The following is a 49767-nucleotide window of genomic DNA, read 5'->3' as shown; positions in this document are numbered from 1 at the left end:
CGCAGAATTTAAAGGTGGTCGCCGGTACGTTGCCCGGCACGGTGGTTGTCAGCGCGAAAAGCCCGCGCGGGGCGCGCATGTTCGAGGTGCAATATTGTCTGGGCGATACGTCCGTGCCCGCCAATTGGAAGCTCGGCGCGCAGCACAGCTCCTGCAGCAAAATTAAGATGGATGGCCTGGAGCGCGGCAAGGACTACGCGTTCCGCATCTGCGCCTTTGGCCAAGACGGCCACGGCCCCTGGTCGGAGCTGACCGTGTTTATGCCGTCTTGATAGGGATTGTTGATTTAGGCTGCACCAACTCCAACGGAGTTTCCGGCATCCCTTCCGGACGTCGGGTCATCGGGCATTGGGATACGCGCCAATGAATTGAGCGCCGTGCAACGTACCGCAGGTTTCCTAACCTGCTGTGTCGCCGACTTCCCAGTCGGCAGACCGTTTGCCATTTCCCGACGCGCCCGAATTTCCAGCACCCCGCAGGTTGGGAAACCTGCGACACAGCAGACTTGGAAGTCTGCGGTACGAGGGTGCCTGCCCACCGGTAAACGTCGTCGCGCCGAAACATTCTGGAGGGATGCATCGGTTTTATTGGGCGACGTTCCGGAGGTCATGCCCCGTTCCCCTCACGACGGCTCCGGCTACCATCTTTCATCTCGTTCGGGATGAGGAGGTGCCTTGCCGGATAATCCTGCAATCATGGAAACAAAACCTGGCAACCATCCGGATCGCGGCACCCACACCGCCTGTCTAATGACTTGAAATTATTTTCGGCCCGCGTAGGTTGGGCGTATGATTCGCCTGCAAATGACTGATGCCGCGAGCGGTTGCACCGCCCGGAACCGCGTGTCCGTACTGGCTTTGGGTTGGGGGCTCACGCTGCTGCTGGCCGCCAGCGCCATTGGCCAAACCTCCGGCCCGCTCGCCGAGCGGTTGAAATCGTCGCCATTCAAGATCGTGCATGAATGTTACGTGAATGATAGCCCCACCTATTACCAGACGAGCCCGGACACTGACCCGCACGGGCCGCCGAATCCCGGCAAGGATGTCAAACGCGTCATCCGGGGTGGCAGTTACAAATCCAGCGCTGACCAATGCCGCGCCACCGCGCGCCAGGGGGAACGCACCGGGGATACGGATGCGTGTTTCTCCACGGATTTTTGCGGATTCAGGTGTGTGCGGGCGGCGTCCCGGAAAGACATATTGCCAATGGGAGTGAAGCGCGAATAACCGCATGCTTTTTCACACCTGGCCATTCTTAATCTTTCTGCTGGTGGTGCTGCCGGTGTTCTTTGCCCTGCGCAAGACGCGGCTGTGGCTGCCGTGGCTCACGCTGGCCTCCTATTTCTTTTATGGCTGGTGGAACCCGTACTACCTCATCCTGGTGGTTTATTCCACGCTGCTGGATTTTTTCCTGGTGGCCCTGATGGATCACTGCCCGCACGAAGGCCAAACGGTGGATGTGCGCGGGCGCTTGACCCGGCTGCGGTTTGATGACCCGGTGTTGAAGTGGGCGTTCATCGGATCGGTAGTGGCGGCGGTGGGCATCCTGGGCGTGGCGGCAGTCGGTCCGGGAACCTTGCGTCCCACGCTGGGGTTGCTGGGCGTGATCGTCCTGCTCATGGCGCTGGGGTCGCTCTTCAGCAGCCGGCGCACCTGGCTGGTGATCAGCCTGGTCAACAACCTGGCCCTGCTGCTCTTCTTCAAATACGCCCGGTTCGTGGTGGAAAACCTCAACGAGGTGCTGGCCTGGGCGCACCTCTCGTTTAAGCTGTCCGATCCCTCCGCACTGATGCCCTTGGGCTTTCAATACCTGCTGCCGGTGGGCATTTCGTTTTTCACCTTCCAATCGTTGAGCTACACGATTGATTTCTATCTGGGCAACGTGCAGCGCGAGCGGAATTTCCTGCGGTTCGCCACGTTCGTGTGTTTCTTCCCGCAACTGATGGCCGGCCCCATCGAGCGCGCGAAACATCTGCTGCCCCAGTTCCGGCAATTCCCGGAAATCCGGCTGCAAAACTTCACGGACGGCGCCTCGCTGTTCCTGGTAGGGCTGTTCAAGAAACTCGCGCTGGCCAATTATCTCTCCTATTACGTGGAGCGTGCCTATGACAATCCCGCCGCCCGCAGCGCGCCCGAGCTGATCCTGGGCACCATGGCGTTTGGCTGGCAAATCTTTTTTGATTTCAGCGGATACACGGACATGGCGCGCGGCATTGCCAAGCTCATGGGATTCAATTTGATTCTGAACTTCAATAATCCCTACCTGGCAACCGGGCTCGGGGAATTCTGGACCCGCTGGCACATCAGTCTTTCAAGCTGGTTCCGGGATTACGTCTATATTCCCCTGGGCGGCAACCGGGGCGGCACGCTCTTCACGTACCGAAACCTGTTCCTCACCTTTTTCATCTCCGGCATCTGGCATGGGGCGGCGTGGACGTTTGTCATCTGGGGCGCGTTGCACGGCCTGGGAGTGATCATCACACGCGAGCTGGAGCGGTCGGCCCTTTACCGCGAGCGCGTGCCCCGAATGCTCAAGCAAGCCGGGGTATTCCTGTTTGTGTCGTTCACGTGGATCTTTTTCCGCGCGGAAACGCTCAGCGATGCCCTGCTGATTACCCGCTGCATCTTTACCGCCGCGTGGCATGATCCCCAAATCCCGCTGCTGATGGTGGGGTTGACCGGCCTGGTCTGGCTGTACGAGCTGTTATACGAATCCAAATTCCGCGAGGTTTTGAAGACCGGATTGGTCCGGGTGAGCGTGGCGGTGTTCATCGTGCTGTACCTCTGCATCTGCTCCTCGGGCGGCGGCACGTTTATTTACTTCCAATTCTGATATGCCACCCGAAATCACATCTGAGAAAAATCAGTGCCTCACGCCGACCGCTACGACCGGGAAGGAAGTGCCGTTTGGGGTCAATGAGGTCCGCCTCAGCGCTAGACAATGGGTGGTTGCCGTGGTGATCATTATCCTGGTTCTGCTGATAACCCCCCGGCTGTGGACAAAGGTGGAACGCTTCGACACCGGCGCCGATTACCGCATTCCTTATCAGCTCAGCAAAGATTACTGGCTCTATGGCCGCCGGCTCAATCAGGCAGCCGACCCGGCGCAGATCCTCGTGCTGGGTGACTCGGTGGTCTGGGGGGAATATGTCTTGCCTGATGGCACCCTGTCCCATTTCCTGGATCAGGAAGCCAAAACCACCAACCGGTTTATCAACTGCGGGCTGAACGGCCTCTTCCCACTCGCGCAGGAGGGGTTGGTGACCTATTACAGCCCCGCGCTGCGGCACCGGAAAGTCATCGTGCAATGCAACGTGCTGTGGATGACCAGTCCCAAGGCCGACCTGAGCACAACCAAGGAGGAACAGTTCAATCATTCGCGTCTCGTGCCGCAATTTACCCCGCGCATCCCCTGTTACCGGGCCGATGCGAATGAGCGCCTGGCGGCCGCCATCGAACGTGAGGTCCCGTTTTTTGCGTGGGTGGGCCATTTGCAGAGCGCGTACTTTGGGCAGAAAAGCATTTTGAAATGGACCCTGGAGGGGGATGACCAAACCCCGCCGCATTATCCGAACGGGTACAAAAATCCCCTGTCGCAAATCACCCTGAGCGTCCCGGCAGCGCCGCTGGAGGACCCGCAGCGCGGCCCCAAGAGCGCGCGGCACAAGCCGTGGTCCAGCCAGGGGCAAAATACCACCAGCTTTGAATGGGTGGGTTTGGAATCCTCTCTGCAATGGCAGGCCTTTCAACGGGTGATCCATACCTTGCGGCAGCGCGATAACGATATCCTGGTGGTGCTGGGCCCCTTCAATGAACATCTGGTTTCGGAGCAGAGCCGCCCTGCCCTGCAGGCGATCCGCCAGGGAATCGCGGCCTGGCTCACGCAACAACAGTTACCCCACCTGGTCCCGGAAACGCTCCCCAGCGAACTCTACGCCGACGCCAGCCATCCACTGACTGAGGGCTACGCCCGACTGGCGAAACAACTCTACGCGACGGACACATTCCAAAAGTGGATGAAGCATGATTTGGCAGCGAAGTAAACCGTAAAGCATCAAAGGCTGGTGCGCGCGGCGGGAGTTGAACCCACAACCTGCGGCTTCGGAGGCCGTCACTCTATCCAATTGAGCTACGCGCGCATGTGCCTGCGATTTGGTGGCATTCGCCCAGAAAAGGACTTTTTCGCAAACCGCACGTCCGGCAATCTAACGTGAATACATGCCGACAGCAAGCAAAAGCGCAGGTAAAATTAAAGCTGCCAGGAATTACAATCATCGCATCAACGCTTTCGCATGACTAGACCGGAAACGGCGTTTGGAAGCGTGTTTCCCGGGAGCCTGAGTCGTTTCGCATTCTGCTGTGGCAACCGCATTCCAGTTCCCTATTTTTATGCCAGTAAATCTTGCTGCCACAGTCTTGGTCACTGATTACAGACCGCCTATCGCCGGACTGACCGCGAAGCGGTTAGCACCTTGGCACTTGCGGTAAATGCTGAAAATGGGCATCCGAAGTGCAGAGAATGAGGTTGTATTGGACAACGAGTGCAGCAATCCACAAATCATTGGTGGGTATGGCGACTGCCTTTTTACGCAAATTTTCCGCTAATCCAGCTTCCCGCAAAATCCTTCTTTTTCCCTAAACGCCGGGCTTGCATTTGGCGGCCAAACCCGGAAAACTGCCCCGCGAAAATCAGATTGCGACCGGGCAGGTTGAGGCTACCTTATGGCCAACGCCTGACATTGGTGAAAGCACGATGATAACGGCAAAACGAAGAGACTTTATAAAGTCGGTGGTGCGCACGGGCCTCTTGGGAGGCACCGGAGCGCTGGCCTATTGGTTGTCGCGCCGTCCGGACAACCGCGGGGCGGTTCGTTGCGAACGTCCGGTGGACTGCCAGGGATGCGGGGTGTTTGCGAACTGTTCCCTGCCGAAAGCCACCCAGGCCCGGCAAACCTTTAGCGGAGGCCCGTCATGAGTCATTCGCCCGATTCCGAATCCAATTTCTCCCGTCGCAATTTTCTGCAACGCGGCGCGCAGAGCGCTACCGCGTTGGCGCTTGGAACCGCCACCCCATCGGTCCTGGCGGCTAAAGCGACCGAGGAAAATCCGTACGAGTACAAGATTGATCAGTATCTCAAAACCGATCCCGCGCTGGTCCATTATGAAGCCGTGGCGCAATTCAACTGTCCCGGACAGGATGCCCGCCGGATTGCGTTGGGCGCGAATGATCAGGCCTTCATTTCCGCCGGTCGAACGGTTTATGCCGTGGATGCCGGCGGCCATGTGGCGCGGGAATACCAGGCCGCCGACGTGGTGCGCGCCCTGGCGGTGGATAAGGATGGCGGGCTGTTCCTGGGCTTGAAGGAACAAGTGGAGGTCTTTGGCAGCGCCGGCAAATCCATGGGGGTCTGGCAAAGTCCCGGCCCCAAAACCTGGCTGACAGGCATCGCCGTCGGCGAACAGGATGTGTACGCTGCGGATGCGGGCAACCGTGTAATTCATCGTTACGATAAATCCGGCAAACCATCCGGTCGTCTCGGTGAAAAGGACAAGGACCGCAATATTCCCGGGCTCATTCTTCCCAGCCCGTTTTGCGACGTGGAAATCGGACGGGACGGCTTGGTGCGTGTGACCAATTCCGGGCGGCACCAGGTGGAAACGTATAACGCGAAGGGGGATTTGGAATTTGCCTGGGGCGAACCGGGCGTTGGGATTAAACATTTTTGCGGCTGCTGCAACCCGATCAACATCGCCTTGCTGTCGGATGGCCGCGTGGTGACCTGCGAAAAAGGGTTGCTACGCGTCAAAATTTATTCGGATCGCGGAGAGTTTCAGAGCGTAGTGGCAGGCACCGAGTCATTCCCCAAAAACGCGACAGCCACAATGGGTCAGGGGAAATGGGACGGCTCCATGGCCGGCTTGGATGCCGCCGTGGACTCGCTGGGCCGGGTGTGGATACTGGATCAGGTGGGGAAAACGATCAAGATCATGGCGCGAAAGAAAGCTGCCGCCTAACCTTAAAACCGAACCAATCCCATGGCCCTCCCCAATTGCCCAATGAAGAAGCCCGCAGAACCCGAGCAATCGCGCCGGGAGTTTGTGCGTGAAGGAGCCCGACTGGCGGCCATTGCCGGACTAGGAGCGCTCGTGGGTGGTGTCGCCACCAAAGCCGCCGCCGCCAACACGGTCTGGCAGATTGACCCGTTCAAATGCACTTGGTGCGGCAAGTGCGCCACGGCCTGCGTGCTGCAACCCTCGGCGGTCAAATGCGTGCAGATGTATCCGATGTGCGGTTATTGCAAACTATGCACGGGATATTTCGAGCCGGAACCGAACAAACTGAATACGGCGGCGGAGAACCAGGTGTGTCCCACCGGCGCGATCAAGCGCAAGGCGATGGAAGATCCGTACTACGAGTACACCATTGACGAACCGCTTTGCATCGGCTGCGCCAAATGCGTCAAAGGCTGCACCTTGTTTGGCAATGGCTCATTCTATTTGCAAATCCGCCATGATCGTTGTGTGAACTGCAATCAATGTTCCATTGCCGAGGTGTGTCCGGCGCAAGCCATCAGCCGCATACCCTCGGATAAGCCGTATTTAATGAAAGACCGGGATCACCAGGGACCACAGGGAGGAACCCCTTGAAGAGCGCGGGAAAATATTTTCCATGGCTGTTGCTGATCGGTTTGTTTCTGGGAGCCGTCTGGAGCGCTTCCGCCGTGGAACGCTTTCCGCCACCGGACTTTGATGCCGGATACAAATTCCCCACGACGACCACGCCGGCGGCCCGCGAAGCATGGTTGCAAATCGTGGACGTGCTGGTACTGCTGGGCGCGCTGTCGATGTCCACCCTGTTCGTGCTGAAAAAACGCTCACGTGCCCATATTCTCGGGCTCACGGTATTTTCGGCGTTGTACTTCGGGTTTTACCGTAAAGGGTGTGTCTGCTCCGTGGGGTCAACCCAGGACGTCGCGCTTGCCTTCTTCAATCCCGGCTATGCGGTACCGTGGACCGTACTCGCTTTTTTCCTGTTGCCGCTGGTGTTCACTTTGATTTTTGGTCGGACCTTTTGCGCCGCCGTCTGCCCGCTGGGCGCGATGCAAGACCTGGTGGTGGTCAAACCCAAGGCCTTGCCCGTCTGGCTGGAGCAGGGTTTGGGCATCATCCCCTTCATCTACCTGGGCCTGGGTGTATTGTTGGCGGCCACCGGCAGCCTCTTTTTGTTCTGCGAATATGACCCGTTCATCGCCTTGTACCGTCGCAGCGGCAACTGGCCGATGCTGGCCATGGGAGCAGGGTTCATCCTGGTGGGCGCGTTCATTGGCCGGCCCTATTGCCGTTTCCTCTGCCCGTATGGCGCCATGCTCAGCGTGTTGGGACGCTTCTCCAAATGGAATGTCACCCTGACGCCGCAAGATTGCGTGCATTGCCAATTGTGCGATATCGCCTGCCCGTATGGTGCGATCAAAGAACCGGTCGGTGAATTACCAGCCCCATCCGCCGCCCAGCGCAAACGAAGACTATTCGTGGTAACGGCCCTGCTGCCAGTACTCGTGTTGGCAGGCGCTTTGATCGGCAGACAACTGGGCACGCCGCTTTCCATGTTGCATCCTAACGTGAGCTTGGCGGAACAGATTGCGTTGGAGGATTCCGGCAAAACCAAGCAAACTACCAAGGCCAGTGAAGCCTTCCGCGATACCGGCAAACCCAAGACCGAACTGTTCGCCACCGCCTTGAGGATTCGCGGCGAATTCCTATTTGGCGGCGCGCTGCTCGGCGCGTTCGCCGGATTGGTCATCGGCTTGAAATTGATCGGTCTCAGCGCGGTGGTGAAGCGCACCATCTTTGAGCCGGATACCGCCAATTGTGTCGCCTGCGGACGCTGCTACACGCATTGCCCGAACGACCTGATTCGCATCAAACGCGAGCAGAAAGCCAAAAGCATTCCGCTGACCCCGGCTTGACCAACCCCGCCATGGCCCAGGAACCCACCAATCCCGTTGTTATTGAAGAGCATCCTTGGAAAAAGGCGGCGCGCCAAATCGCCATCGCGACTGGCCTTTATTGCACCCTCGTGGTGGCGGTGTTGATCTTCAATTTGGCGCGCAGCCGGGCGGTGGACCCGATCAATAACCAGCAATTGGCCGATCTCAAAGCGGCGTTGGTCAAGGCACCCAATGACGAATCCCTGAAGCTGAAAATTCGCGCGTTGGATTTGAAGTTGCGCGAACAACATCTCGGCTACCTTGGCCTGGTATGGCGGAGCAGTTGGATGCTGTTTGGCGGGGCGCTGGTGCTGCTGCCCGCACTGCACTATCTCACCTGGCGCAAGAAACTGCCGCGGCCCGGCAAATACGTGGCCAACCCCGCAGGCGCCGAGGTGGACGATCTTCGCAGCAGTTATGCGGTCGGCACGGTGACGATCACCGGCATTGTCGCGGTGGCGTATTTTGTCACGACCAGTCCGTCACTCTTAAGCGGTGCGCTGACCGCCAAAGCGCATGGAACAGGAAAAAGCGGGGCCACCAATGCTGCCGGGGTGGCCGCAAAACCGATCGAACAAGTGGCGTGGCCAACCGCTGATGAATTCAAAAAGAATTGGCATCGGTTTCGCGGTTTCGGTGGCGCAGGGGTGGCCACCTTTACCAATGTTCCCCTGACTTGGAACGGGCAAAGCGGGGAGAACATCCAATGGAAGAGTCCCGTCCCGCTCGCCAGTCCCAGTTCGCCGCTGATTTGGGGTAACCGGGTCTTTATTGCCGGGGCCACCAGCAGCCGCCGGGAACTGTATTGTTATGACCTCGCCAGCGGCAAACTCACCTGGCAAAAAACGGTGGGCACACCTGGTGCCGCCGTCAAAAAAGAGGAAGAAAGCGAGTTGCGCAGTTTCGGATGCAGCACCCCGGCAACCGATGGCACACGGGTTTTCACCATCTACGATAATTGTGAGGTTACCGCCTTCGACTTTGAGGGGAACGTGGTTTGGAGCAAGCCGACAGGCAAACCGGATAACTCGTATGGGCACGCCACCTCCCTGGAGGTGCATCAAGGCAAGGTACTCGTTCAAATTGACCAGGGGGATGGTGAAACCGGGAATGGCAAATCCCGTATTTTTGCGTTCGATGTCGCCACCGGCAATCTGGTCTGGCAAACACCGGTGCGCCCGGTGGGCAGTTCCTGGGCGACACTGATCATCATCCCGACAGCCGCAGGCAAGGAACAAATCATCGCGTCCGGCAACCCGTGGCTGATGGCTTATGATCCCGCCAACGGCGGCGAACTCTGGCGCGCCAAAGTGCTGGGTGGCGAGGTTACTCCGTCCCCGGTGTTCGGTGCCGGGATGGTGCTCTCCGCCAATGAAAAACTCTCCGCCGTCAAGCCCGACGGGAGCGGTGATGTGACCAAGTCCCATGTGGCTTGGCACGGGGAAGATAATATCCCGGATATTTGCAGCCCCCTCACCGATGGCACGCGAGTTTATCTGGCTACCAGTTCGGGATTGATCACGTGTTACCAGGCCGCAACCGGCAAGAAACTCTGGGAAAAGGAACTGGAAGTGGAATGCAAAACCTCGCCCAGCCTCGTGGGGGACGCCTTGATGCTCCTCGGTGAAAAAGGCGCCATGGTTCTGCTGCAAGCGGGCGATACAACCCGGGAAATCAGCCGCCAAACACTCGATGATGAATTTGTCGCCTCCCCGGCGTTTACCGATGGCAGGATCATCCTGCGCGGCAAAAAATCCCTCTTCTGTATTGGCCGGAAGTAAGGGCTAATGTTTTGCCAGTAACAGTACAATCCGCACGCCCACCGCGCCGGCGAGAATCAGCAATAGTACCCCGGAAAGGTGCTCCATCAGCAGTAGTGTTTTGGGGGAAATTTTGCGACGCCCACGGGAAACAAGGAACGCCAGGGTCAGGAACCAAACCAGGGCGCCGGTCGCCACGCCCAGCACACAAGCGGATTTCTCCTCGATATTTTCGGCCACCCAGTCGTGCGAAATAAAGGTGGCGGTCAGCGCGATCCACATCAACAGCACCCCCAGGTTTCCCAACACTTGCACGAACCCGGTCATAAAAGCCGAGCTGGGATGTACCCGTTGCTCAATGCGGTCCGCGCGCAGATTGCGCTCTTCCACCGCTTGGGCGCGCAGATACTTGATCCCCAGCCATAGCATCAACAAAAAACTGACCAATTCCATGGCTGCCTTGACGGTGCGGTTCTCTAACATGGTCGAGAAACCGGCAAACGCCAGCGCGCAATAGATGGTTTCCATGACCGTGGACCCCAACCCAATCATGAGTCCCCATTTAAATCCCCGGCGGGCGCCTTCGTTAATGATCGCCACAATAATGGGCCCCGGCACAAACGAGGCAATGAAGCCGCTCACCACGCCGGTAAGCCAGGCGACCAGGATATGTGGTGGCTCAGGCATGGTGGGCTACAAATGCGGTGGCGCGTTGTCCGGCTCTTCCTCTTCCTCTTCGATCTCATCCCGCGTCCGGCGGGATATCCAGGGACGAAAGAAACCGTAGATCAGATACGCCGTGAAAATCACCGGCAGAATGATGAATAGAACTTTCTCCCGCAATACCACGATGCAACCGATAAACATGACGCTCACCACCAAACGGGTGAACGGACGCGTGGTCTTGAGGTTCAAGGTTTTAAAGCTGGGATATTTAACCTCGCTGACCATCATGAATGAAAGAACGAGAAGAATTACTGGCAACGCAAACCGCCAGTTGCTCTGCAAAAGGCGTTCATCCAGCATGTTGTGATTGTCCAGCCACAGCATCAGCAGCGTCAGCGATGCGACCATCGCCGCAGCCGCCGGGATGGGAAATCCCACGAACTCTTTGCCCCCACTGCTGGAAGGCATGGCCGAGAGACAATTGAACCGGGCCAACCGCAACGCGCCGCAAATCAGGTAAATGGAGGCAATGAACCAGCCCACCTCGGAATGCCCGGCAAACACCTCGCGCAATACGATCCGATGCACCAAAAACGCCGGCGCCGCGCCGAAGGAAATCAGGTCGGCCAGCGAATCAAACTCGCGTCCAAATGGGCTTTCTGCCCCGCCCCAGCGCGCCACGCGTCCATCCAGCAAATCAAAAATACAAGCGAGCAGGATGAAACCCAGCGCCACCTGTATGTTTTGGTTAAAATTGGCTGTATTGACATCCGCCTCCACGATCTTGGTCAAGGCGACAAAGCCGCAGAACAGATTCCCCGCCGTCATCAGGTTCGGCAGAAAAAATATCTTCAGCTTTTGCTCGGGTACCGTGTTCGCTGGCGGTGCTGGTTGGGGGTTGGAGTTCATAATCCCATCGGGTTTGGGTTTAGGCGCGCCGCGCCAGAATGGTTTCTCCGCCAATGACCTTATCGCCCAGTTTGACGCTGATTTTCACCGTGCGCGGCAGATAAACATCGCAGCGCGAGCCAAATTGAATCAGGCTGATGCGTTCGCCGCGCGCCACCAGCTCGCCAGTGGCGGACCAGGGAATGATCCGGCGGGCAAGGATGCCGGCAATCAACCGGATACTGATTTTTTCGCCCGGCACTTCCGTGGAATCAAAACCGATCAGCACATTTTCATTGCAGAGGCCGCAGGTGGGGCTGGTGGCCGGCTTGAACTCGCCCGGTTGGTGCCGCACAATCCCCACCCGTCCGCTGACAGGCGCGCGTTGCACATGGACGTCCAGCGGCGAAAGAAAGATCGAAATGCGCTGGCAGCGTCCGCCCATAAACTCCTTTTCCTCGGTTTCATCCACCACATCCACCGTGCCATGGGCCGGCGAGAGCACCACGCCCGGTTCCTGGGGGATGGACGGCTCCGGGTCGCGAAAAAAATACACCATCAACGCGACAAACGCGATCCACAGCGCGATGAAGCCGGAGGCAAACCACGTAACAAAGGCCGCAAGGTACGTGGCGATAATGCCGGCGGCAAAAATCCCCAACAACACCAGGATTGACCAGAATATCCACTTCCATGCCGCCGAGGCGGCCTTACCACAATGTTTCATATCGGGGTGAGTCTAAGACTTGTTTGAAAACTATAAAGCGTAAAATTTACTGTTCCTTTCCGGGCCGCCCAACTATAACCCTGTGCGTCATGAATCCGATGCAAAAACCTTTATCCTTGGTCGTGCTCGCCGCCGGAGTAGGCAGCCGTTACGGCGGTTTGAAACAAATGGAACCGCTGGGGCCGGGCGGCGAAGCAGTGCTGGACTACGCAGTATTCGACGCCAAACGCGCCGGCTTTAACCGTTTTGTTTTCGTGATCCGCAAAGACATCGAACGGGATTTCCGCGATCTGCTGGCCCGGCGGTTTGAAAGGCATGTGGAGGTGCAATATGCGTTCCAAGAGCGGGATGCCCTGCCACCTGGCTTCTCCGCACCTTCCAATCGGGTGAAACCATGGGGCACTGGCCATGCCACCTTGTGCGCGGCTCCGGTTACTCCCGGTCCATTTGCCGTAATCAACGCTGATGATTTTTACGGTGCCGCCTCGTATCAGGTGCTGGCGGATTATCTTCAGGCTGCGCCGTCGCAAGCAGCACCCGAGGCGTATGCCATGGTTGGGTTTCAGTTGGATCGCACCCTTTCGGAACATGGCGCGGTGGCGCGCGGGGTGTGTCACACGGACCACGCAGGGAATCTGAATTCCGTCGAAGAACTCACCGGGATCACGCGCACCCCGGACGGCATCGGCAACCGGGAGGCCAACGGCAGTTTGCGAATGCTTACTGGCCACGAGGCGGTATCCCTGAATTGCTGGGGATTTCAGCCGGGGTTGTTTGACCACTTGCGGATGCTCTTCGCCGATTTTCTAAAACAGCACGGCCAGGATCTCCGTGCCGAATTTTACCTGCCGTTCGCCATCAATGCGCTAATCCAACAAGGCAAAGCCCGCGTCAAGGTATTGCCCACCCCCTGTTCCTGGTTCGGGGTCACCTACCGGGAAGACCGCCCGCGCGTCGTCGAAGGCATCCGCGCCCTGATCCGCCAAGGGGCCTACCCCGAGCGGCTCTGGGTGGCGTAAAGAATGATCGTTACAACTTGCGCAACCGGGTTTGAACCCGAACGATCTTCACTCGGCGTTTTGCCTTTGCCGGTTTCCGGGATCACGGCGGTGGGCGGCCCGTGCGAGCACCTTGCGGAGTGCGGATTGCGGAATGACGGCGAAAACTGATTTTGCAGAAATAGTTTCGGGCAGAAAAATATACTGATGAAGATAGGAGCGTGGAGTCAGGAGTTTTGCGTCATGGTCCCCTTTTCCCTTTCTTTATTTAGGGCGTTGTTCCAGGCGAACGCCGTGCCCAGCCGCGCAAACAACGACGGTGGTGCTTGCTGTAGGTTCTCCATAATCAACTGCGCAAGGATGCTGCTTTTACGCCAAAGGTCAAATGCGAAAGAAAGACGGAAGAAGGCCAAAGACCGAACGGGGTGTGCAGGACCAACTGCCCATCGAGCAGGAACTCATCCTGTGATTGACCCGACGCGGCGGTTTCCCTTACTCTCGCCCCATGGTCAAGCAAGCGAAGTCAAAGAACTCCACCGAAGTTGCCCCGGAAACCCCGGCGGCGAATAAGCCTGCCGGTCGGCCCTCCGCGCTCGTGGATAATTAAAAACTTACATGAGCAAGGAATCTCGACAACGAAGAAGATTAGAGGCGACGGCTCAGGCACGAAAACGCCAACGCCGTAAATGGTTGCCTTGGATAGGGTGTTTTACCCTCATTTTTGGAATATTTATTGGTTTGAAGTTGATCCCCAAACGTTCGCCATCAGAAGTTGTCAATAGCCGATTCGGAACTTCAATACCCGACCAGCCATCCGGATTCAAAACGCCCACCAATTATCTTGAACTTTGCGAATTGTCTGACTCCGCGCTGTATCTATGTGACATTGCCCTGATGAATCTCCTTTGCGCTGAGGGTTTACGCGGCTCAGAAAATCTGAACGTGAAAGACTGTTTGGAAAAACTCGATGGAATCGCCAAATATGTGAAAGGAGATACCGAACGTAACTTCCACAAGTTTAAGGAAAAACCTGGTGATTACAACAATTCCGAAGGCTACTTTCGCATAATGATGATGGTCACGGTGCTGCAACAAGATTTGGGTGTACACTACAATCCAGACCGCAGGCAAATACCCGGCACACCCATCCAGCCCAATCAACAATTTTTTGCCAATTCTCAAGATGTATTCATCCATGGTTTGGCGTTGAAAAATGGCACTGGCACCTGCTCTTCCATGCCGGTCTTTTATGTGGCGGTGGGAAGACGGCTGGGGTATCCCCTTAAACTTGTCAAAGCAAAAGGCCATTTATTCGTCAGATGGGAAGAGGGCGAACGCAGCTTTAATGTCGAAAGCACCTCCATTGGTTTTATCAGCTTTCAAGATGATTATTATCGGACTTGGCCTGCGCCTTTCACGCCAGAAGAAGAACAATCGGAACGGTATCTTAAGGCGATGACCCCTGCACAAGAATTGGCAGTGTTTTTGTCAATTCGTGGCATGTGCCTGGCTGCCGCCGGTCAGCGGATGTGGTCGCTAGTGGCATTTGTGCATGCGATAAGAAAGGAACCCGAATCGGTCGGACACCAACTGATCTACCAACGTGCCGAAAAGGAGGCACTGCAAGCAGGCGCATTGACACCACAGCAGGCAAACGTCCTGGCCGTGCAACGCCTGCCCATTCCTGATGGACCAATGCGGCAATATTACTTCCAGCGCCGCGAAGTGCTCAAAGCGCAGATCATGTCAGGGGTTCCCGAGGATGATTTGGAGATGGAATTTCGTATTTTGCGGGCCGAATTGCTGAGCCACGCACGCCGGGAGAGCTTGAAAAAAGAAAGAAATTCCGCTGGCAAATCATCCCCTGCAATGATAAATTCTCCACCAAGATGAAAACAAAGCTGATTCTAAACGTCCGGTTGTTCGTATTGGCAGGTTTTATTGCTGCTTCCTATTCCGCTTGCGCTTTTTACGATACCCACATTGGCCGATGGATATCCAGAGACCCCATCGAGGAGGCGGGAGGGCTCAATATCTATGGCTTTACAAAAAACAGTCCAATTCAGTTTGTGGACAAGCTCGGGATGTTCGTAACCGCAAATCCAAACGACGCTTGGAATTTATTTTCCGCAGCTTGCCCTTTGTGTAACGGACAACGGTACAACAGCTTCAAGTCATGTTGTTGCAATGGGAAAATCGTCTCGCGCCAGCCGATCGATAGTGGAGTTATAGCCTTCCGATGGAGCGGCAACGTGCCCACCCCCAGCGGCAATCCCTATCACGCATGGCTGACATGGCCCGGTGGAAGCATCGACAACAATGCGATTATCGGAATGTACATAGTTAGCAGCCCAGCCGCAGGACCAACATTATACACCACGCCCGCTCCCCAGCAAAATTCAGTAAAACTCTCACCTTGCGATTACGATTTTGAGAAACTACACCGTTGCTTGAACAATAAGGCAGCACAACTAAATGGAACTTCCGATAATCGCTTGTGCGACAAATTTGCGGAAGCGATTCTTTCCGAGTGTCTGGAGGAAAGCAAAGGTTGTACGGCCAAATGAGTCGGCTAATAGCGAACTATTCAGCTTGGCGCTGCCACCCACGACTCCTCAAGGCTGCGTTCTGGATTCCCGTGCTCGCCGTGCTATGCGGCTGCGTAAAGCAAGAAAGCGGAAGGTTCTATTTGCAGGAAATCGGAAACTTTGCCGCGAATTCTGCGGGCAACAACCTGGATGCTTCGTTTTCTTTGCCCGAAGGATTCACCGGATCGTGCCTGGGACTCTCGGTGAAAGATTCCCGCCAGCAAATGAGGTTCCCAATCTCGCTGGCAAGCAACCTCGCCCAGTTAAAATTCACATTGCAAATTTTTGAGGACAATGCCTCCAACGCTTTCTATCAAGCGGAAGTCCCTCTTAAAAACAATTCCGCGTATTATCCGCTTTGGCGTCCCGCCTATGGCGTGTTGATTGGGGGATTGGAGCCGCTGCCATACGCGTGGCCTGAAACTCGGAGCAATACGGTGGCGGTCTTCCGATACGGAGAGGATTCCCATGCTTTGGAGAGCGGAATACTGCGTTCAAAAGTGGCATACAGACTTCGGCTAACAGTGCGTGACTCAATACTGTTGACGAACCGGCTTCACCTCTGGCTATACAGCCACAGAGCTGGCAGTGATATGCGACCCGAACAGTAAAATTGCCCAACAAAGTGGATTTTGCTTCAGAATCACCATGAAAACAAAGTTAAATTTAAACGTCCGTTTGTTCGTATTGGCAGGCTTTATCGCTGCTTCTTATTCCGCTTGCGCTTTTTACGACACCCACATTGGCCGATGGATTAATCGTGATCCAATTGAGGAGGCGGGAGGATATCATTTATATGCATTTGTCGATAATTCACCGGTTTCATATTGTGACCACTTGGGATTAATTCAAGCAACGTATCAAGGATATGTAATCTCTGAGCAACAACATGGAAACTTTCTCCAATTCCAAGGCCAATGCAAAAAATGTGAACAAGTCACTAATATTCGGATTGATTATTCGGCAGCAGAGAAGTGTATTATTTCATCATGGGTATTGAGGCAAATTCTAACCCGTACAGGACCGGTGCCAATTTTTAGTGATGTTCAATCGTTTCGTGATCGAATAGGCGATGGTGGCACATTAGGTGGGCTTCGTAGTCCAACTGATGAAACAAACTGTCGAGGCAATCCGGTTGAAATACAAGCGTTCATGCGCACCCGTTTAGTGTCGAATGGTTGGAAAGCAGGCGCTTGGCGAATTTGGAATTCAATGCCAGATCCCGAGGATTCGCTGCAATGTTACCAATCTGGCACACGCGTCGATTATGATTGCACGCCCTGCCAACATAACCATGGAACTCCCCCTTGATTCATTTGAAGTCCTTGAGTTTGTTGCCCAATCCTTGTTGGCAAAATGGTGCCTGCTGCTGGTTCTGTTAAGTTTTGCCTCATTCACATGGATGGTTGTAGGTTTCTTCAAAAGGCAGGCACCTCTTGGGAGCAGCATGGTCTTGGCGGGAAGCATACTAGCTATTTGTTTTATAGGGATATTTATATCATGGCATAACGTCCAAGAGCAATATGCTCAAATTCTTCTTGCTTCAGAAAACGATCAAGCTGCAGAAGCAGGTTGCCGGTACTTCATTGAAAAAGTGCCTGTGGAACGCATACAACGCCTGCTCACTGCGGACAGGAATACAGCTAATACTCGATTCTATCTGGCGGTAGCTATAGTGTTAAAGGATAGAGCCAATGCTGATGGCACTCTGTCAAATACCAGAGTCTTTGAAAGGCCGTACTTCTTTGGTAGTAATAGCTTTAATAACATAAAAAGAATTACCTGGCCAGCGAGTGGAAAAGACCTTCATGGGGCTTTAGCTGCGCATCTTTCTATCCCCAAAAAGGACTAATGAAATCGTTTGTTAATTGATGACATTCAGGGGGAGGGTATGAAATTTCCAGTTCTGATATTCGTCGCGGCATCTGTCCTCACAAGCTGTGAACAAAATAATACGGTTTATGGAAGTGGATTCAGGCCCCAAACATTTGGTGCGATCACCAATGGGATGACCGCAGCGCAATTAACCTCACTTTTGGGAGAACCTTTGAATTTATACACTCACGTCACATTCCCCAAGTTGCAAGCTGCAGATAACTATGCTGGTAAAATCCAGCCGGGCAAAATAAAGGACAGCGAGATCGCCCATTATGTTTGGGTGTATTCACTGCCGCGAAACAAGCATAGAGATTACGTTGTTTATGAAGTGTCGGTGGACACCAACAACTTCGTGGTTGGCAAACAAACCTATACCACCGATTGATCAAAAAATTCCCAAGCCTAGTGCAATTTTTTGGTGGTTATTTTCATCAGGATTGGACCGCTGATGATCCTACTGATGAGGCCGTGATTGTTCGATTCATCTCAAACAATCCACCAGAAACCCTGAATCGAGTGGTCAAGGAATTGGATCAATTCCTGTCGTTCAAGCTCACGGAATCGGAACTGCGTTCTTTCTTGTTCGACGAATTTCTCTGTTTTTATCTGCCTGCGGAAGGATCATTTCAGGATTGGTTAATCAAAGTTCGCCGTTTGCTGGCCAATGCCCAAAAACAGTGACTGCGCACCGCAAGTGGCAGCCCTTTTATTCCCTTCTAACCTTACTTTAACGCCTGCCATTAAAGCCGGGAATCCCCGGTTTTTGATGTTTTTGGCCGTTTCTTGCGTAAGTACCTGTAAATTAGCCGGATGGGCGCGTAATTTTGAAAAATTGCCGCCAAATTTAGCCGGATGGGCGGGTAATTTACCCGGATATTCGACCAATTAGCGTGATGATTTGGCTAATTTAACCGGATGGGCGGCAAATTTACTCGGATGAGCGCCAAATTTAGTCGATTGGGCGGCTGGTTTGGCCGGATGAGCGCCTAGCTTACCCGGATGGGCGGCCAGTTTAGGCGGATGAACGCCTGGTTTACCCGGATGGGCGGCTAATTTTGCCGGATGAACGGCTAGTTTAGGCAGATGGGCGGGTGGTTTTCGGGGCCGTAAAGCAAAACCGGGCGGTATGTCCCGCCCGGTTTGGTGTCAGCTATATGAATCAGGCAACGCGGCCGCTTAGGTGGTGGGTGGTGTGGGCGGCGTGGTCGGTGTGGCGGGAGCCTTGGCGTGGCGGGGCCGGGCGAAGAACGCCTTGATGAGGGCCAGTTCGGCATCATAGGCGCCATCACGGTTGGCGACCTTGGCGGCGGCGTAACCAAGCAGCAGCGAATGGTACAGATCGGCGTGCAGCGCCAGGTTGGTGTCGTTCATGTCCTCGTACAAGGCCAGCACTTGCGCGAAGATGCGCGCCCAAGGTTCTTGCAGGGCAATGTCCGCGTTGAATCCGGCCAGATCAAAATCGCCGCTCATGGATGTGGGGTGATTGGTGATGAACAGTGACATCTGTTCCAGGGTGCCTTGCGAGGCGGGCGTGACGTGCGGCAGGCGTTTCCGCTCCGTCGGCGTCAGCCGGATCAACATCGGCAGATTGGTGCGGATGGTTGCGAACGCGGCGTTAATCGCGGCTTCGGCCTGGGTGTTAATGGTTCCTTCGACGAGGTTATGTTCCATATTGGTTTTTATTTTTGGTGGTTCATTATAGAGCGCCCCGGAATTGAAAAGCGCTTCGTTATATCTGGCCATGAGTCATGTATGGTTAATGTTTTTTATTTTGTGACTTTCAGGCTTACGGGTGTCAACGTAGCGGAGCCCCTCACCCCATGCAAGCCTGATTTATAAATTATTTTTTAAACTCTCACTTGACGGGAAGTCCGATTTGGATTTTTATATCCGCGTAGAATGGCGTGGTAAAATTCAATTCAAAGTGACGCATACAAGGCCCGCAGGCGAGGCAAGGCGGTGGCCCAGGCAAGTCCGGATTGGAAGCAGGCCCGTAACCAGCGGATGAGTTTGACGGAGTATTGCACGGGCTGGCTGAGCGTCGCCCACGTGCTGGGCCACCGACGGCCCGCTTGGAGCGTGGCCGTCTTTTGCTTGGCTAACCGTTCGGCGTGGCGCTGGCCATCCGGTTTATTGATTACCCCTTCCTGGCTGGCCAACACATGTTCCAGGCGCCGGATCAAATTGTGCGTCAGACACAAAAACTCGGCTTGAGCCGCTTTGGCCGTGGGCGAAGTGGCCCAGGATTTCTTTTCGTTGAGTTTGTTCTTCAAGCAATCAAACACCTTTTCGATCTGCCAGCGCCGATGGTAAAGATGCGCGATGAGGCCCGGCGGCAGGGTCAGCTCCGTGGTGAGGAAGACGCGAATCTCCCCGGTATCAGGCGCTTGGCAGGTTACGCGGCGCAGCAGCACGCCCTCACTGCTGCTTACCCGCTCGTCTTGGAGGACGCCATAATTGATCGGATCGGCGTGGTCCCAGACTTTGTTTTCAATGCCCTCCAAGGCCGAATTTTCCTTTTCCAGGCTAATGAAATAAATCCCGGAAGTGCTTTTGATCTGGTCCCAAAAGCGAAAATCGATGACGGCTTTGTCCCAGACATAAAGCACTTGCCGCCCCACCGGCGCGCAGTGGCGCAGCATCGCCTTGGTCAGGCGTTTGAGGGCGTGCAAATCATGTTCTTTCTTGCCTTGCGCCGTGGCCAACCGAGCGAGGGTGCGCCGGCGCAAATCCAACGCGTAAAAATGTCCCGTGGCATAAATCTTCGCATCCAGGCGCGGCTCATGACTGGCGGCCTGATGCCAGTGGCCGTCCCCGGCATAGACGTCAAAGTTATCCAACTGCGGAAATCCCGCCAATTCATCGGGCAAACCCGCTTTGAGGTCGCCAGCAAAACGTTGATTGACTTCTTGGAGGAGGCGGAGGCGGCGTGCGCTTTTGAGGGTATGAAAGTAATGAGAGAGGTCGGGACAGGACTCCAAATCGGCACCATGGGTTTGGAGGAAAGCACGCCCCGTGGCGGATTCATGGATGGCCCGTTGGAGACCGAGGGAAACCCAGGCCGAATCGGAAAGTTCCGGGCAAACCCGGAAGGCGGGGCAGTCCGCCACGCACTGAAGAGCCGGTTTTGCGAAATTGTTGTAAACGGTTGATAAAGAGTCATTTAGCATGGTGTAAAAAAATTTCATAACCAGCTAATTGTCAAGCCTTACCAGAAAGTATTTTTTAAATATTTTAACCGTGGGAAAAGGATGTGGTGGTGGCCGCTAGGCGCGGTCGTGGAAACGAGGAACGCTCACTGACTTAATTGGGGCTGGGCTTCGTCAAGCGCCCGCCACGTTGCGGCAAAGGCTCCTGTCGTACGTGTTTTTATCCGATTCTTCTACACCCTTCATCCGCGTACCCGGTGAAACTAAGAATGAATAAACCTTAACCAATAACCAGCTATGGCTTTTGATCCTACCAAACCTGTCGAACATACTGAGATAGACGCCGCCGAGTTGCGCGCCCAATTCAACGCCCTCAAGGCCCTGGATGATGACAAGAGCGCCCGTATTGCTGCGCTGGAGGCGCAAGTCGCCGCCCTCCAGGCGAACGCCGTCACCACCGCGCAGTTGGCCGAGGCGCTAAGCAACCTCAGCGCCGCGCTCATTGCCAACAGCAGCGCGAACAGTAACGGCGTGGCCATGATGGATTTCGTGGTGAGCGATCCGCCGACGCAATGGGAGACCGGCACGATTTATAACACGCTGAACGCGCTGGTCCAGGCGCTGCGGCGTGTGTAAGGCAATTGCGTAGCCGCGGACGTGAGTCCGCGCTGATCTGCTCAGGGCGCTTTGGTGCGGGGGTGACCGCCGATTGGGCCGAAAACGAAATGTGCGCCGACTCACGTCGGCGGCTACGGGCGGTACGCGTTTGCTGGGGGGCCTCACTGTTTCCCATCAACCGTTGGGCTTCGATGCCGCAATCCTTTGAGATTGGCCGAAGCGCCTGGCTAGTCCGCATGATCCCGGCGATTTTGGGAAAAAGTAAGTTGCGAGTTGAGAGCCTCGGATTTCGGGAAATAACTTTCGGCTGGAAATATTCGGGCAAAGGGTTCAGGCTTTCCGGCCACATGAATTCAACCATGAATAAACGCGCAATGGATCGCCGGGAATTTGTCAAGACTGCCGCGCTGGCGGCCGGGATGTTCAGCACCGGCGCGCTGGCGTCTGCCGCGGAGAAGGTCAAAGCCCCCAGCTTCCTCACCAGCAAGCCCAAGATGAAGTTGGGCACCGTGACCTATAATCTGGCCAAGGATTGGGAGATTGAGATGATCATCAAGAATTGCGAGGCCGCCAAGTTCGACGGCGTGGAGTTGCGCACCGAGCACAAGCACGGGGTGGAACTCACGCTCTCCAAGGAGCAACGCGCAGAGGTGAAAAAGAAGTTTCAGAACTCCAAGGTGGAGCTGATGGGGTTGGGCGGCACGTATGATTACCATACGCCCGACCCGGCTAAGTTGCGCAAGGATATTGACGCCACCAAGGAATATATCGTGCTGGCGCAGGAGGTCGGAGCGTCCGGGGTGAAGGTGCGCCCGAACGGTTTCCCCAAGGAGGTGCCGAAGGAAAAGACGCTGGAGCAGATCGGCACCGCGCTAAAGGAGTTGGGCGAATTTGCCAAGGAGCACGGCCAGATGATCCGGCTGGAAGTGCATGGCAGCGGCACGTCGCTGGTGCCGAACATCAAAACCATCCTGGATGTCGCCAACCATCCCAATGTCGGCGCGTGCTGGAATTCCAATCCCACCGATTTGGAGGGCGACGGCTGGGACGCCAATTTCAACCTGATCAAGCACAAGATCGTCTCGGTACACATGCGCGATTTGTCGCTGGAGGATTATCCGTTCCGCAAATTGCTCACCGGCCTGAATGAAACGGGCTACACCGGTTATTGTCTGGCGGAAATCCCGGAAACCACCGATCCAGTGCGCGTGATGAAATATTACCGGGCCTTGTGGCTGGCGTATCAAGGGTTGCTCTAGGCGGTGGCGAATGCCGCCGTCCCCTACCCCGTTTTGCCGCTGCGATAACGAGGTCACATGCCCATTGTCACGAAATTCATCCTCACCGCCGCCGTCATTATTTTGACGACGCTGGCCGGCTACGCCTGCCGCCGAAAGCGCTGGATCGAGGAGCGGGTGGGCGAATGGTTGATGACGATCGTGGCGGTATTCGGTTATCCCCTGGTGGGATTTTTCACCGTGTGGGGCACTTCGCTGAAAGCCAGTGATGCGATGCTGCCAATCATGGCCTGCACGCACGTCGTGGTCATGACGTTCCTGGGATTGGCGCTGACCCCAATGGTCACGCGCGACCGCGCTGAACGCGGGTTGCTGGCGGTCTCGGGCGGACTGGGCAATAATGGTTTCACGATGGGGGCGTTCATCCTGTACCTGCTGTACGGGGAACAGGCGTTGGGGCTGGCCAATATTTACTTTGTGGTGTTTGTGCCGCTGGTGGTGGTGCTAATCTATCCGCTGGCGCGGCACTTTGCCAGCGCGCAACCGCAAGGCACGCTGGGAGAGTTGATGCGGCGCAGCCTGTTGGATTGGCGCTCCATCGGCCTGCCGATCAACGTCCTCGCGATCCTCATCTCCGCCGCCGGGGTGCGGCGTCCGCAATGCGTGGCCGACTGGCATTTGGTGGACATCATGGTTTATACCTTCACGCCGATGGCGTTTTTCGCGATTGGGCTGCGGTTGCACGGCTCGAAGGTGCTGCCGTTATGGCGGATGATTGCCTGGCTGGGCGTGGTGCGCTTTGGGTTGGGCGCGGTGACGGGCCTGGGCCTGGCGTGGTTGACGCAACTAACGCCCTGGGGCTTTGCGGACCTGCGCTGGAACGTCTATGTGGTGCAATCCTTCATGCCGACGGCGGTCACCAGCGTGGCGGTGGCGAACATGTTCGGCCTGAAACCGCAGGAGTCCTCGGTGCTGTTCGTGACCAACACCGCGCTGTATCTGGTGCTCATCTTGCCGCTGGTGTTTTGGTTGTTTGGATAAAACGCGGCTGGTAGAATCCTCATGGTGCCTTGAACATACTCGAAAATAAATGCACAGACTGTCGTGCCCCCGCCTTTACGGGGTTGGGTGCCATTGCGGTAGTCATTCTCGCGGCGCTAACGCTGATGCAGGGTTGGGCGTTATTCCATGGCCATGAGGAATACTTCAGTGGCGCCGGCAACCTGCGCAATGATTATGGGCATTATTTTTACTCCATCGCCGCGGTACAGCAGGCCGAGTGCCCTTACCGGGATTTCACTTGGCCATACGGACCTCTAGCCGTGTATTTCTTCGCCCTGGTTCTCCCAGTGAAGTTCCATCCGCTGGAGTATTATCAAGTGCAGTATGGCCTGGCATTTATAACCTGGCTCCTTTTGGTCCTGGGGACCTGGAAAAAAACCGGGGCGCCGCTTACGGCAGTCATGGTTGGACTGTTTGCCTGGCCCCTGCTGCCGACCAGCGCCGCCTTTCCGGTCTATTTTTATCTGGAAATACTCGGGGTCAGCGCGGTCTTCTTCCTGAGCCAATCCGCAGTGACCATATCAAAACGACGCGCGATATTCCTCGGTCTGTTACTTTTTCTCCTCCAGTTAATTAAATTCTTCAGTCCGGTCCTGGCCTTGGGTGCATTGTTTCTGACCGACCTTCCCGCCATGATACGATCACGGAACGCGGAGAGAAATCGCGGGCTGTGGGTGTATTTTTTCCTGGGCAGTTGCATCATCGCTGCCACCGTGCTTCAGTGTTTGTGGCTGGCCAGCCTCAGCAATCTTCACCTCGCCTGGCAAAGCGCGTTTCCGTTATACGTGAAACACGGGTATTCACAGGTCGCTGGCACTCGCGTTCCGCAAATCACCAATCTGCCCGAATTCCTGTCCCTACAGGCCCCCATCCTATTGGGATTCAGTTTGGGGCTGTTCGTGTTCGTCCGGCACATACTGCGCAAGCCCAACGCTGCTTCCCCCGTGGCGGCCATCTTCTTCACTTGGTTTTTGCTCGCCCATATTTCGGGGTATCTGGGCATGAACTGCCATTACTACTACTATGGTGCTTTGCTGTTTGCGATCTTACCGGCGACTTGTCAGGAGCTGACGCGCACCGAATTGAAATGGTTCTGTTTGTTATTCGCCGTCTTCCACCTGACGTACCAACAAGGGTATATGCAACAAGGCTTTCGCTTCATTACAGGCAAACCGCCAGCACCAGCCAATACCCTTGCCTTCCATCGGGTTGCATTTCATGAAAACCGGTGGTTGAGCCTGACTGATGAGCAGGCGGAGGAGCTTCGCTGGTTTCGTGCGACACTTTTCCAAAAGGCGTCATGCCCGACCCATTCGCCTATGGTCATCGCCCCGATGGGCTCCAAGTGGGCCTACTACTTCGGGCTAAAACAACCCAAGCCCATGTTTTGGTTTTTGGAGCCCGGCAGCAAACAGTTCCTGCCGGAGCAGTGCGAAGCGCTACGCCAGCAACTCCAACACAGTTGTTCCCTATTGATTCTCTCCGACCTCACCAACGACCTGGTCGGAACAAATGGGTTAGTGCAATACTGGAACAACTACGGCATGAATGACCCAGCCACCACGAAAGCCTTGCAACAATTGAACCATGTCCAGATTTTCGATTTAGGAAAAGTCATCCCCATGCGAGCTGAGTTATTTTCCAGAGACGCCCACTGATTCGCTAATAATACGAGCCGTCCTGCACCATCGCGGCCCAAGCTGGGCTTGCCGCCGTCAGCCCCGCCATCATCCTCCTTGGTTTTAAGCTTTTCTTAAGCCGCCTTTTCATGCATCCTGGTACCCATGACAGGTATTATTGCCATTGTGGGACGGCCAAACGTCGGCAAATCCGCGCTGTTTAACCGGATTGTCGGGCGGCGCATCGCCATTGTGCATGATCAACCCGGTGTGACTCGTGATCGCGTAATCGCGGAAGCCGAGTGGCACGGGAATCCGTTCACGTTGGTAGATACCGGCGGCATCGGCCTGCTGCGGGGCGAGAAAACGGAGGATGCGCTCACCCGGGCCGCGTTTGAACAGGTGCAAATCGCCATTGATTCGGCGAATGTGATCCTGTTCGTAGTGAACCTCAAGGAGGGTTTGGTGCCACTGGATATCGAAGTTGCCGCGCGACTGCGCAAATCCGGAAAAATCATCCTCGTAGCCGCCAACAAGGCGGATTCCAGTGAGGTGGACGAGAAAAGTGTCGATTTTGCACGGCTCGGCTTCGCCTCGGTGTTTCCGGTGTCGGCACTGCACAACCGCGGCCTCGAACCGATGCTAGACGCTGCCTTGGCGGGCCTGCCAAAAGCGGAAGTTACCGAAACCCCGGTCATCGAAGGCGCCGCCGTTTCCGGCGCGCCGGTGAAACTGGCCATCGTGGGGCGACCCAATGTCGGCAAGTCGTCCATCATCAACGCGCTCACCCAATCCAAGCGCGTCATTGTCAGCCCCATTCCCGGCACCACGCGCGACGCGATTGACGTGCCGTTCGAGGTGGACACCGAGGGGGTGCGGCAGAAATATATCTTAATTGACACCGCCGGCATGCGCAAACGGAACCGGGTGGACGACACCGTCGAGTTTTTCAGCGTCCAACGCGCCGAGGAATCCATCGCCCGCTGTGATATTGTTGTGCTGGTGCTGGACGCCGAAATGGGCGTCCTGGAACAGGACAAGAAAATCGGCGACATCATTATGGAGCAAAAAAAGGCGTGTGTCATCGTGGTTAACAAATGGGACTTAATGGAGGACGACGTGCGCGCGGCGCGGGAGAAGGAAGACCTCCGGCCCCAGCGCGGCACCCGGGAAGCATCGTCCACGCTCGCAAATTTCAGCGAATGGGTGCATAAAAATTTGTTTTTTCTTGATTTTGCACCAGTCATTTTCGCTTCGGCAAAATCCGGTTTCCACTTGGATCGCCTACTTGAGGCCATTCGCTTCGTCGCCGCCCAACTCCAGCAGAAAGTCCCCACGGCCATCCTCAACCGCGTCGTGCAAGACGCCATCGAACGCCGCCAACCGATCAGTGACCAAGGGCATTTTCTCAAGTTATTTTACGCCACCCAGACCCAAGTCGCGCCGCCAACGTTCCTGCTGTTTGTGAACCGCAAAGAGCTATTTTCGCCGCCCTACGAGAAGTATTTGCAGAATGCGTTGCGAAAAGCGTTTGGTTACGAGGGGTGTCCCGTTGTCCTGGCCCCGCGCGCGCGCCCCAAAACCATCGAACCCGTGCGCCGAAAAGCAGGTCCGGATAAACCTCGCCAACGCAGATGATTTTATTCACCGCTTGGTTTTGAGTTATTCACCAACGGATGATAACTGCCTTATTTCCGGGGACTTAGCCATCCCAAAATGGGGAATAAAGCGTGAAGAAATAATTTTCAAAAAAATTCTTGTCACCACAACCTATTGTAGTATGTTGCCCTTTGCCCCCCAACTAATGGGGTCTTTTGCGTCGACAGCGATGCTGAAGTATCCTTGGTAGTTGGGTGACGTTAGCCCTTTCCTTGGCCAGAGTTGGCCATGGGAACCGCTTCCAAAACATTAACGAGATTTTAGCTATGATTGATACACGTGAACAAGTGGTGTCGTCTTCACCAGTGCAGACGCGGCGTCGCACAACTGTAACTTCCGCCTCCCGCTCCGCCCGGTCCGCAGGTGGTAAAAAAGCCCTGAAACTCGAACGCGTATTCAGCACCTCCAAAGTCAGTCCGTTTGACCAGGTGGAATGGGAGAAACGCACGGCCGAAATTACCGATGACAATGGCAAGGCCATTTTTAAACAGGAGGGGGTCGAAGTTCCCAAGACTTGGTCCGGGCTTGCCACAAAAGTGGTCTGCTCGAAATATTTTTACGGTGATCCCCAAAAGACCGGGGAACGCGAATATTCCGTCCGCCAATTGATTCATCGAGTCACCCGCACCATCGCGGATTGGGGTATCAAGGACGGTTATTTCAGCAAGGCGGATGGCGAACTCTTCTATGAAGAGCTGACGTGGCTGTGCCTGAACCAGTATGGTGCGTTTAATTCGCCGGTCTGGTTTAACGTCGGCCTGTTTCATCAATACCACATCGGCAAGAATTCCGGACGCGGTAATTGGTTCTTCAATGAGAAAACAGGCGAAGCGGAACGCGCCACCACGCAGTATGAATACCCGCAGGGCAGCGCCTGCTTCATCCAATCCGTGGCCGACAACATGGAATCCATCATGCAACTGGCGCATTCGGAGGCCATGCTGTTCAAGTACGGTTCCGGCACCGGCAGCGATCTCAGCCCGATCCGTTCGAGCAAGGAAAAACTGTCCGGCGGCGGCAAACCCAGCGGCCCGCTTAGCTTTCTTAAGGTGTATGACCAGGTGGCCAACGTCGTCAAATCCGGCGGTAAAACCCGCCGTGCCGCGAAGATGAACACCCTGCGCGACTGGCATGGCGACATCGAGGAATTCATTGATGCCAAAGCCCGGGAAGAGCGCAAGGCTTGGGCACTGATCGAACAGGGTTACGACGGCTCGTTCAACGGCGAAGCCTATGGATCGGTGATGTATCAGAACGAAAATTTATCCGTGCGTGTCAGCGATGAGTTCATGCGCGCGGCGCTGGAAGGCAAGGAATGGTGGACCCGCACGGTCATTGGCGGCCAGCCGATTGCGAAGAAGGATGCCAGCCGCCTGTTGGAAAAAATCGCCGAAGGGACTTGGGTCTGCGGCGATCCCGGACTGCAATACGACGGCGCGATTCAGCGCTGGCACACCTGCAAGGGCACGGAGCCGATTCATTCCACCAACCCCTGCTCAGAATACGTGTTCATCAACAACACCGCCTGCAATCTGGCCTCGTTGAACCTGATGAAGTTTAAACGCGAAGACGGCGTTTTTGATGTCGAGCGGTTCAAGGCAGCCGTACGCATCTACATTACTGCGCAGGAAATCCTGATTGACAATGCCAGCTATCCCACCAAGGAAATTGCTGAGAATTCACATACCTTTCGCACGCTGGGTCTGGGGTACGCCAACCTCGGATCGTTGATTATGGATTACGGTCTCTCCTATGATTCCGATGAGGCGCGTGCCTTGGCTGGCGCCATCACCGCCATCATGACCGGCTACGCCTACGAACAATCCGCGGAAATCGCCGGTGTCATGGCCCCATTCCCCGGCTACCGCGATGCCCGCTGCACCCACGTACCCACCCCCATCAACCGGGACAACGTCGAATCCATGCTGGGCGTCATCAAACAGCATCGCGACGCCGTTGAAAAAATCCAGCCCAGCCGCGAGTTTGCTTACCTCAAAGAAGAGGCGCGCACCTGCTGGACCCGCGCCTTGGAACGCGGTCAGCAATCCGGCTATCGCAACGCGCAGGTCACCGTGCTGGCCCCTACCGGCACCATCGCCTTCCTCATGGATTGCGATACTACCGGCATCGAACCGGACATCGCGCTGATCAAATACAAAAATCTGGCCGGCGGCGGCTCGTTGAAAATTGTGAATCGCACCGTGCCGGACGCGCTACGGCGTTTGGGTTATACGGAAAACGAACTCCAAGCCATCATCGCCCACATTGCCAAACACGACACCATCGAGGATGTCACTGACAATGGAGCGGTAATTACCAGTGGCCTCAAGCCCGAGCATCTACCGATCTTTGATTGCGCGTTCAAACCCGCCAAAGGCAAGCGCAGTATTCATTACATGGCCCACCTGATGATGATGGCTGCCGCCCAGCCGTTTATCAGCGGGGCCATTTCCAAGACCGTCAACCTGCCCAACGAAGCCACGGTCAAGGACATTCGCGACGCCTACGTCAACGCTTGGGAAATGGGCCTCAAATGCGTGGCTATCTATCGCGATGGCTCCAAACGTTCCCAACCGCTTAATACCAAGAAAAATGCGGCTACGGCGGAGAAAACTCCGGAGGTGGAACCTCTGAAGGCGCGCAACGCCATGCTGGAGGCCGAAATTACCCGGCTCCATGACCAGATCAACCAGCCGTTGCGTCGGCGGTTGCCTGAAACCCGCACCGCCATCACTCATAAATTCGATGTCGCGGGGCACGAAGGCTATCTCACCGTCGGCCTGTTCGAGGACGGTCAACCCGGCGAGTTGTTCATCACCATGGCCAAGGAAGGGTCCACCATCGGCGGCCTAATGGACAGCATCGGCACCCTCACCAGCATGTCCCTGCAATACGGCGTGCCGCTCGAAGCGCTCGTCCGCAAATTCGCCCACCAGCGCTTTGAGCCCAGTGGCTTTACCAAACACCCGGAAATTCGCAGTGCCTCCTCCATTATAGATTATGTCTTCCGCTGGATGGCGCTGCAATTCATCCCTGGTTATCGTGAGGCCAATTCAACGAATACCAACCAGCAAGAACTGGCCATTCCCGGTCTGCTCGAGGAAGTCAAAAAAGCGGTAAACCGCCCGGTGCCTGGGCTCCTACCCATGGCAAACGACACTGATATTCTGGTAAAAGCGGAAGTGGTCACCCCGCCGAGGGGCAATGAACTTACGCGCATGATTGTCAACCAGGGGGATGCCCCCACCTGCCCGAACTGCGGCCATGTCGCCGTGCGCAATGGGGCTTGTTATAAATGTTTAAATTGTGGAGAAAGTCTCGGTTGCTCCTGATGTTCGCCAGGCAGAGTAATGCACCAAAACCGGCGGATCGCTTGATCCGCCGGTTTTGATTTTAACGGTGGGTGCCGCTGTCTGTTCCGCAATTTCCGATAGCGGATCGCCTGGTCCTTTTACGCTGCCCGCACCAAACCCGCCGGAGTTTAAAAAATATGGGGCGTGAAGAGAGAGGTATTGCTGGTGATCCAGTTGGTATCCTCCCGGATGCCCAATCCACAGGCTTCGTGATCCACCATCCACACGCCCATGATAGGAAAGTAGCCGTCAAAGGTCGGGACTGGTCCGTAGGCCTGGGCGATAAACCCTTCCTGGCCGTAATCTCCCGTGGTTTCCGCCATGGTCCGATTGCAGATGACCACTTTGACATTGGCTCCCTCGCGTCCCAGCTTCGGTTTCAACACATAACTGTCGAGTTCCGCCGGCTTCGCCTCAGCAGAATAGGCAGGCAATAGGTTCGGATGTTCAGGATACAGTTCCCAAAGGATGGGGAGCAACGCTTTGTTGCTAAGGAGCATTTTCCAGGCAGGCTCAATCATCCGGCAAGATTCCAGGGCCAAATGCTGGCCAAACTCCTCCGCCAACAGCCATTCCCACGGATACAGTTTGAACAAGGTCTCGATGGCTTCATTATCAAGGTCCACAAACACCTTCCGCCGGGCATCCCATCCAATGTCCTCAATGAAAAGCTGCTTTTCAAGCAGCTCAGCCTGGTGGCAAGTATCCTGGAGATACAACACTGTCTGGGCGTCCTCCAAATGTTCTTTGATCCCCGCCAAGTGTACCCGTTCCGCCCCAGTTCTTTTCAATTTCTGCCAGGCTGCAATCAATCGTTCGTGGACCGAATTAAACTGGTCGGAATCCTTGAATTGATCCTGGAGCCAATACCATTGCGCCACAGCGGCTTCCACCAACCCCGTTGGCGTATCCGCATTGTATTCCAACAATTTCGGCGGTCCCGAGGCCGGGTCATACGCAAAATCAAACCGTCCATAAAGACTGAAGTCATCCCGTTCCCAGGACTTCAAGATGACTGGTACCGCCGCCGACGGAATCGCCAATTCATCCCAGCGTTTCTGCTGAATGACCTGTTCCGCGGCTGCGATGCACAACGCATGCAGATCGTTGGCGGCCTGCTCCAACGCGTCCACCTCCTCGCTGGTCAACTCGTAATAGGCCGACTCATGCCAATACGGCGCTCCGTCCAAGGTATGATACGTGAGCCCTTGCTCTTCGACCGTGGCTTGCCAGTTGGGCCGCGGGGTAATGGGATGACGTTGCATCGGTTCAAGAGCTGGCGGAATGCCCCGAGGAGCCGAAGCCGCCACGGCTGATGCTGCCGCTGGAGTGGCTGCTGCTATGCGTGGAACCGCCGTATGAACTGCTACTGCGACTTTGCGGAGCCAGACTGGCAAGGCCTTTTGGGGTTGAGGCAATCATGGGCGGCGGCCCCATGCGCGGTTGGGCGCTCCATTGCCCGTCATAAAAATAGCCGTAACGCGAATCGTAGTGTCCCCAAGGGAATGGATACCAGATGCCCGAATGCGAATGATAATACCCGCGCCCGGCGACTTGCGTGTTGTTCGTGTACTGGTTGGTGTCCTTTTCCAGTTGCACATTCATCAAGGGCGGCTGTACCGACCGCGAGCATCCCGCCACGGTGACCAGCGTAAGCGCACCGGACAACACCAAGGTGACCTGCTGCGAAGCTTTGCGTGGTTTCATGACATCCTCGGGTAAAAACCAGGATGTTGTTCAACCAATCGCCGCCGCCAGAATAATTGCCATGCCGATCAGGATGCCAGCGGAGAAAATGGCGGCGGCGACGTTGCCCTTCAGAATTTCGCCTTCGAGATCAATTTTCGTGATGGCTTTGTCAATCGCTTTAAAGCTTAGGAATAACAACATGGCGCCCACCGTGGCATACATCAGCGCCAGCACCAAGCCGTGCCACAACTGGGTTTCAAACGGATGCCCGGCGTACGCCGGGTTGTTGGCATAATCCGCCGCCAAGGATGGCGTAGTTAAGGTTAGCAGAGCGGCCGGTGCCGCCAGCGATTTGAACATTGTTTTCATAATTAAAATTAAAATTTTCACTATTTGCCACGCCCCCACGATTCACTATCAGCTCAACTCAACTCACGCCGCTCAAACTTAGTCGGCAGCAATGTGTTTATAGAATAAGCTCCGCCTGGCGTCAATTTCAATTCAGAAGGTAAGTTGTTTAAAACGCACAATTGACGGAGCCACAATCACGGTCTTTTATTTCTTTTCAAGCGCCGTGAAACACGCTATAACCCCACCAACATGTCTGGGACCGGGACAACAAGTGAGCGTGTCTTGCGCGGCATTCCTGTTTCAAACGGGGTCTGCCGGGGCAAAGTATTGGTCTTGAGCAATCGCGAGCAGACGATTCCACACCTGCAATTGTCCGATGCGGAAGTGCCGGAGCAAATCCATCGTTTCCAGGAAGCTTTGATGCTCTCCCGCCGGCAAATCCAGGCCTTACAGCATCATCTGGCGCAGAGCATGGGAGCAACGGACGCGATGATTTTCGACGCGCACCTACTGCTGCTCGAAGACCCCATGATCACCGAGGAAGTCCTCGGGGCAATCCAGCGGAAACGCATGAACGCAGAGTTTGCCTTTCAACAGGTCACCGAAAAATACTCCGCCGCCATGGCCGCCATGGAGGACGAATACTTGCGGGAACGAGTGTCCGACCTGAAGGACGTGACCTCGCGCGTCCTGAATAATTTAATGGGGTGCCTGGATGAGGGTCAGTTGGGCAGCCTCTCCGAGCCTTGCATTATCGTCAGCCAGGACCTGACCCCCTCCACCACCGCCGCCTTGAATAAAAAGATGGTGCTGGGGTTTGCCACGGATATTGGCAGTCGCACCTCACACACGGCCATCATGGCCCGCGCTATGCAAATTCCGGCAGTGGTGGCCTTGGAGAAAGCCACGCTGGAAATTGTTTCCGGCCAATACGCCCTGCTGGACGGTTTTAACGGCATCGTCATCCTTAATCCGACGGATCAGACCCTGTTTGAATACGGGCAACTGGTGCGCAAGCAATTATCGTTACACGAAAACTTGCGGGATTTACGGGATCAACCCGCGTTGACCCTCGACGGCAACCGGCTCCTGCTCTCCGCCAATGTCGAAGGCGCTGACGACACCGAGGCAGTCAAAGTTTCCGGCGCGGAGGGGGTGGGACTATTCCGCACCGAGTATTTGTTTTTGAATCGCGACACCGCGCCGACGGAAGAAGAACAATATCAGGAATACCAGCGCATGGCTGAAGCGCTCAAGCCGCACCCGGTCGTCATTCGCACCTTGGATTTGGGCGGCGACAAGTTTCTCAGCCATGTGAACATCTCGCGTGAAGCCAGTTCCTTTTACGGCTGGCGCGCGATTCGTTTCTGCCTCCAACAGCCGGAGGTATTCAAGGCTCAATTGCGGGCCATCTTGCGCGCCAGCGTCAGCGGCAACGTCAAACTGATGTACCCCATGATCTCAGGCATCCATGAGCTGGATCAGGCTAACGCGCTGCTGGAACAATGCCAGGATGAGTTGCGCCGTGACGGCGTGCCGTACGATCACAAAATGGAAATTGGGGCGATGATTGAGATTCCCTCCGCCGCGCTGGCCGCCAATGCGCTGGCAAAACGGGTGAAATTTTTCAGCATCGGCACCAACGATTTGATACAATATACGCTGGCGGTGGACCGCATGAACGAGAAAGTGGCCCACCTGTATGAACCCACTCATCCATCTGTGTTGCAGCTCATTCACACCACCGTGCTCGCCGCCCACCAACAAGGGTTATGGGTTGGCGTTTGCGGGGAAATGGCGGGTGACCCCGTCATGACTCCCCTGCTGCTCGGGCTGGGGGTGGACGAATTAAGCGCCTCGCCCGCCATGGTGCCGCAAATCAAGTTCATCATCCGGCGTCTTAAAATGCCCGAAGCCAGGGAACTGGCCGAGTTTGCGCTCGGCTGCGAATGTGGCCAGGAAATTTTACGTCGCTCACAAAATCTGGCGCGCGCCGTGGCGCCAAGCCTGTTTGATTATTAAACTACTATGAAAGTCGTTATTCTTGCCGCCGGTTATGCCACCCGTCTTTACCCGCTCACGTTGACCCGTGCCAAGCCACTGTTGCCCGTGGCGGGCAAGCCCATGATTGAGTACGTGATGGATAATCTCGCACCTATTCCAGATATCGAGCGGGTTTACATCGTCACCAATGCCAAGTTCGCCGGCCAGTTTGAAGAGTGGTCATCGGCTTATCGCGCCCGCCAAACCACCGGGTTTGATTTTAAGGTGATCAATGACGGCTCGACCGACGATAGCAATAAACTCGGTGCCATTGGCGACCTCCATCTTGTGATCGCCTCGCAGCAGGTGGATGACGACCTGATGGTCGTTGCGGGAGACAACCTGTTCAGCCAAAAGCTGGATGGCTTTGGCCGTTGTTGCCGCGAGAAAAAAACACCCGTGCTAGCGGTCTATGACGTGGGCAGCCTGGAAGAGATCAAGAAATATAACGCCATCTCGCTGAATGCCGAAGGTCAGATCACCTTTTTCGAAGAGAAGCCAGCACAACCCAAGAGCACGCTTACCGGCATTGCCTTATACTATTATCCCCGTCAGGTTTTGCCATTAATCCGCCAATATATCGCCGAGAAAAACAACCCGGACCAACCTGGTCGCCTCGTCCAATGGCTCTATACTCGCACCCCGTTCCATACCTGGAAAGTGCCGGGCCTGTGGTTTGATATCGGGTCCAAAGAATCCCTCGAAGAGGCGAATCGTATTTTTCGGGCCGCTTCCTGAAGCAGGTCCCCTGCCCCGTCCGAGGTGCTAACGCAGCGGGCCATCCAGTGAGATCAAGCTGGCTTCCATCTCCTTGAGAATGGGAATGGCGCGCGCCATGGCGTTTTGTTCCGTTTGTCCGGGAAACGATTGCATCGTAATCCGTGTGACCGCCATCGTGTCACCATTATGATCATGCAGCGGCAAATAGACGGACATTTTATCCCCTTCTTTGAGGTGATACACCAGTCCCTTGGCAAACGCATTCTGCTCAGACGGACCGGCCGAAAGTTGCAGATCCCGTGGATCGGTTGCCGCCACTACCACGAGCACCCCATTGGTGGGGTTGGGAGCATAAAGCCGGAGTCCTTTGAGGCGCGGATTCTTCTCCATCGTCAACCGCAGTAGCGCTTGAGCGGGTCGCTCGCTCGGCGTGTAGGCGACCATAGCGTCCGCGAAATAACTGACCGAATCGGACATGGTCCAGAATCCAATTTTCCCGGAGGTAAACGTCGTATCAATGAAACCGCCGCCAATCAGATTGGTCTCAAAATAACATTTGATTTGGTTCCCCTGGCATTCCACTTTCAATTGGTGCCATTCCCCTTTGGAGACACTCAGGGTATTGCCGATTGGCGCCGTCCGCCCGCCATTGACCACCTTGTAGAAACGCGCGTTGCCATCCTTGGCATTGGCGCGGAAGACATAAAAATTCCGCTCATCCTGGGCACGGAAAATAAGTCCTGCCATCTGTTCCGCCTGACCGGCCACAATTTTGAACCTGGCACTGAAGGTAAAATCAGCAAACGAATCACGCTCGTAGAGCAACAGCGGAAACCGTTCCTCACCAGGCACGGCGGAAGTCTGCGCCAGCACCGCGCGATAATTGGCGGAATTGGTGCCAAACACCGGCTTGAACATGGACGGAGCGGACTCCATGACCACCTGCCACTGCCCAGTGGTGCCAGCACCACATAATGCGGAGCGAAAGCCAGTCGGCACCTGTCCGACTGGCGTCGCGCCAAAATCAAATTTTATTTCTGCGGCGGTCGCGGCAACTGTCAGGCAGAGCGCACCACCAAGCAACCAACGTTTCATAAGGTGGGAGCATAACATCAGCGGATCAAGTTGCAACCCAATGCCGCAGTTCATTCTATTTCGAGTTCGTGCTCAATGTCTTAAAGTCATTTCATGGGATTGACAATCCACCGTTTTTCCGTGCCATAATCGTCCCATGCAACGCACTTGGCACACAACTTTGGTATGGTCCTGGTTTGGAATCATGGCAGCATCGGTCATGATCTGGTCCGAAGCACTGTCCGCCGCGCCCGTGCTGGCCGGTGCCAAAGTGGTCGTGGTGCAACCCAATGAATCTTCCTTTGAGGCCAGGTTGGCGGCCCGAGAACTACGGCGTTACCTCTATCTGCGCACCGGCAGCTACGCGGAAATCGCCGCGAGTTTGCCAACGCAAAGCGACACCACGGTGCTGCTACTGCTGCGCCAGAATGATCCGTTGCTGAAAAATATTCCCGGGAATCTGGCCACCAACGTGCCACCGCTGGCGACGGAGCAATTCTGGCTGCACACGGTTCCATCCGGTCCCCGGATGATTTGTATTATCGGGGGAGATGATCGCGGGTTGTTGTACGGGGCTTACCGCTATTGCGAATTGCTGGGGGTGCGTTTCTATCTGCATGGCGATGTGATTCCGGATGAGCCGCTCAAAGGTAATCTGCCGGGAGCCAATGAAACTGGCAAACCGCTGTTTAGCATTCGCGGTATCCAACCGTTTCATGATTTTCCCGAAGGGCCGGACTGGTGGACGCGCGACGACTACCTGGCATACATCGGGCAACTGTCCAAATTGCGCATGAACTTTCTGGGAATGCACTGTTATCCCGAAGGTCATCCGCACGCGGAACCGCTGGTGTGGATAGGCCTGCCGCAGGATCAGGATGCCCAAGGGCGCGTGCGCTTTAGCTACCCAACTTTGTGGGCGAACACGCTCCGTCCCGGCGCGTGGGGCTACAAAGCCATGTTGACCAGCGAATTTACCGGCGGCGCGGACCAACTTTTTGCCGCCGATGCCTACGGGCACCCGGTGCAACAAGGCTTAATGCCCGCGCCGGAGGGCGTGGAGCAATGCAACGAATTGTTCAATCGCACCGGCGCGCTGCTCCACGACGCGTTCACCCTGGCCAAACGGCTGGGCGTAAAAACCTGCATCGGCACCGAGACGCCGTTGACCATCCCGCAGGATTTGCAGGAACATCTCAAGAAGCTGGGCAAAGATCCCAAAGATCTGGCGGTGGTACGCGAATTATACGAAGGCATGTTCCGCCGGATTCTCAAAACCCACCCGCTCGATTATTACTGGCTATGGACCCCGGAATTCTGGACCTGGGAGACCACGCACCCGGAACTATTCACCGCTGCCGCGCGTGACATTCAGGCGGCGGACGACGCCCTTAAATCGCTGGGTGCCCCGTTCACGCTAGCCACCTCCGGCTGGGTGCTGGGCCCGGCACACGACCGCACCGCGCTGGACCGACTACTGCCGAAGACCAGCCCCATGAGCTGCATCAACCGCGAGGTGGGACACGATCTTGTGGAAGGCGGTTTCGCCACGCTCCAAGGCCGCCCCAAGTGGGCGATTCCCTGGATGGAGAACGATCCGAACTTGTGCGCCCCACAACTCTGGGCCGCCCGCATGCGCTACGACGCGGCGGATGCCCGCCAACTTGGATGTACCGGTCTGCTGGGCATTCATTGGCGCACCAAAATCCTCGCGCCCAACGTCGCCGCGTTAGCGGCGGCAGCCTGGGATCAATCATACGTCCCGCTCGACTGGGATGTGCGCGTCAAATCACGGGGACAAGGTCCGCTGGGGGGACGTAATTACCAGACTGATTATCCTTGTGAAGGCACCCTGGAAAGCCTGTTGTACCAAACCATGCGCGAGAATTTGGACGGGTACGATCTGGACATGCCCAACGGCATCTACACCGTCACGTTGAAATTTAACGAAGCGAAATGCACGCAGGCAGGCCAGCGCGTATTCGGCATCAAGCTCCAGGGCAAAACTGTGCTCGAACGGCTGGATATTTTTGAGCGTGTGGGGCGGCATCACGCGCTGGATTTATCCTTCAAATGGAACACCGTGACCAATGGCCATCTTTTCCTAGAATTCCCCCGCCTTAAGGGCGAACCCTGTGTCTCCGCGGTGATCATTGACGGCAAAACCGCGACCGGCCAACCCATCACGCGCAAAGTGAAATGCGGCTACGAAGTCATCGCCGGCTATGAGCGCGACGGCTTCAACGACAAGCCGGGCACCGTCGAACGCCGTCGAACGATGCCGATCGAGGAATTCTATGTGGATTTCGCGCGCGCACACTTCGGAGATGCAGTGGCAGTGCCGGCTGGGAAAATATTTACCCGGATAGACGGTCTGAACTTGCCACAGTCCACCCATTGGAACCGGGGGCCGGGCAATCTTAACCCGCTCAAATCCGCGCCGGAAGAATATGCGTTCGTTGCCGAACTGTCCGCGCTGCGGTCCAAAGTGCAGGGCGCGGGCAACCTGGAGCGCTTTGATTACTGGTTGAACACCTTCCGATACCAGCAGACGGCGGCGATGGTCGGCGGCGTGCGCGCAGAACTCGATGCCGCCATGGCTGTGCTGCTGAAAGAAAAAGACCCCGTCAAACAGAAAACCCTGGCCGAGACGGCCATGGGCCTGCGTATCAAACTGGCAAGCGCTTGGGAGGAAATGATGTCCAGTCTGGTCGCGGCCACCGATACGCCGGGGGAATTGGGAACCATCGCCAACCTGGAACAACACAGCCGCAAGGCGCTGGGTTTTCTGAGTTTCTACGACCGGATTTTCATGGAAGTGTTGGGACCAGTCCTGCCACCCGAAACCTTGCCGGGAAAAACCTACCACGGTCCGGCCCGCATCATCGTTCCCACCGTTCGCAGTTCAGCGAACGCGGGCGAGCGCATCCAACTGAGCGTGATGGTGGTGGATCGTTCCCCGGTCAAACGCGTGGAACTGCATTGGCGCGGGATGAACCGGGGTAACTTCGCCACCGTTCTCGCGCAGAATACCGGGCGCGCGGTGTTCTCCGTTGAATTACCCTCCGGCAATGAGGATGTGGAATACTACGTCACGGCGGTCACCGCTTCGGGAAAGCAACTCACCTGGCCAGCCACGGCCCCCCGACTCTGCCAGACGGTCATCACCCTGCCTTGAACCAGAAGGCGATCTCGCGCAACGCGGTGGCCTCGGAATCGGCGGCATGCACCAAGTTCAGGGCGGATCGGTATTCCGCGTCCGCCAGCTCGACGGTGTCAGAACTATAATCCCCGCGAATCGTTCCCGCCGGTGCCTTAAGGGGATCGGTCGGGCCCACCAGCGCACGCACTTTCAGAATGGCATTGGGACCGGCAAGGATCATGGCGAACACCGGTTTCCCGGCAAAGAATTGCGTGCTGCGCTCAAAGGCACGGGCATTGCGACTTTGCAGATCGGCATAATGCTGCTGCCACTCCGCCAGGCTGGGACGCAGATAACGGCCATCCTCGATGCGCAGCCCGGCCCGTTCAAAACGTTCCAGGATGGCACCCACCAACCCCCGCTCAATCGCATCGCACTTAAATAAAACTAACGTCTTTTGCATGGGGCAATCCTATCGCTGCGCGTTTTGAAGTACCAACAATTTTTCGTGCGGATACCCACCGCTTGGTGACGAGCTTCGTTCCGAGGTTTTGCATGGATGCCTTATGGCTCCGGGCAATTGAGCAACGATCCCCGCGATGCGTTGCGTTTTTCCGTGGGCATTATCGTCCCGTCAAATATGGTACCGTCAACGGCCCTTGCGGCAGGACGGCCACGCGTGCCGTTGCCGGCAGGTTGGCCAACCGCTCGCGCACGACGGTGGCAATGTCTGAGCAGGGGACCAGGTGAGCGCCGCGAAGCTGGGCGTCCGGCAGGGAACTGTGTACCAGTACCTGGGCGCGCCGTTGGATCAATGCCTGAATTTGCGCCTGCCATTGCTCCGGCACCGCCTCGCTGGCTTGCGTCAGCCGGGTCAGCACTTCTTCCGGGGAAGCGGCGGATTTCAGGAAGCGCTCATAGGGACTCCCGTTCGGCATTCCATCCCGGCATTCACAAGCCAGGATCAGGGTCCCGCCCGGCTTCAGAATCCGGGCGCCGGCACTCAAACCTTTCACGCCTTGATATAAATTTTGATCCAGCGGATAACCGCTGTTGGTGGTTACCACCACCTCGAACATAGCCGCCACCGCCTGCATGGCCGAGCAGCGCACGAATTCCGTGCCGGCCCGATGCGCGGCCAGCAGCTCACCCGCGAACAGCCCGGTCACTTCACGCGCTTCGTTCAGGGTGACGTTGAGCAGGAAAGAGTCGCCAACCCGCAGCGCAATATCGCGCATTTCTTCCCAGATCGGATTGCCTTGCGTGATACCCCACGTGGCGTTGGGATCGGCGATCTGGCGCGCACCATGGTTGCTCATCACGGTTTTCAAATGGGCCACACCCGGCATGATGGCCTTGGGGCCACCACTGAAACCAGCGAAAAAATGCGGTTCGATGAAGCCGGTGAGGATGCGCACATCCGCCTTGGCCACCTCGTGATGAAGCAACACCGGGGTGCCATCGTGCGTGTTTCCGAACTGCACATGCGCCGCCGCATTCTCCGGCTCGTTGTCCACGATGCGATAATTCGCCACCACCGCCGGGGTGAGCATGCGCTCCAGTTCGGCGCGGCTGTTCGAGCGATGCGTGCCGAGGCTGTTCATCAGGACAATGTTCTCCGACTTCACCAGCGGTTTCAGATACTCCAACAGCCACGGAATGAGCCGGTGATTGGGCGTGGCACGCGTAATGTCCGTAAAGGTGATGACCACACGGGAATCCGGACGCACCCATTCGCGCAGGGGACGCGTCTGAATGGGGGCGTCCAAGGCGCAGAACAGGGCGGCACGTTCATCCGGCAGGCCGGGCAATGGAGTGGGCTCGATAACCGTGGTGCGATCCGCCGGAAAATCCACCGGCAACCAGCCTTGGCCATAAGCCAGTTTGACGTTCATGATTGCTCCTCCGCTTCCACAGAGGAGGGGACGGCATTGCGGTGACACGCGCGAATTTCATGCTTATGCATGGAGGAACAATAGCTACGCGAGGTTGGATTGTCCAGCCTGTGGGGATGCAATGGCAGGGTGGCGGGAACAAGGCACGGCGCGGCAGCGGACCGATGGGTACCGGCCAACGCTAACAAATTGAAGCGATATTTCCCAGGTTGTCCCAGACCACCGGCAAATTGAACCATTGAAATGCGTTAGCGCAAATCATTGGCTCTCCCAGCCCGATACCCGTACAGGCCGTAGAATGCGATATAGGCAAAGGCGAGCATGGGGACCACGAACGAGGATTGGATGCCGAACTTGTCAGCCACGGCCCCTTGCAACGGCGGCAGCAGCGCCCCGCCCAGGATGGCCATCACCAACAGGGAGGAGGCTTGGCTCTTGAGCGGCCCCAGTCCTTCGATGGCCAGCGAGAAGATGTTGGACCACATCACCGAGCAGAACAGGCCCACGCCCAGGACGGTCCATTTGGCGGTTTCCCCAGTGCTCGCCATGGCGCAGGCCAGCAGGATGATGATCACGCCGCTGAATAGCGCCAACATGCGGTGCGCGCTGGCTTCACCCAAAAAGAACGCCACCAGCAGGATGGCCAGGAAGATGCCGTAGGGCAGCGCGTTGGCGGTCCCGGCGGAGGCCAGGATGATGAAAAACGCCACCAGCGGGGCCAGCACCACCAGCAGATGCTTCAGCCAACCGCGCATCTCGCTCAGAGCAAAGGCCCCCATGAACCGGCCGATCATCAAGCCGCCCCAATAGTACGAGAGGAACTTGCTGGCCGCCTCATTCGAGAGGCTGCCCAATTGGGGCGAGCCGAGATAATTCACGATGGCGCTGCCCACCGCCACCTCGCCGCCGACGTACATGAAAATGGCGATCACCCCCAGCACCGTGTGCGGGTGCCGCAACGCCCCGGCGCCCTGCCCGATGGATTCCGGGTTCGTGAAACTGGGCAGATGGGCAAATTTGAAAAAGACCGCCAACGCGACAAACACCGCCGCGAAGCAGAGGTAAGGGACCTTCACCGAATCCGCCCCGTGCGCACCCGACTGGGAGAAGACCTTGAAGATCAGCCAACCGCCGATGATCGGCCCAATGGTGGTGCCGAACGAGTTAAACGCCTGCGACAAATTCAACCGGCTCGACGCCGTGCGCTCCGGCCCGAGGATGGTCACATACGGGTTGGCCGCGATCTGCAACATGGCGAACCCCAGCCCCACCACAAACAGCGCCAGCAGGAAAAACGGGTACGAGGCCAGGATGGCCGCCGGATAAAACAACGCGCTGCCCAAGGCGGCCACCAACAGACCAATGATCACGCCGTTCTTGTAACCGATGCGGTTGATGGGGTCGCCGGACGTCATCGAAATCACGTAATAGATCAGCGACCCAATGGCGTACGCGCCAAAAAAGGCGAACTGGACGAGCATCGCCTGGAAATAATTCAGCGTGAACGCCTCCTTGAACCGCGGAATCAAGATATCGTTCCACACCGTCATGAACCCCCACATAAAGAACAGGATCGTCATGATCGCGAACGGGCCGCGATAGGTTTGCCCGTTGCCGGTCGGGGAATCCGACGGGCGCGCTTCCGATGTGCCGCCAATGCCAGCCATAATTATTCCAATGCGTTTGTTAATCTCGGTTTCACTCAAGCTCGCGCCCGGCGGCAGGACCAATCCAGGATCGGTGAATGCTGCGGGGCGCCAAGGGCGGTATCGAACACTAGATTGCCCGGCCTGACAAGCCATGAAATCGGCCCAGACCTGACCAGAACCCTATTTATGGCTCGCATCAGGCTTGTCAGCCCGCCCGGCCATCGTGTAACTTCTGCCGCGTTAACCATAAATTGAAACGGACACAGAAATTATGATGACTCCCGAGGAAGGCGCCCAACTGAAGGCGGAGATGGCCGAACTGCGGTCGCTGCTGACCACGCAAACGAAACAACTCGCCGACCTGCGCTCCGAGATGGCTCTGCTGCGGAAGTTTCTCTTCATCTCTCCGGCGGACGGGCCGGATTCACCCGCCAGCCTCAGCATCCGCTGTTCCGGCCTGATTCTGACGCATCCAGAAAAGGCGGATGGGCTCCAAGCGGTTTTCGTGGCTTCGGAAACCGGCCCCAGCCTGACGCTTTACGGCGATGATCGCAAGGCGCGCTTCATCCTCGACACCGAGGACAACAACGCCAGTTGTCAGTTCTTCGGGCACGATCTCAAGAAAGCCGCCGAAATCCGCGCCAAAGACGCGACCGGCCTCGGCCACGTCGCCGTCTTTGCGGCGGACAAACCCCGTGCCATCATGAAGGCGTTGCCCGAAGCCAGCGCCATCAGCGTAGTGCAAGACGATGGCAAAACCGTGGGTACCCTTTACGGCGCCCAAAACGGCGGCGAACTCATGCTCATCACGGCGAAACAGCAGTTGGCGGTGAAACTCACCGCCAAAGGCGAGCACGGTGGGATGGTGAGCGTGCACCGCGCGGATGGCAGCGTGACTGGCACCCTCGCCGCAACCGAAGATGGCGGCGCCGTCCTGCTCAATAGCACCAGCGAAACCATGGCCGGCCTGATAACCACTGCGAAAAGCAGCGCCATCACCCTGTTTGACGAGGATGGCAAAAAATCCGTCTTCCTGAGCGCCGAAAAAACCAGCGCGCATGTATCGTTGTCCTGCGGCAAAACGGATATTGACCTGGGAGCCAGAGTGGATGGCGCGTCAATAAACCTCTGCGACTCGGAAGGTCGCCAGAGCTTCATGCTCACGAATCACGGCAAAGGGACCATTCTCTCCCTCGCGGGTAAGGGGGAAGATGAGCGCATCGTTCTCATGTTCCAAGAGCATCCTTCCCTCATCATCCAGGCCTCCAAACAGTCCCAGGCCATGCTCAATGTCGAGCCCAACTCCGCCAACTTTGCCATTCTCAATACGCAGACCCAGCAAGGCGTGATGCTGGAGTGCAATGATAAGAACTCCTCCATCCACCTCCAGCGCGTTGAAGAAGACAAGGCCGCCGTCACCATTTGCAGCCAGCCCGATGGCGGGCTCGTCATGGTTCATGGCACCGATGGCGCGCGCCGCGCCGCCCTCTCCGCCACCCAAAACGGCGGGCAACTCGCCCTCTTCAACGACCTCGGCGTGGCCCGTGCCCTGATGGGCTCCGCCGATGACGGCGGCACGTTGCTCCTCCGCTGGGGCGGCACCGAGGGCGTCCTCGCCCAGGCCTCGCACACCGGTGGAAAAATCCTCATCAACAACGCCGCCGGCCAAACCATCATCGGCTTGCCGCCCAACGAATCAGACGAGGAACAAGACGACGGCCCGTAGCTATAATCGGCGCGGATGCAGCAAGCTTTGTTGCAAGTAGAGCCCGCAGCGCTCCGGTTGGCGGGGGAACAGCTCCATCAGCTTCACCAGGTTCAGGTAAAGCATCAGTTGGAGATGTTCGCGGGCCAGTTTTTTCGCCTCCTGCGTCGCGGTCTTCGCACCCGTGGCGCTTTCGCTGGCGGCATGGATGGACGCCCAGCCCTCGACCAGCGCCGCCGACTCCGCCACCGCCGTCGCGCCGAGGTCCGTTCCGTGCGCCGCGATGCGGTCCCGAAGCACCAGCAGATGGGTTCCCAATTGGTCATCCGTACACCTGTTGAAGTTTCGCCGGCCATGCGGAAAGCATTCCAGGTAAAGCGCGGTGCGCAGGCCGTACCGAGCCATCACGGCCCCGGCAAGTTTGGCGATTTTGGCCCGCAGACCGGCGCGGAACTTCCGCTTGGCCATTTTTTGCCCCTTGCGGAGGCCAAGGCTGGTGTTGTCTTCGCTGAAGAACGTGTTCACTTGCGCCAACGCGTCTTGGGTGGCTGCGATGCGCGCATCCAGCGCTGAGGCCGGGTTATTGGCAATCATCCGCTGCAAATGATCCGTGGCAAAGGCCAACAAATGGCCCAAACCGAGGTGCGGATCGTCGAATGGCACTTCAAACAAACGGGACAAGTCTTTCATAAACATCCATGTCATATCCGGTCAATTGGCCGCCCATCACCAACCGCCAACCGGGCAAACTACTGTCACGCAGCCATGACCGGAAAAGTTACTGCCGTTAATTAAGTCTTGGAAGCCAATCTGCCAAACCCAAACCGACCTGTCAAATGCGGAAACGTGGCAGTCCAATTTTATATATCCATGTTTACCGTCGTATTTGCCATAAGCCAATATTGTACATCATTAAACATCACGGTTTTTAGCCATGTATAAAATTGTACACTTACGAAAATATTGATTTTCTGTGATGTACATTATTATACATAATCGTATATGAAGGTATTCGTTATAGTCTAAAATCGTACATGACCAAAAATCATGATTTTTGCCTATGTTTGATTTTGTACATGAACATTTATCACGATTTTACATGCTCGCCAAAAAATAACATGCGTATTTACCGATTTTGGAGATAACTCAGCCCACGCGGATCATCAAAAAACGCTTCTTTTGCCGACCAAAATTTCGGGAATGGGCATTTCGTGGTCATGGAACGGCTATAGCCGGTACAACAAACTCAACCAACGCTTCCCCGGTCGTCCACGGAAAAAGACCACCCCGCCAAAGCGTCCGGCAAACGCATTGGCCAAAAAGGAGGTCGCGATCCATAAAAAACTCTTTATTAACGACCTTTTCCCCCTTCCAAACGAGTTTTTTGTCGTTGGGAACCACTTTTCAGTTGGCTGGCACGGGCAAAAACCCTAAATTCCCCACCGAACCACCGCTGACCGAAAGCAGGAGAAAGAAGCTATGGAAAAAGATAACTTTATAAGCCCCTTGGAAATCGCCGAGGCAAAAATCGAGCTGGCCAGGAAATCCGGCGCGCGCGAACTGAACCTTTCGCTACTAGGGCTGACCGAACTGCCCGCTTCGATTACCCAACTTTCCCAAGTTCAGGAACTCATCCTCTTCGGCAACGAACTGACGGCCTTGCCGGAACCCCTCGGCCAACTCGTCCAACTCACGAACCTCAACCTCTCCAGCAACCAACTAGCCGTCTTACCAGCAGCCCTCGGCCAGTTCACTCAGCTCCAGCGTCTCGACCTTGCCGGCAATAACCTGACGGACCTGCCGGAAGTCCTTAGCCATCTAACCCAACTACGGATTCTACACCTAGATGGCAACAACCTGACCACCTTCCCAGAAACCCTCGGCCAACTCACTCAACTTGAGGAACTCCATATCAATGAAAACCAACTAACCATGTTGCCGGAGTTCCTCGGCCAACTCGCCCAACTCCAGCGCCTTAACCTCTCCGGTAACCAACTGACCGCCCTACCGGAAACTCTCGGCCAACTCGCCCAACTCCAGCGCCTCAGCCTTCGCAACAACCGCTTAATCACCTTACCAGAAACCCTTGGCCACCTGACCAAACTCACGTACCTCGACCTCGAAAATAACCAACTAACCGCCGTACCTGAAGCCCTCGGCCAACTCACCCAACTTGAAGAGCTCGACCTCTCCAACAACCGCCTGACTGCCTTGCCGGAAGCCCTCAGCCAACTAACCCAGCTCCGGACACTCGAACTTAGCAACAATCAACTACCCATCTTGCCGGAGAGCCTGCGCAACCTCAAGTCACTTAAAGGGCTTTACCTGCATGACAATCCCAAACTCGGTATCCCCCCGGAGATCCTTGGGCCAACTTGGGGAGATGCCGACGAAAAGAATAAACCCGCCAACCCCGCCAGCATCCTGGATTATTATTTCCGCTTGCGCGGCGGCAAACGCCCGCTCAACGAAGCCAAGCTGATTCTGGTGGGCCGGGGCGAAGTGGGCAAGACGTGTCTGGTGAATCGCCTCGTCAAAAACATTTTTGAACCCACCGACAAGACTGAAGGCATTGCGATTTCGGATTGGCAGGTCAATGTGGGCCAAGACCAAGTGCGGATGAATATCTGGGATTTTGGTGGCCAGGAAATCATGCACGCCACCCACCAATTCTTTCTCACGGATCGCAGCCTCTACCTACTGGTCCTCAACGGACGCGAAGGGGGGGAGGATTTGGATGCGGAATATTGGCTCAAGCTGATTGCGAGCTTTGGCGGCGATTCCCCGGTTATCATTGTCCAGAACAAGATTGACCAGCATTCGTTTGACCTGAATTACCGTGGTTTGCAGGCCAAGTATCCCCAAATCCGCGGCTATGTGAAGACCGATTGCCGAACGCCGACCGGGTTTGCGGAATTGGAATCGCGCATTAAGCAGACGCTGGGCGAGATGACCAATGTGCGCGCCAGCTTTCCGAAGGCCTGGTTTGCGATCAAGGATGAACTGGCGGGAATGAAAGTGAATTACCTCAGTTTTGACCAGTTCCGCGCCACCTGCGCCCGATTGGGCGAAGGGGATTCCAAATCCCAGGAAGAGCTGGCTGGTTTTCTGCATTGTCTGGGCGTCGCGCTCAATTACAAGGATGATCCCCGCCTGCGCGATACCAGCGTGCTCAAACCCCGGTGGGTGACCGAAGGCATTTACCGTCTCCTCAACGCCAGCGCGCTGGCCAAACAGCAGGGCGAGCTGATCCTCCATGACTTGTCACGCTTTCTCCTCAGCGAGGAATACCCTCCGGAAAAACATGAGTTCCTGTTGGAATTGATGCGCAAATTCCACCTCTGCTTTGCCTTCCCCGATAATCAGCACCGCTACTTGGTGCCCGAACTGCTGGGTAAGGAGGAACCGGACTTGAAAAAAGAATTCGCGCCGGAACAATGCCTGAACTTTGAATATCATTATGACATTCTGCCGGAAGGGCTGCTGCCGCAGTTCATCGTCCGTTCCCATATCCACAGCCAAGGGCAGCCCCGCTGGCGTACTGGTGTGGTCTTGCGCTGGGAGAACTGCCGCGCCATGGTCAAGGCCGAGGCTGGCACCCGGCGGGTGGTCGTGCGCGTGCGCGACGATGGCTCGGAGAGCCGGCGGCGACTGCTGGCCGTCATCCGAATGGACTTTGAGCGCATCCACGCTGGCATTCCGCGCTTGGAGGTCAAGACCAAGGTGCCGCTGCCTAAACATCCTGAAGTGGTGATTGATTATGATAAGCTGGTTTCGTTTGAACGCAGAGGCATCAAAGATTTCCCGGAGGTGGTGGGCGATGATGTGATCATTGTGAGCGTTGTTGAATTGCTCAGCGGCGTGGATTTGCCCAATGTACGCAAAACAACCAAAACCAAGGAAGAAACCATGAAAGCACCCAAACTCTTCTACAGCTATTCGCACAAAGACGAAACCTTGCGCGACAAATTGGAAACGCACCTCAAACTACTCAAGCGGGAAGGCAAAATCTCCGATTGGCATGACCGGCGCATTACGGCTGGCACAGAATGGGCCAAGCAGATAGATGATCACCTAAATCAGGCCGACATCATCCTGTTGCTGGTCAGCGCCGATTTCATCGCCTCTGATTATTGCTACGACCTTGAAATGAAACGGGCCATGGAGCGCCACGAGAAAAAGGAAGCCGTGGTCATCCCGGTCATCCTCCGCGATTGCGACTGGCACTGCGCGCCGTTCAGTAAATTGCAGGCACTACCCAAAGATGGCCGCCCAGTGAAGAAATGGGAAGACCGCGACACCGCTTGGACCGATGTCGCCAAAGGTATTCGCCGCGTGGCGGAGGAACTGGATTCCAGACCGATGCCCTGAGGGCACCTTCTCCCCAACGGGAGAGAAAGATGGGATGAGTGGGGGCTGCGCCTACCGTTTGCCCTTGGCCACGAAGTTGTAGGTGCCGGAACCGATTTCGAGCAGCACGACGTTGCCTTCCTGGCCGCGCACTTGGACGCCTTCGGCCTTGTCCAGAGGCTGGCGGCTTTCGGTGACGTCGGCCGCGCTGGCGGCGGGGATATGGACGGTGGCGGTGGTGTTCACCGGGATGGTCACGCGCAGTTCAAATTGTTCCCTGGTGTTTTTCCAATCGGTGGCGATGCGCCCGTGCTGGCTGTCGTAGTGGGCGCGCACCCAGTTGATGGGCGTCTGGTCCGGGTTGCTGCCGGGCGTGGGCGGCAGGGGGCGGATGAGGATTTTGCGGAAGCCCACGCCGTCGGTGTCAATGCCTGCCAGGGATTGGAACATCCATTCGCAGACCGCGCCGAAGGAGTAGTGGGAGAAGGAGTTCATGGCGGCGTTCTGGTTGCCGCCTGCGCCGTTGAAGCCGTGCTCTTTGGTGAAGCTGTCCCAGCGTTCCCAGATGCTGGTGGCGCCGTTCTCGACTTCGTAGCCCCACGAGGGATATTTGCGGCTTTGGAAAAGGCGCACGGCAAGGTCGTGCTGGCCGTGGGCGCTGAGGGCGGGCAACAGCGGCTTGGTGCCGAGGAAGCCGGTGGCCATGCGGTGGCCGTTCTGGGCGACCCGTTCGGCGAGGAGCCGCGCGGCGGCTTCATAGGACATGCTGGGGCGCAGGCCAAACATGATGGCGAGGGCATAGGCGGTCTGGGTGTTGATCTTCATCCCGCCGGGGACGTTGTAATCGTGGTAATCGCGGCTGAATTGGGCGGCGACTTCCACTTGCAGGCGGTAGTAGTCGTCGTATTCCTTTTGTTTGCCGAGGGCCTGCGCCATTTGGGCCATGAGGTCGGCATCCC

41 protein-coding genes and 1 tRNA gene (1 of these 42 cut by a window edge) are annotated in these 49767 nt (G+C 56.4%); 27 read left to right on the top strand and 15 right to left on the bottom strand.

Translation table 11 applies throughout. The features are described 5' to 3' along the window. From WCO56_00880 to WCO56_00865, 4 genes are all read left to right on the top strand, one after another. Positions 1 to 272, top strand: a 272-nt coding sequence (locus tag WCO56_00880; protein MEI7728096.1) for a fibronectin type III domain-containing protein, incomplete at its 5' end; no start/stop codon positions are given. Positions 273 to 803: 531 nt separating this feature from the next. Further along, positions 804 to 1226, top strand: a complete 423-nt coding sequence (locus WCO56_00875; GenBank protein MEI7728095.1) for a hypothetical protein — start codon at positions 804 to 806, stop codon at positions 1224 to 1226. 4 nt (positions 1227 to 1230) lie between these two features. Beyond that, a complete protein-coding gene (locus WCO56_00870; protein MEI7728094.1) occupies positions 1231 to 2832 on the top strand; it encodes an MBOAT family O-acyltransferase in 1602 nt (533 codons plus the stop codon). A 1-nt stretch (position 2833) separates the two neighbouring features. Then, positions 2834 to 4042: a hypothetical protein gene (locus WCO56_00865; GenBank protein MEI7728093.1), complete on the top strand. Its 1209-nt coding sequence runs from the start codon at positions 2834 to 2836 to the stop codon at positions 4040 to 4042. A gap of 19 nt (positions 4043 to 4061) precedes the next feature. Here WCO56_00865 and WCO56_00860 read toward each other — a convergent pair. Further along, positions 4062 to 4138 (bottom strand) — tRNA-Arg (locus WCO56_00860). A gap of 832 nt (positions 4139 to 4970) precedes the next feature. Between WCO56_00860 and WCO56_00855 the strand changes: the two genes are divergently transcribed. Genes WCO56_00855 through WCO56_00840 form a run of 4 tightly spaced genes read left to right on the top strand, consistent with a single transcriptional unit; the run spans position 4971 to position 9768 of the window. Continuing rightward, positions 4971 to 6014, top strand: a complete 1044-nt coding sequence (locus WCO56_00855) for a hypothetical protein (protein ID MEI7728092.1) — start codon at positions 4971 to 4973, stop codon at positions 6012 to 6014. Positions 6015 to 6056: 42 nt separating this feature from the next. Next, positions 6057 to 6647 (top strand): ferredoxin, encoded by a 591-nt coding sequence (locus WCO56_00850; GenBank protein ID MEI7728091.1) that lies wholly within the window; start codon positions 6057 to 6059, stop codon positions 6645 to 6647. Further along, on the top strand, positions 6644 to 7966 hold the full coding sequence (locus WCO56_00845) for a 4Fe-4S binding protein (GenBank protein MEI7728090.1): 1323 nt from the start codon (positions 6644 to 6646) through the stop codon (positions 7964 to 7966). Before WCO56_00850 ends, WCO56_00845 begins: the two co-directional genes overlap by 4 nt. 11 nt (positions 7967 to 7977) lie before the next feature. Continuing rightward, positions 7978 to 9768, top strand: a complete 1791-nt coding sequence (locus WCO56_00840) for a PQQ-binding-like beta-propeller repeat protein (GenBank protein ID MEI7728089.1) — start codon at positions 7978 to 7980, stop codon at positions 9766 to 9768. 3 nt (positions 9769 to 9771) lie between these two features. On the opposite strand, the gene WCO56_00835 is transcribed toward WCO56_00840, so the two are convergent. Genes WCO56_00835 through WCO56_00825 form a run of 3 tightly spaced genes read right to left on the bottom strand, consistent with a single transcriptional unit; the run spans position 9772 to position 12028 of the window. Next, complete coding sequence (locus tag WCO56_00835; protein ID MEI7728088.1) at positions 9772 to 10434, bottom strand: LysE family transporter; 663 nt, start codon at positions 10432 to 10434, stop codon at positions 9772 to 9774. A 6-nt stretch (positions 10435 to 10440) separates the two neighbouring features. Next, positions 10441 to 11322, bottom strand: coding sequence for a CDP-diacylglycerol--serine O-phosphatidyltransferase (pssA, locus tag WCO56_00830; protein MEI7728087.1), 882 nt, complete (start codon positions 11320 to 11322; stop codon positions 10441 to 10443). 19 nt (positions 11323 to 11341) lie between these two features. Beyond that, positions 11342 to 12028, bottom strand: coding sequence for a phosphatidylserine decarboxylase (locus WCO56_00825; protein ID MEI7728086.1), 687 nt, complete (start codon positions 12026 to 12028; stop codon positions 11342 to 11344). Between the two features lie 89 nt (positions 12029 to 12117). Between WCO56_00825 and WCO56_00820 the strand changes: the two genes are divergently transcribed. The 8 genes from WCO56_00820 (at position 12118) to WCO56_00785 (ending at position 18173) form a co-directional block, all read left to right on the top strand. After that, a complete protein-coding gene (locus tag WCO56_00820) occupies positions 12118 to 13047 on the top strand; it encodes a nucleotidyltransferase (GenBank protein MEI7728085.1) in 930 nt (309 codons plus the stop codon). A gap of 594 nt (positions 13048 to 13641) precedes the next feature. Beyond that, on the top strand, positions 13642 to 14919 hold the full coding sequence (locus tag WCO56_00815; GenBank protein ID MEI7728084.1) for a transglutaminase family protein: 1278 nt from the start codon (positions 13642 to 13644) through the stop codon (positions 14917 to 14919). Continuing rightward, positions 14916 to 15593: an RHS repeat-associated core domain-containing protein gene (locus WCO56_00810; GenBank protein MEI7728083.1), complete on the top strand. Its 678-nt coding sequence runs from the start codon at positions 14916 to 14918 to the stop codon at positions 15591 to 15593. The genes WCO56_00815 and WCO56_00810 overlap by 4 nt, the downstream gene beginning before the upstream one ends. Positions 15594 to 15664: 71 nt before the next feature. After that, positions 15665 to 16225: a hypothetical protein gene (locus WCO56_00805; GenBank protein MEI7728082.1), complete on the top strand. Its 561-nt coding sequence runs from the start codon at positions 15665 to 15667 to the stop codon at positions 16223 to 16225. A gap of 37 nt (positions 16226 to 16262) precedes the next feature. After that, complete coding sequence (locus WCO56_00800; GenBank protein ID MEI7728081.1) at positions 16263 to 16925, top strand: RHS repeat-associated core domain-containing protein; 663 nt, start codon at positions 16263 to 16265, stop codon at positions 16923 to 16925. Continuing rightward, on the top strand, positions 16909 to 17466 hold the full coding sequence (locus WCO56_00795; GenBank protein ID MEI7728080.1) for a hypothetical protein: 558 nt from the start codon (positions 16909 to 16911) through the stop codon (positions 17464 to 17466). Before WCO56_00800 ends, WCO56_00795 begins: the two co-directional genes overlap by 17 nt. Before the next feature lie 9 nt (positions 17467 to 17475). Then, on the top strand, positions 17476 to 17877 hold the full coding sequence (locus tag WCO56_00790) for a hypothetical protein (GenBank protein ID MEI7728079.1): 402 nt from the start codon (positions 17476 to 17478) through the stop codon (positions 17875 to 17877). Beyond that, the gene (locus tag WCO56_00785) at positions 17874 to 18173 is read left to right on the top strand and encodes a contact-dependent growth inhibition system immunity protein (protein MEI7728078.1); all 300 of its coding nucleotides are present in this window, start codon (positions 17874 to 17876) and stop codon (positions 18171 to 18173) included. Before WCO56_00790 ends, WCO56_00785 begins: the two co-directional genes overlap by 4 nt. 495 nt (positions 18174 to 18668) lie before the next feature. Here the strand turns inward: WCO56_00785 and WCO56_00780 are convergent, their stop codons facing one another. Then, positions 18669 to 19163 carry a hypothetical protein gene (locus WCO56_00780; protein MEI7728077.1) on the bottom strand — a complete coding sequence of 165 codons (495 nt, stop codon included), beginning with the start codon at positions 19161 to 19163 and terminating at the stop codon, positions 18669 to 18671. A 248-nt stretch (positions 19164 to 19411) separates the two neighbouring features. Beyond that, on the bottom strand, positions 19412 to 20680 hold the full coding sequence (locus WCO56_00775) for a transposase (GenBank protein ID MEI7728076.1): 1269 nt from the start codon (positions 20678 to 20680) through the stop codon (positions 19412 to 19414). 258 nt (positions 20681 to 20938) lie between these two features. Between WCO56_00775 and WCO56_00770 the strand changes: the two genes are divergently transcribed. From WCO56_00770 to WCO56_00745, 6 genes are all read left to right on the top strand, one after another. Next, positions 20939 to 21277: a hypothetical protein gene (locus tag WCO56_00770; protein MEI7728075.1), complete on the top strand. Its 339-nt coding sequence runs from the start codon at positions 20939 to 20941 to the stop codon at positions 21275 to 21277. A gap of 341 nt (positions 21278 to 21618) precedes the next feature. Next, on the top strand, positions 21619 to 22518 hold the full coding sequence (locus WCO56_00765; protein ID MEI7728074.1) for a sugar phosphate isomerase/epimerase: 900 nt from the start codon (positions 21619 to 21621) through the stop codon (positions 22516 to 22518). 57 nt (positions 22519 to 22575) lie between these two features. Next, positions 22576 to 23538 carry an AEC family transporter gene (locus tag WCO56_00760; protein MEI7728073.1) on the top strand — a complete coding sequence of 321 codons (963 nt, stop codon included), beginning with the start codon at positions 22576 to 22578 and terminating at the stop codon, positions 23536 to 23538. Positions 23539 to 23567: 29 nt separating this feature from the next. Continuing rightward, positions 23568 to 25217, top strand: a complete 1650-nt coding sequence (locus tag WCO56_00755; protein MEI7728072.1) for a hypothetical protein — start codon at positions 23568 to 23570, stop codon at positions 25215 to 25217. A 126-nt stretch (positions 25218 to 25343) separates the two neighbouring features. Next, positions 25344 to 26816 carry a ribosome biogenesis GTPase Der gene (gene der / locus WCO56_00750; protein ID MEI7728071.1) on the top strand — a complete coding sequence of 491 codons (1473 nt, stop codon included), beginning with the start codon at positions 25344 to 25346 and terminating at the stop codon, positions 26814 to 26816. A gap of 287 nt (positions 26817 to 27103) precedes the next feature. After that, positions 27104 to 30169: a vitamin B12-dependent ribonucleotide reductase gene (locus WCO56_00745; GenBank protein ID MEI7728070.1), complete on the top strand. Its 3066-nt coding sequence runs from the start codon at positions 27104 to 27106 to the stop codon at positions 30167 to 30169. A 149-nt stretch (positions 30170 to 30318) separates the two neighbouring features. Here WCO56_00745 and WCO56_00740 read toward each other — a convergent pair whose 3' ends face one another. The 3 genes from WCO56_00740 to WCO56_00730 are packed head-to-tail and all read right to left on the bottom strand — an operon-like array spanning position 30319 to position 32248. Then, complete coding sequence (locus WCO56_00740) at positions 30319 to 31455, bottom strand: glutathionylspermidine synthase family protein (GenBank protein MEI7728069.1); 1137 nt, start codon at positions 31453 to 31455, stop codon at positions 30319 to 30321. A gap of 4 nt (positions 31456 to 31459) precedes the next feature. After that, a complete protein-coding gene (locus WCO56_00735) occupies positions 31460 to 31897 on the bottom strand; it encodes a hypothetical protein (GenBank protein ID MEI7728068.1) in 438 nt (145 codons plus the stop codon). 30 nt (positions 31898 to 31927) lie between these two features. Continuing rightward, entirely contained in the window at positions 31928 to 32248 is a 321-nt protein-coding gene (locus WCO56_00730) for a DUF350 domain-containing protein (protein MEI7728067.1), read from the bottom strand. A gap of 231 nt (positions 32249 to 32479) precedes the next feature. On the opposite strand from WCO56_00730, the gene ptsP reads away from it, so the two are divergent. Continuing rightward, positions 32480 to 34252 carry a phosphoenolpyruvate--protein phosphotransferase gene (ptsP, locus tag WCO56_00725; protein ID MEI7728066.1) on the top strand — a complete coding sequence of 591 codons (1773 nt, stop codon included), beginning with the start codon at positions 32480 to 32482 and terminating at the stop codon, positions 34250 to 34252. Positions 34253 to 34258: 6 nt separating this feature from the next. Further along, positions 34259 to 35011 (top strand): nucleotidyltransferase family protein, encoded by a 753-nt coding sequence (locus tag WCO56_00720; GenBank protein MEI7728065.1) that lies wholly within the window; start codon positions 34259 to 34261, stop codon positions 35009 to 35011. A gap of 27 nt (positions 35012 to 35038) precedes the next feature. On the opposite strand, the gene WCO56_00715 is transcribed toward WCO56_00720, so the two are convergent. Next, positions 35039 to 36088, bottom strand: coding sequence for a family 16 glycoside hydrolase (locus tag WCO56_00715; protein ID MEI7728064.1), 1050 nt, complete (start codon positions 36086 to 36088; stop codon positions 35039 to 35041). 199 nt (positions 36089 to 36287) lie between these two features. Here WCO56_00715 and WCO56_00710 point away from each other — a divergent pair, with 199 nt between their 5' ends. After that, positions 36288 to 39245 carry a malectin domain-containing carbohydrate-binding protein gene (locus tag WCO56_00710; GenBank protein MEI7728063.1) on the top strand — a complete coding sequence of 986 codons (2958 nt, stop codon included), beginning with the start codon at positions 36288 to 36290 and terminating at the stop codon, positions 39243 to 39245. Here WCO56_00710 and WCO56_00705 read toward each other — a convergent pair. The 3 genes from WCO56_00705 to WCO56_00695 form a co-directional block, all read right to left on the bottom strand. Next, on the bottom strand, positions 39232 to 39672 hold the full coding sequence (locus WCO56_00705) for a nucleoside-diphosphate kinase (protein ID MEI7728062.1): 441 nt from the start codon (positions 39670 to 39672) through the stop codon (positions 39232 to 39234). The two genes, WCO56_00710 and WCO56_00705, sit on opposite strands and share 14 nt — an antisense overlap. Positions 39673 to 39832: 160 nt before the next feature. Then, positions 39833 to 41104 (bottom strand): nickel-dependent lactate racemase, encoded by a 1272-nt coding sequence (larA, locus tag WCO56_00700; protein MEI7728061.1) that lies wholly within the window; start codon positions 41102 to 41104, stop codon positions 39833 to 39835. A gap of 248 nt (positions 41105 to 41352) precedes the next feature. Then, positions 41353 to 42771: a sugar MFS transporter gene (locus WCO56_00695; protein ID MEI7728060.1), complete on the bottom strand. Its 1419-nt coding sequence runs from the start codon at positions 42769 to 42771 to the stop codon at positions 41353 to 41355. 253 nt (positions 42772 to 43024) lie between these two features. Here WCO56_00695 and WCO56_00690 point away from each other — a divergent pair, with 253 nt between their 5' ends. After that, positions 43025 to 44479: a hypothetical protein gene (locus WCO56_00690; protein MEI7728059.1), complete on the top strand. Its 1455-nt coding sequence runs from the start codon at positions 43025 to 43027 to the stop codon at positions 44477 to 44479. Here WCO56_00690 and WCO56_00685 read toward each other — a convergent pair whose 3' ends face one another. After that, on the bottom strand, positions 44480 to 45148 hold the full coding sequence (locus tag WCO56_00685) for a hypothetical protein (GenBank protein ID MEI7728058.1): 669 nt from the start codon (positions 45146 to 45148) through the stop codon (positions 44480 to 44482). Between the two features lie 789 nt (positions 45149 to 45937). Here WCO56_00685 and WCO56_00680 point away from each other — a divergent pair. Continuing rightward, entirely contained in the window at positions 45938 to 48829 is a 2892-nt protein-coding gene (locus WCO56_00680; protein ID MEI7728057.1) for a COR domain-containing protein, read from the top strand. Positions 48830 to 48880: 51 nt separating this feature from the next. Here WCO56_00680 and WCO56_00675 read toward each other — a convergent pair whose 3' ends face one another. Next, positions 48881 to 49767: the end of a family 78 glycoside hydrolase catalytic domain gene (locus WCO56_00675; GenBank protein MEI7728056.1), read on the bottom strand. The gene runs 2008 nt beyond the window's last position; the window shows 887 of its 2895 coding nt (coding positions 2009–2895); the start codon falls outside the window, past its right edge; its stop codon occupies positions 48881 to 48883.

The sequence above is a fragment of the Verrucomicrobiota bacterium genome, assembly GCA_037139415.1.
Lineage (GTDB): Bacteria > Verrucomicrobiota > Verrucomicrobiia > Limisphaerales > Fontisphaeraceae > JBAXGN01.
The sequence above is the reverse complement of the archived record's forward strand: the minus strand, read 5'-3'. Positions and strand labels throughout refer to the sequence as shown.

Excerpts from the sequence above, each read along its gene's own strand:
- WCO56_00875 (MEI7728095.1), top strand. The coding sequence starts at position 804 with ATGACTGATGCCGCGAGCGGTTGCACCGCCCGGAACCGCGTGTCCGTA.
- WCO56_00870 (MEI7728094.1), top strand. The coding sequence starts at position 1,231 with ATGCTTTTTCACACCTGGCCATTCTTAATCTTTCTGCTGGTGGTGCTG.
- WCO56_00865 (MEI7728093.1), top strand. The coding sequence starts at position 2,834 with ATGCCACCCGAAATCACATCTGAGAAAAATCAGTGCCTCACGCCGACC.
- WCO56_00855 (MEI7728092.1), top strand. The coding sequence starts at position 4,971 with ATGAGTCATTCGCCCGATTCCGAATCCAATTTCTCCCGTCGCAATTTT.
- WCO56_00850 (MEI7728091.1), top strand. The coding sequence starts at position 6,057 with ATGAAGAAGCCCGCAGAACCCGAGCAATCGCGCCGGGAGTTTGTGCGT.
- WCO56_00840 (MEI7728089.1), top strand. The coding sequence starts at position 7,978 with ATGGCCCAGGAACCCACCAATCCCGTTGTTATTGAAGAGCATCCTTGG.
- WCO56_00835 (MEI7728088.1), bottom strand. The coding sequence starts at position 10,434 with ATGCCTGAGCCACCACATATCCTGGTCGCCTGGCTTACCGGCGTGGTG.
- pssA (MEI7728087.1), bottom strand. The coding sequence starts at position 11,322 with ATGAACTCCAACCCCCAACCAGCACCGCCAGCGAACACGGTACCCGAG.
- WCO56_00825 (MEI7728086.1), bottom strand. The coding sequence starts at position 12,028 with ATGAAACATTGTGGTAAGGCCGCCTCGGCGGCATGGAAGTGGATATTC.
- WCO56_00820 (MEI7728085.1), top strand. The coding sequence starts at position 12,118 with ATGAATCCGATGCAAAAACCTTTATCCTTGGTCGTGCTCGCCGCCGGA.
- WCO56_00815 (MEI7728084.1), top strand. The coding sequence starts at position 13,642 with ATGAGCAAGGAATCTCGACAACGAAGAAGATTAGAGGCGACGGCTCAG.
- WCO56_00810 (MEI7728083.1), top strand. The coding sequence starts at position 14,916 with ATGAAAACAAAGCTGATTCTAAACGTCCGGTTGTTCGTATTGGCAGGT.
- WCO56_00800 (MEI7728081.1), top strand. The coding sequence starts at position 16,263 with ATGAAAACAAAGTTAAATTTAAACGTCCGTTTGTTCGTATTGGCAGGC.
- WCO56_00795 (MEI7728080.1), top strand. The coding sequence starts at position 16,909 with ATGGAACTCCCCCTTGATTCATTTGAAGTCCTTGAGTTTGTTGCCCAA.
- WCO56_00780 (MEI7728077.1), bottom strand. The coding sequence starts at position 19,163 with ATGGAACATAACCTCGTCGAAGGAACCATTAACACCCAGGCCGAAGCC.
- WCO56_00775 (MEI7728076.1), bottom strand. The coding sequence starts at position 20,680 with ATGAAATTTTTTTACACCATGCTAAATGACTCTTTATCAACCGTTTAC.
- WCO56_00770 (MEI7728075.1), top strand. The coding sequence starts at position 20,939 with ATGGCTTTTGATCCTACCAAACCTGTCGAACATACTGAGATAGACGCC.
- WCO56_00765 (MEI7728074.1), top strand. The coding sequence starts at position 21,619 with ATGAATAAACGCGCAATGGATCGCCGGGAATTTGTCAAGACTGCCGCG.
- WCO56_00760 (MEI7728073.1), top strand. The coding sequence starts at position 22,576 with ATGCCCATTGTCACGAAATTCATCCTCACCGCCGCCGTCATTATTTTG.
- der (MEI7728071.1), top strand. The coding sequence starts at position 25,344 with ATGACAGGTATTATTGCCATTGTGGGACGGCCAAACGTCGGCAAATCC.
- WCO56_00745 (MEI7728070.1), top strand. The coding sequence starts at position 27,104 with ATGATTGATACACGTGAACAAGTGGTGTCGTCTTCACCAGTGCAGACG.
- WCO56_00740 (MEI7728069.1), bottom strand. The coding sequence starts at position 31,455 with ATGCAACGTCATCCCATTACCCCGCGGCCCAACTGGCAAGCCACGGTC.
- WCO56_00735 (MEI7728068.1), bottom strand. The coding sequence starts at position 31,897 with ATGAAACCACGCAAAGCTTCGCAGCAGGTCACCTTGGTGTTGTCCGGT.
- WCO56_00730 (MEI7728067.1), bottom strand. The coding sequence starts at position 32,248 with ATGAAAACAATGTTCAAATCGCTGGCGGCACCGGCCGCTCTGCTAACC.
- ptsP (MEI7728066.1), top strand. The coding sequence starts at position 32,480 with ATGTCTGGGACCGGGACAACAAGTGAGCGTGTCTTGCGCGGCATTCCT.
- WCO56_00720 (MEI7728065.1), top strand. The coding sequence starts at position 34,259 with ATGAAAGTCGTTATTCTTGCCGCCGGTTATGCCACCCGTCTTTACCCG.
- WCO56_00715 (MEI7728064.1), bottom strand. The coding sequence starts at position 36,088 with ATGAAACGTTGGTTGCTTGGTGGTGCGCTCTGCCTGACAGTTGCCGCG.
- WCO56_00710 (MEI7728063.1), top strand. The coding sequence starts at position 36,288 with ATGATCTGGTCCGAAGCACTGTCCGCCGCGCCCGTGCTGGCCGGTGCC.
- WCO56_00705 (MEI7728062.1), bottom strand. The coding sequence starts at position 39,672 with ATGCAAAAGACGTTAGTTTTATTTAAGTGCGATGCGATTGAGCGGGGG.
- larA (MEI7728061.1), bottom strand. The coding sequence starts at position 41,104 with ATGAACGTCAAACTGGCTTATGGCCAAGGCTGGTTGCCGGTGGATTTT.
- WCO56_00695 (MEI7728060.1), bottom strand. The coding sequence starts at position 42,771 with ATGGCTGGCATTGGCGGCACATCGGAAGCGCGCCCGTCGGATTCCCCG.
- WCO56_00690 (MEI7728059.1), top strand. The coding sequence starts at position 43,025 with ATGATGACTCCCGAGGAAGGCGCCCAACTGAAGGCGGAGATGGCCGAA.
- WCO56_00685 (MEI7728058.1), bottom strand. The coding sequence starts at position 45,148 with ATGAAAGACTTGTCCCGTTTGTTTGAAGTGCCATTCGACGATCCGCAC.
- WCO56_00680 (MEI7728057.1), top strand. The coding sequence starts at position 45,938 with ATGGAAAAAGATAACTTTATAAGCCCCTTGGAAATCGCCGAGGCAAAA.